Genomic DNA, 57,671 nt, shown 5'->3' with positions numbered 1-57,671 from the left:
TGGTGTATCGCTATCGCAACGACGACAGCAATATCGATGGCCTGGCCGGCACCGAAGGCGCCTTCGCTGCGTGCTCATTCTGGTACGTCGAATGCCTCGCCCGCGCCGGCCAAGTGGAAAAAGCGCATCTGGAGTTTGAGCAACTGCTGCGTTACGCCAACCCGCTGGGCTTGTACGCCGAGGAATTCGACAGCCATGGCCGGCATTTGGGCAATACACCGCAAGCGCTGACGCATCTGGCGTTGATCAGCGCGGCGAGTTTTCTGGATCGTCGGTTGAGTGGGGAAAAGAGTGAGTGGCAGCCGTAATGTTCGCCAGTGGTTGTAGGAAATAGCCCACAAAACGAAGACCTTGTAGGACCCCTGTGGCGAGGGGATTTATCCCCGATGGGCTGCAAAGCAGGCCCAAAACCCTCCAACCCATTCCCCCAGAAGTACCGGGTTTTCTCACTTCGGGGCTGCTGCGCAGCCCATCGGGGATAAATCCCCTCGCCACAAACTCGCATGGCAATGGACTACAGGTGATCAACATCCGCCGCGTCCACCCTCCCCCGAACCTCGCAGTCACACCCGGAAATACCCTGTTGCCAGCTGTTACATCCCCCCCTACCATCCACCGCAACGGGCACAGCGGAGCTGTCCAATAAAACCCGAATTCAAGGAACCAGAATGTCCCAGCACGTCCAGCGCACCATCAACACGCCCCTTCGCAGCGGCCTGACCCGCAGCCAACTCTGGGAAGCCGCGGACAAAGGCCTGATCAAATGCTGGGAAATCGGCCGCCAACGCGCCACCCGCTTCCCCGACCTCGCCCAACGCTGCCTCGCCGACGAACTGCCAGTGCTCGGCTGGAAAGGTGGCGTGAGCCGCAGCCTGAAGAAAACCGAAAAATATGGCTCGTTGAAGTATCTGGCGCAGTGGCAAGGCTTGCGCGGCGAGGATCTGGATATTGATATGAGCGAAGAACGTTCGTTGACCTGTTCGCGGACGAAGATGCGGGTGACGTTTACTCCGGATCGGACGAAGTATTTCAATCAGGTGGTGGAAGCCGAGGCTTAAGGAGAAGCAGCGATGGTCGATTTGCATCAGGAATTTCATAACAGCCGTTTCTTTCACGAAGCGCGGATTGACAGGCGTTCGGCCGACGCACTGGCAGGGGTCGCTGCCGGGCTAGCCGCTGATGGCAAGATCAATCAGCAGGAAGCCGAGTTTCTCAAGACCTGGATCGAAACCCACTTGGTTCACTTGGGGGATCCGGTGGTAAATATTCTCTACAAGCGTCTTGGGGGCATGCTTAGCGACGGTGTACTGGATGCCGATGAATCGGTGGAATTGCTGGAGATTCTTCATCAGTTCGCCGGCCTGCCAGTGGGCGCAGCACAAACCTTCAGCGTGCCCAACAGCCTGCCGCTCGATAGTCCAGCCCCATCCCTGGACTGTGCCAATCGTGTTTTTCTGTTTACCGGTGTTATGGCTTACGGGCCGCGCAAAGCGTGTGAATCGCTGATCGTAGAACGCGGCGGAATGATTGGTGCAGGTGTCAGCAAGAAAATCCACTATCTAGTGATCGGCAGCATCGGCAATGAACAGTGGCTGCACAGCAGCTATGGTACGAAGATCAAAAAAGCCGTTGAGCTGAGAGACAGCGGCGTGCCGATCGCCATCATCAGTGAAGATCATTGGCAGAAGGTGTTGTTCGGATAACAGGAGCCCGGTATGAGTGGAAAAGCGATTCTGTTTTGCAAAACCGCTAGCCTGACCATTGCCTATGAGGCGCATGGCCCGGAAACCGGTGCGCCGGTGATCCTCCTTCACGGCTTCCCGTACTCCCCTCGCGCTTACGACGAAATCGCGCCGCTCCTCGCCGCTCAGGGTTACCGAGTCGTCGTTCCGTACCTGCGCGGTTACGGGCAGACTCGCTTCAACGATGCACAAACACTGCGCTCAGGCCAGCAAGCCGCACTCGCCCAGGATTTGCTGAATTTGATGGATGCACTCTCCATCCAACAAGCCACGCTCTGCGGGTATGACTGGGGTGGTCGCGCGGCATGTATCGTCGCGGCGTTATTTGCGGAACGAGTGCGCGGCTTGGTGACCGGTGATGGATACAACCTGCAGGACATCCCCAACTCGATTCGACCGCTGGATCCCGAGACCGAACATCGGCTCTGGTATCAGTATTACTTCCACACGCCACGTGGCGTTGAGGGCCTGAAGCACAATCGTCGGGAGTTTTGTGAGCTGCTCTGGAGGCTTTGGTCTCCGACCTGGTCGCACGCCGCCAAGCGTTTCCCCCTGACTGCGCCTGTCTTCGACAACCCCGATTTCGTTGACGTGGTGATCCACTCCTATCGCCACCGCTTCATGTACGCCGCGGGAGATCCGGCGTTTGAGTTGATGGAAGATTTGCTGACTCGGCAACCGACCATTAGCGTGCCGACCATTTCTTTGTGCGGTGCCGACGACGGTGTCGGCCCTGCACCACAAGAGGATGAAGACGCAGAGCATTTCACCGGCTTCTATGAGCGGCGTGTGTTGCCCGATGTCGGCCATAACATTCCCGAGGAAGCCCCTGAACAAACCCTCAAGGCATTACTGGATCTGTTGCAGCACTGACCGAAACCGCTCGCGATAAGCCTGCGGCGTTACGCCAATCGCCCGCAGAAAACTACGACGCAACGTCTCTTCACTGCCAAACCCGCAATTAGCGGCGATGCGTTTGACCGGTAAACCAGTGTCACTGAGCAAACGCCGCGCCGTTTCGACGCGGATCAGTTCGATCGCCCGCGCCGGGGTCTGGCCGGTGTCGGCGCGGTAGTGGCGGACGAAACTGCGTTCACTCATGCCGGCCTGCTCGGCAAGGGTCGGCACGCCGAGGTCGCAGGTGAGGTTCTCGGCGATCCACGCGTGCAACTCATCAAAACGATTGCCCTGATTCTGCAAGGACAAGGTCACGCTGAACTGTGACTGCCCGCCCGGACGTTTGAGAAACACCACAAGATGCCGGGCGACGTCCAAAGCGATGTCGCTGCCCAGGTCCTCTTCAACCATCGCCAGTGCCAAGTCGATGCCAGCGGTGACACCCGCCGAGGTCCACACCGGGCCGTCGTTGATGAAAATCGGATTCGCCTCAACGTGCAGATTGGGGTGTTGCTGCGCCAGTTGTTCGCAGCGAGTCCAGTGAGTGACCACGCGACGACCGTCGAGCCAGCCACTGGCGGCCAGCAAAAAAGCACCTGTGCACACCGAGGCCACGCGCCGACATTTAGCGCCGTGCTCGCGTACCCAATCCACCAAAAGAACATCTTCAGCGGCAGGATAAATCCCCCAGCCGCCGGCGATGATCAATGTGTCGCTGGGTTCCTGCGGTAAAGGCTCGGCCAGCACCGCCAAGCCTGCCGACGACATCACCGCGCCGCCGCCGCTGGCAATCACGCTCGGTGCATAAGGGATCGGCAAGCCGCGCTGGCGGGCAAGGTCGTTGGCCGAGGCGAACACCTGCAGCGGCCCGGTGACGTCGAGGATCTGCATGTTGGCAAACGCGAGTACGTGGATGGCTTTGGGCATTTGGCGTAATTCGTGGGGTGATTGGCGTATGCGCCAGAACCTACGCGCCTACAGTGAACCCGTCCACCCCTTTTCATGGAGCAAGAACAATGACGTTGCAGATCGGTTTTCTGTTGTTTCCACAGGTTCAGCAACTCGACCTGACCGGGCCGTACGACGTGCTCGCGTCGTTGCCGGACGTACAGGTGCATCTGATCTGGAAGGATCTGATGCCGGTCACCGCCAGCACCGGGCTGCTGCTGAAACCGACCACCACATTCGAGAATTGCCCGTGTCTGGATGTGATCTGCATTCCCGGTGGCGGCGGTGTCGGGCCGTTAATGGAAGACGCGCAGACGCTGGACTTCATCAAACGCCAGGCCCTTCAGGCGAAATATGTGACCTCAGTGTGCACCGGCTCGTTGGTCCTCGGCGCGGCGGGCCTGCTGCAAGGCAAACGCGCGACCACGCATTGGGCGTATCACGATCTGCTGCCGACGCTGGGTGCGATTGCGGTGAAAGATCGGGTGGTGCGTGACGGCAATCTGTTTACCGGTGGCGGGATTACGGCGGGGATCGATTTTGCCTTGGTATTGGCTGAAGAGTTGGTGGGTGCCGACGCAGCGCAACTGATCCAGTTGCAACTGGAATATGCCCCGGCACCGCCGTTCAATTCCGGCAGCCCGGAGACTGCGCCGGGTGCGGTTGTCGATGAGGCGCGTTTGCGTGCAGCGCCATCGCTGAAGCTGCGTACGGAAATTACCGAGCGCGCTGCCGCCAAACTCAACTTGCACTGATTCGTCAGCCAAATACAAAACCCTGTAGGAGTGAGCCTGCTCGCGATAGCGGTGGATCAGCCAAAACATCTGCGTTGAATGACACACCGCTATCGCGAGCAGGCTCACTCCTACAGTTGATCGGGTTACCAAGGATATTTGGGTTGTCCCCGATCACCGCCACACCTTCACTTGTCCCCAAGCCCCCACCCGTGTAGAAAGCGCTTCCACAAATTCTGCACAGGGACTTTCGATGAAGGCTTTGCCATGGCTCTATCTGGCGCTTCTCAGCCTCGGTTATGGATGGGCGCTGAGCTACGGCCACCTCGGCTGGCTCGCTTTGATTTCCGTGGGGCTGCTGGTGTTCGCCGGTTTTGCCGTGCGCCAGCAACAGGTGCCGGTCGCGCGTTTTCTTGGTCATGGGCTGTTCATCGTGTTGGCCGTGGCGTTGGCGCTGCACTGGTTACCGGGTTTCGCCAACGGTCGGGCTATCGATCCGCAGCGCTTCACCGACAACGCTGTGCCGTTCTCGATGTACCTGAATCTGGATAAACCGCTGATTGGTTTCTGGCTGCTGCTGGTGTGCCCGTGGATTGTCGGGCGCCGTTCGTTGCGCCTGAGCGTCTACGCCACCGCCCTCGCCCTGACGCTGAGCGCGGTTCTGGCCCTCGGCGGCGCGCTGTTGCTGGGTGTGATTGCCTGGGCGCCGAAGTGGCCGGATCAGGCGTGGCTGTGGGTGCTCAATAATCTGCTGCTGGTGACCTTGGTCGAAGAAGCGCTGTTTCGCGGCTATATACAGGGCGGCCTCAGCCAGCGCTTCAAACACCTGCCGTACGGCGACAACCTCGCCCTGCTGCTGGCCTCGCTGCTGTTTGGTCTGGTGCATGCCGGCGCGGGCTGGAGCTGGGTGTTGCTGGCAGGGCTGGCGGGGGTCGGCTATGGTCTGGCCTATCGTTTTGGCGGACTCGGCGCGGCGATCGTCACGCATTTCGGCCTGAACCTGCTGCATTTCGGCCTGTTCACCTATCCGATGCTCGCCGGCTGAAGCAAGCGCCGTTTTGCGACGCTGTGCTGATTATTGAAAAATAATTTCAATAATCAGCTGTCACCGCCGACAACCTTTCAAAGCCTTGCGGATTGAAAAACCATGCGTAATAACCAGCCCATTACACAACGCGAACGGACTTTTCCGGCTCAGCAGCGGTTGATTTCCACAACCGACGCCAAGGGCGTGATCACCTACTGCAACGACGCTTTCGTCGAAATCAGCGGGTTTTCGCGTGAAGAGCTGATCCGTGCGCCGCACAACCTGGTCCGTCACCCTGACGTGCCGGCGGCGGTGTTTTCGCACATGTGGGGCACACTGAAACAAGGCTTGCCATGGATGGGCATTGTCAAGAATCGCTGCAAGACCGGTGACCATTACTGGGTTAACGCCTATGTAACACCGGTGTTCGACGGCAACCAGGTGGTCGGTTACGAGTCGGTGCGGATCAAACCCACCGCCGAACAGATCCGCCGTGCCGAAGCGCTCTACCAACGCATCAACCAAGGCAAGTCGGCGATCCCTTCCAGCGACAAATGGCTGCCGGTGCTGCAAGACTGGCTGCCGTTCATTCTGGTCAGCCAACTGAGCTTCGTGATCGGCGCGACCCTGAACTCGCAGTGGGGCTTCGCTCTCGCCGCCGGTCTGTCGGTGCCGCTGGGCCTGATGGGCCTGCAATGGCAGCAACGCGGGCTCAAGCGCCTGCTGCGTCTGGCCGAGCAGACCACCTCTGACCCGCTGATCGCGCAGATGTACACCGACAGCCGTGGCGCCCAGGCGCGTCTGGAAATGTCGATCCTCAGCCAGGAAGCCCGCCTGAAAACCTGCCTGACCCGTCTGCAGGACACCGCCGAGCACCTGACCGATCAGGCCAAGCAGTCTGACGCCTTGGCGCACAACAGCTCCACTGGTCTGGAACGTCAGCGCGTGGAAACCGAACAGGTCGCCACCGCCGTCAACCAGATGGCCGCGACCACGCAAGAAGTGGCGAGCCACGTCCAGCGCACTGCTGACGCCACTCAGGAAGCCAATCGCCTGACCGGTCGCGGCCGTGACATCGCCGGGGAAACCCGCGAAGCCATTCAGCGTCTGTCCGTGGTCGTGGGGGAAACCGGCCTGACCGTGACCCAACTGGCCAAGGACAGCGACGAAATCGGCGGCGTGGTTGATGTGATCAAAGGCATCGCCGACCAGACCAACCTGCTCGCACTCAACGCCGCCATCGAAGCTGCACGTGCTGGCGAGATGGGCCGTGGCTTCGCGGTAGTAGCTGACGAAGTGCGTCAACTGGCGCAACGCACCAGCGAATCGACCGGGCAGATTCATGCCCTGATCGCCAAGTTGCAGCAGACCGCGTCCAGCGCCGTGCAAACCATGGAAGCCGGCCATCGCCAGGCGGAAGAAGGTGTCGCGCGGGTGCTGGAAGCGGATCAGGCGTTGGTCGGCATCAGTGAAGCGGTGGCCAACATCACCGACATGACCACGCAGATTGCGGCGGCGACGGAAGAGCAAAGTGCGGTGGCTGAAGAGATCAGCCGCAACATCAGCAATATTTCGGAGTTGGCGGATCAGACGTCGGAGCAGGCGCATAACTCGGCTTTGTTGAGTGAAGAGCTGACGAAGACTGCCAACACGCAATACTCGTTGGTGGAGCGGTTTAACCGCTGATTGGATTGGTAATAAAGAAACCCCGGACAGCGAAAGCTTCCGGGGTTTTTATTGCCTGTCTGAAATGGATGTTGTTTGGCAGAGCGCGTCCGTAAACAGCCTTCCCTACTTTCCACAAACTCACTCAAGAAATGCAGACACAGCCTACAACGGCAACAGAATAAGCCGACTGTTTCTCGCTGACGGCAGGATCTAATGTTTGCCGGCCCAAACCGATCGCGCGAGCCGGCTAGAATGAATACACATCTGCCCCAAAAACCGATAAAACCAATAAGAAGGAAGTTCGTGAAGAACTGACATTCCTTGATGCGCAGCGAGCGGCGCGTGATGGGCAGAAAGCGCCCGATAAGTTTGTGATCACTGGCAGGCTGTAAGCACTACTGCAGTGTTGCGAACTTTAGACATTCACTGATCTGAGTATTTTCTGCTAACACATAGATCTCCAACCGCGCTCTAAAAAAACTCTAGAAACCATACAGTCTCTGCGCCTCCAATATCGCCGGAAACACATGAGGCTCAAGATATCATCAACCTACTGCCACTTCCCACGATGGTTTATGCCACTTCAATTTTTAGTCTATCCGAAACATTTATAGAATTTAGAAAACCTCCATCAACTTGATCATAAAACACTCAAACCGCCACTGAAGAGGCTATTAAAAAAAACAAGAGACTGCATAAAAATTAACTACAGGAAAACGTGCATCAAACCCACTCAACAAATTATTAAATTCATTAAATTTCTTTAAATCATCCACAACTCCTACTTCGCCTGCTCAGCCTTACAGGCCAAGCAAGAGCAAAAGGCACAACTCAAAAAACAGGGGTAAAAATTTCGGTCGGAGTCGACTGTGAAAAACCTGAAAGGTTAGGTGGACAGTATGATGACAAAATACTAATCTCGATGATAGCGAGACTACGAGCAAGGATTCATATGATTACAATCAACCGCCATCCGACCCCTGTTGATCCAATGATTTGCGATTCCATCCTTGAGCTAGTGGGTAAAAACGTAAAGTCATTGAGCAAGATGCGCCCACCAAAAGAGCACCCACTTTTTGATGGTTACAAAGCGATGCTAGTAGAGGAAGTTCGGATATACATTACAAGCCAAAACTTCCCAAAAATCGAAGTAATCACAGCAACATCTGAAAGCGGGAGCGTTATTGGCTTCTTGTTGTTCGGACTGGTTTTGACGGACGTGCAGGAATGCAACATTTACTACACCGCTGTGCAAAATGAGTTTCGTCGCCAAGGCATCATGAGTCAGATGATGCAAGTGATTTTAGAAATCTGCCCTGCGATTGGATTGTCCTGCGATATCGCATTGGTATCAATATACAAGAGGCTCGGTTTTCGGCCGGTCGCAGTTGGAGAAACGCAAATTGTAATGTTTATTGGACACCCCAAGGGGGTAACTCCAGTGGTCAACATGGAAGATTTAAAGATATCGAAAGCAGTCGACTTCGCTTTTAGACGGGCAGTACAAAGATCAACCCCCCATGATATGTGCCGTGCCGACAAAGCCATGAAAGCAGATTTGGCGGCACTTCGCATCAAGGCCCGAAATTTTCTGAAAGCAAACGAGTGAGTGTTTTGTAGATGAGCGACGGAATCTTGGTCAGTAATTCACAGGCTCCGGTGCGAAAATGGCCTAAACCACTACTCACCATAAATACACAGAGAAAACCGGATTGATGCTAGGGCTACGTGCTACATCATGTTTTCGTCTGACCTGACAGGAATTCAAGGAGAAGTCAGTTGAGTAAAAAGAAGCGCAAGAAGCCGTTTAGCGGACCAAGCACAAAACCGTATTTGTCCATCAAAATGCCGCAGATAGTGGAGGAGCGTCGGGATATGTTTAATCAGTCCTTTCAACTTTCCTGCAGCCAGGTGCGTGAGGTTCTCACACGCTTTCATCCGGGTGACGTGCTCACAGCCGTCAATATCTCAGATCTTTGGCAGCCGAATCGCGCGAGTCAAGTTAAGCACCAGCTTGCGTTCAGCCTATTGATGTCCACGCCAGCCGAAAGTTTTTCACCTATCCGCATGGTCACCTATGGTGATTTTTCGGAGTTCTGCAACGCATTGATTCAGGCCTTTCCAGATTTCCCCATGCTAGAAGATTACGTGCCTGAGGAGGACTGGGGAGAGGTGAAGGTTCTTGTCGGACCGGAGCCCATCTCCATTCTGCACGGTGGCCCGGTGCAGCGCATCGCCGACTACGTCGAAGCGTTCCGTATATTTCATGGGGACGGCACCCAAGCTGTGATCGATCTGGAGCGCGCGATCCGGCTACAGGGCGAACTCCTAATGGCGGCACCATTGAACAGTGGCGATCAAACTGATGAATTGACTCCCGGATATGTTGAGGTAGCGCCTGTTTCCTTTTGGGAGGTTATGTCACCCGCTTTGATTCAACTGCCGATGATTGAACAGATTCATGCTCAGTATGTCGTGGAGTTGGGACAGCCCAGCTGTTGGGAGGACGCGAATGATTTCGGTGACGCGGTGATGACAGGTGCGGTATTGCCATGGCTGGCTGCTCGGATCGATGGATCTTTGCGAGCATTTTCCATACGTAACGCGATAACAGTCGTGATTGAAGCCTGGGCCAAGACGCCACAGGATTCTCCAACCAAGCTCGCTGCACGAATAGGGGCTTACCTAACGAAGCGAATTAAAAGCTACTCATGTCTAGCTGGGCCACTAAAGTTACGGTCACAAGTAGAGATAGCTCCATTGACTATCGCAGCTGTTCTTATCGATGATCCGCACTACTTTCTGGTAGTCCCCGTGTCGTTAAGCCAACAAACCCAAGTCGGCAAAGCAGTCACAACGATGCGCCGCATCATAGGGGATATGGATTGGGGCCTTCAGGTTGTCGGAACTCAAGAAGGCTTCCAGCTTCGCGATGCGCGAGGCAGTTTACCTGAACCCGCCGCGGTGGAGATCATCCTGGTTAATACCCCTGTTTCCACCGCACTTTCGATGATCAAGCCCCCAAGTGCCAATGCACGATTGATGAGTCTGGTGGATACGTGCACTATTTTTGACTCTATTGAGTCGGTGGATGAGCTTGGACGATTCTGGAAGTATGTGGACAGTTTGGGCCAATTTGGAGGAAGTCTATTCAGCGACTTGGGGGATCTATTCGGTTCATTCCGTGATGTCCATGCCCAAATCATTGAAGGTGCGTTGGTCCCAAACTTTCTGAGTTTAGATCCCCATTGGGGTGCATCTTGGCGCTATGAAAATTTAAAAACCTTCTGGAAAAACGCACCACTCATGTTCCCGGACGAAGACAGTGCTTGGATTACAAGTAAGAATGACAGCGTCAGTTCGCTGAAGCGAGTCACTGCCAAGAATGCTCCCAAAATCGCATGGTCGTCAGTAATTGGAGCAACCACCATACACTTTGTCTTAGATGCCAAAGCCGTCGATCTGGAAGCGCAGGACGGTAATTTGCTTGAGCATTTCGTGCATTGCGCCGCCGATAGCATTGCTGAGCGAGCTTCTATCATTGCGCCGTTCCTGCAACTTCCGTTTCAGCGTATCAATCTGCATTGTTTCAGTGCAAAACACTTACTAGTTTTCGCTGGAGATGAAGATACTCAGCCGGCTGAAACAATGCCTATCATCACTGAATGGGAAAAAATACCCGGCTCAGACTCTTACAGCTACCAAGCCAGACTTACGGTTAATCTCGTGAAGTTGGTGAAGGAAATGGAGGCTGTCAAAGATGCGAGTTTCGAGGTCATCTGTGTCGTAGCCGTCGTTGAACATCTATTTGCAGCTGTTGGGAGCCCGATGCCATCCGACTTGTACGACGCGTTAGCGGAGACAGCCGTCCGAACTCCCCGTTTTACCCTCAACACCATGCAACGCACTATAGATGTACCAGACTTTACTCAGGCGCAAGTGCCTAGGCTCGAGGACTACAAAGTTGCTCGGCGTGATCTGGCCATACTGCTGAAAGCGCAAGGCGTGGCTCCGGGAGAGTACATGCTTGAGGCCGCTAAGGCATTGATCAATCCCGCCCGAGCGGCTTATAGGGACGCGGTGCACGAGCGTATTCGCTCTCTGGATCGCGAAAGCCTGCTGCGATACTGCACCGAGCAATACGACGCGTTGATCGCTTCCGATGACAGGAAAGAGTTGCAAGTCAAGCAGAGTCTTTGTCACGAGGTCGACTACGATAGAGAACAGTCGCTGGCCGAGGCCCGAGAAAAGTTTTCCCGCGAAAGCAAAAACTTTCGGTACCTAATAGAGAGCGCGTTGGTTTTGACCGTCCCTCAAAACGTGCCTGTTAGCTCTAAGGATGTCCTTTCAATCCTGTCCATGATTGACTGGCTCTATGTTCTGTACGGAGCAAGTGATGTACTGCACAACGGCATCGACGTTGGTGGCATGCGAGTCAATGACCAATACGTCCCCGAAGTCTTCTATTCAGAGGTGCGTGGCGAACAGGAAGAATTGTTCGGACGAGAGATGGCGGCTTTACGGTTGGGTGTCGACGTTGCAGATGAAGATAAGGTTACGACGGCACTGTCGACTTCAGAATATTTTGCAATGTTGGACGCGGCTTTCACGAAAGATAATCGATTTAGCTACTCACATTTGCTGCAGGTACTCTCCACTCTCACTCAGTGGGTGTCAGTCGGTGGCGCGCGCGAATTGTCTTGTGGCTACGTGAGCGACAGGCAATCTGTGGCCGAAAAAGCGGTGACCGCCTACCCTGATATGTCATTAGACTCAGCATTGGCGGTTATCGAGTTTCTCCTACTCCCACCCGAACAAGTTTGGCGCCTACTTGGTAAAAATGTAACAGAAGACGATGTTCCAGTATGGGAGCACTCCAAACGCGGCAGTCGTCACACAGTCCGCCCTCTGATCGAACTTTCTGACGGTCGATTGTTATGGGGGGCTGCGGCAGTGGCGCGGACCAAACGCATATGGGCAGGATCAATCTCGGCCGGTTTTTTACCGGCTGACTATCCTTGGCCTGCCGTACGCGCTGCAGTCGGTCAACTCAAGAAAGAATTGGAGGATGGCTTGGAAGATCGTGCGTACGAAGTCTGTGTACGCGCTATGCCCTACGCAATCAAAGGTATCGATTTCAAGTTCCGATTTCCAAAGGAGCAATTTCCAGATGTTGGTGATTTCGACGTATTAGCTTACCGACCAGAGAACAATCAGTGGCTGACCGTAGAATGCAAGTACAACCAACCGGTTTTTTGTCTAAAGGATACACGTAGACTGCGAGACCGAGTTTTCGGCCGCGGCGAAGATTTTGGTCAATTAGGAAAAATCGCAAAGCGACGGGACTTTCTGGTTAAGAACGTGGACGTTTTACGAAACTTGCTGGGATGGCCAGCTCCTGCGCAGAAGCCGTTTTCCCTTACCGAGCTCTATGTATCGAAGGACATGCACTTTTGGTTGCGGTTTCCGCCATATGAGGTTCCGACGCATTTTGTACAAATCGATACATTAGATGCCTGGCTACGATCCGCATCCGCACCGAGCTAATGTTGATAATGAACCGACAGAATTTGGAGGCATTTCTGGTTGGCAAAATGTCTTTCCAGAACTCGAGCTCTCTCAAACTTGAAGGTCGACAGCTTCCATTTTTTGTTTTTGATCTGTAATTAGTCGAGTTTTATAGGCCCATCCGCGAGCAGGCTGACTCCTACAGAGATCGCTGTTGGACACACAACTCGTGACCACCGCAAATCGAATGTAGAAGTGAGCCCACTCGCGATGAAGCCAGAACTGCAGACGCCTACCCATTCGGCACGAGGTTATCCAGCGCCTGATTCACCGCCAGTTCGCCCAACATCACCACTTGCGCAATGCCCAACAGGGTCTTGCGGTTCGTCCCTTCCAGCAGGCCGGCAAAGTCACCGAGCATGACCGTGGCTGACGCGAGGGATTCGCAGGCGTTGGCCAGCAAGGATTCCGTATCGGTTTGCGGGTTGACCATGAACATGTCGTTTGGGGTGTAAGGCGTGGCCATGATCTTGGCTGCCGGGGTCAGGTAATAGTCGAGGGCGCGTTCGGCGGCGTCGTGGAGTTTTCTTGAATCGGGAAATTCGTACGGGGAAACCGGATCTTCTAACGGTGGAATGACGGTCTGGGACATCAGCTGGAACTCCGAAAAAGAGTCGCTTGAGAATTTTTATAGACGGCTGCCAGGCAGTGAGGGGACAAGCCCCTCACCGAGGCGGCAACTACCGCGAGACGTGATGGTTATCCAGCACACGATTGACCAGCAGCTCACTCAGCATGATGACCTGCTGCAGTATCTGCATCGCCTTGTGCTGCGATGGATCGACGGTGTCGCCGATATCCCGGGCCATGTCACTGGCCGACGACAGCGTTTCGCACGCTTCGACCAGCAGCGTTTCGTCATCCACCGTTGGATTGACCAGATAGATCCTGCCCGGCTTGCGCGATGGCTTGGACGTCTTCTGCGCCCCGGGATCGAGGTAATGATTGATTGCCCGCTCGGTGGCCGTTTTTATGTTTTCGGCTTCGAGTGCGGCGTCGTAGGGGATTGAATCGGTTTCTGGTGGGTTTGGCGTAATTTTGAACATACGGACTCTCTATCTTGAAGGAATTGAAGAGCCGTCACTTTCGCTACCAAACGAAGGGTGGCGGCCACACGTGGGTTGGTAGACCGGTCAAGACAGAGAAACCCCCGGCGCCCCCGAAGGAGCCCCACGCATAGCCACCATATAAAATCAGCCTCAAAAAATGAGACTGCAGAATGGACGCCACACGGCTGTCAAGAAAACGGGCTACCAAACCCGATCACTGTTTTTCAGTGACGGGGAAACGATATAGCCCTCTCCAAGCCGCGTAAGCCGGCGGATTCTGGCGTACGCGTAGGCAACGACGCAAGGTGTTGTAGCCCTTATGGCGTAACGGTTCGTGTACTTTAAACGTGCTTGCAGGATTACGTTTATGCGCCAAAAAGCCGGATGTTTGACTGTTCCTTTGCTGTGCTCTGGCAGACCGCTTTCGCGAGCAAGCCCGCTCCCACATTGGATCGGATGCACCCGTCAAGAACTGGTCGGCTCGCAGGCCGCCATCGCTGGCAAGCCAGCTCCCACAGGGATTGCATGCAGTCTGCAAGAACTGGTCGGCTGCCAGGCCGGCTCCCACTGAAAACGAAAGCAGCTCGCCTCCACTCCTAACCACTCAACACGATGAGCGTTAGCTCGAGTACCGTTTTTGATCTTGATCCACGGGCGACGTCGGAAGGCTGAGTGGAGGGATTTATCCGGGGGTGGGAGCGCAGCGACCGTTTGGCGAAGCCAAACACATCGAGAGGAGGTGCAGCGAAGCAAACCGTAGGCGATGCCCCCCGGATGAATCCCGGAGCGAAGGAACCCCGAGCCTTAGCGAGTGGGCCGAACGTAGGAGCAAGCGTTTTTTTGCTTACTTTTTTGAGGCGTTTGTCAAAAAAGTGAGTCGCCGTAAGGGCGAAACCCTAGGTGGGCTTAACCGCAGCAACGGATATGCACACAGATCGAAAAGTGTGTCGTGTTCAAGATCGATCCCCCTCACCCCAGCCCTCTCCCCCAAGGGGGCGAGGGGGAAAGGGAGCCGATCTTCATGAGTTTCAAAATTTCAGCTCGGCTCAGTCAACACTGAAGAAACCCGGCAACCTTCTCCGCGGCCGAAGCCAAATGCTGCTCATGCGTAAACCCGGAAACCTTGAGCGGCTTCAAATCATGATCCCCAGAAGCCAACCAGAACACCTCAATACCCGGCGATAGATCGTAAGCCTCGACAGCGTCCCTATTGCCCAGCGCATCCCGCTCCCCCTGCACAATCAACGTCCGAGTCTGCAAAGAAGCCAAATGCTCAACCCGAGGCTTCTCCGGCTTCCCAACCGCATAAAACGGATACCCCAGACAAACCAACGCATCAGCCCCCAACTCATCAGCAAGCAAACTGGCCATCCGCCCACCCATGGACTTCCCGCCAATGGCCAAAACCCCAGCGACATGACGCCGCACTTCGCCATACACCTCACGCCAGCATTCCTGCAGTTTGGCAGCAGGATTCGGCGGCCGCTTCACCCCATCCACCCGCCGCTGCGCCATATACGCAAATTCAAACCGCAACACGTTCACCCCAAGCCCGGCAAGACGCCCAGCCATATCCGTCATCCACTCGCTATCCATCGGCGCACCAGCACCATGAGCAAGGATCAACGTCGCTGAAGCCTCACCACTGGCAGCATCCCAAAGCCACCCACGATCCCGCACACACTGCGCCCATTGATCCCCGTCAATACTGGCCTTGTGCTGTTTGTCCATGCTTGCCTCGCTTTTAGTCTGCCTATAACTCCAGACGAAGGATTCGCCGCGTGTCTTGCGCGCGCTCACTTCGGCTGAACCGTGGATGGGGAACCATGAACACTTCTATCAGTACCGCCTACAACTACAAGGTGGTCCGCCAATTCGCCATTATGACGGTGGTGTGGGGCATCGTCGGCATGGGGCTCGGGGTTTTTCTCGCGGCCCAATTGGTCTGGCCCGAACTCAACTTCAATTTGCCCTGGACCAGTTTCGGCCGTCTGCGCCCGCTGCACACCAACGCGGTGATCTTCGCGTTCGGTGGCTGTGCGCTGTTCGCCAGTTCGTTCTACTCGGTGCAACGCACCTGCCAGACCCAATTGTTTGCGCCAAAAATCGCCGCGTTCTGCTTCTGGGGCTGGCAACTGGTGATTCTATTGGCGGCGATCAGCCTGCCACTGGGTTACACCAGCTCCAAGGAATACGCCGAGCTGGAATGGCCGATCGACATCCTGATCACCATCGTCTGGGTCGCCTACGCCGTCGTGTTCTTCGGCACGATCATGCAGCGCAAGACCAAGCACATCTATGTGGGTAACTGGTTCTTCGGCGCGTTCATCATCACCGTGGCGATTCTGCACATCGTCAACAACCTTGAGTTGCCGGTGAGTTTCACCAAGTCCTACTCGGTGTACGCCGGTGCAACCGACGCGATGGTGCAATGGTGGTACGGCCACAACGCCGTAGGTTTTTTCCTCACCGCCGGTTTCCTCGGGATGATGTACTACTTCGTGCCGAAACAGGCCGAACGTCCGGTGTATTCGTATCGCCTGTCGATCGTGCACTTCTGGGCGTTGATCACCCTGTACATCTGGGCCGGCCCGCACCACTTGCACTACACCGCGCTGCCGGACTGGGCGCAGTCGCTGGGCATGGTGATGTCGCTGATCCTGCTGGCGCCGAGCTGGGGCGGCATGATCAACGGCATGATGACCCTCTCGGGCGCCTGGCATAAGTTGCGCAGCGACCCGATCCTGCGCTTCCTCGTGGTCTCGCTGGCGTTCTACGGCATGTCGACCTTCGAAGGGCCGATGATGGCGATCAAGACCGTCAACGCCCTCTCCCACTACACCGACTGGACCATCGGCCACGTCCACGCCGGCGCGCTCGGTTGGGTGGCGATGATTTCCATCGGCGCGCTGTACCACATGATCCCGAAAATCTTCGGCAAAGCGCAGATGCACAGCGTCGGCCTGATCAACGCGCACTTCTGGCTCGCGACCATCGGCACCGTGCTCTACATCGCCTCGATGTGGGTCAACGGCATCGCCCAGGGCCTGATGTGGCGCGCAGTCAACGAGGACGGCACGCTGACCTACTCCTTCGTCGAAACCCTGGTGGCCAGCCACCCAGGCTTCGTCGTGCGGCTGATTGGTGGGGCGATCTTCCTCAGCGGCATGTTCCTGATGGCTTACAACACCTGGCGCACCGTGCGGGCCTCGCAGCCTGCTGACGTCGTCGCTGCCGCGCAGATGGCCTGAGGAGTCGACCATGAAACACGAAACGATTGAAAAGAACGTCGGCCTGTTGATGTTGCTCATGGTGTTTGCCGTGAGCATCGGCGGCCTGACCCAGATCGTCCCGCTGTTCTTCCAGGACGTCACCAACAAACCGGTCGAGGGCATGAAGCCCTACACCGCGCTGCAACTGGAAGGCCGCGACATCTATATCCGCGAAGGCTGCGTCGGTTGCCACTCGCAGATGATCCGCCCTTTCCGCGCCGAAACCGAGCGCTACGGGCACTACTCGGTAGCCGGTGAAAGCGTGTGGGATCACCCGTTTCTCTGGGGTTCGAAACGTACCGGGCCGGATCTGGCACGGGTCGGCGCGCGCTACTCGGATGACTGGCACCGCGCGCACTTGTACAACCCGCGCAACGTCGTACCGGAATCGAAAATGCCGGCCTACCCGTGGCTGGTCACGCAAGCGGTCGACAGCAGCCACACCGAAACCAAGCTCAAAGTCATGCGCACCCTCGGCGTGCCGTACACCGACGACGACATCAGCGGCGCGGTGGCCAGCCTCAAGGGCAAGACCGAGATGGACGCCCTCGTCTCCTACCTGCAAGTGCTCGGCACTGCGATCAAGAGCAAGAGGTGAGCACGATGATCATTGAGATGAGTGCAGGCCTGATTCGCGGTCTCGGCACGGTCGTGGTGTTCGTCGCCTTCGTCGGCCTGACCTTGTGGGTGTTCAACCGCAAGCGCACCCCGGAATTCGCCGAAGCACGTCTGCTGCCGTTCGCCGACGAGCCGCAAGCCGAAACAACCCAAGCCAATGAGACAAGGAGTACCCGGCCATGACCACCTTCTGGAGTACGTGGATCTGCGTACTGACCATCGGCAGCCTGATCGGCCTGACGTGGCTGCTGATCGGCACCCGCCGGGGCGAAACCAAAGGCAGCGTCGACCAGACCATGGGCCACAGCTTCGACGGCATCGAGGAGTACGACAACCCGCTGCCGCAGTGGTGGTTCATGCTGTTCGCCGGCACGCTGGTGTTTTCCGTGGGCTATCTGATCCTCTATCCGGGCCTGGGCAACTGGAAAGGCATCCTGCCGGGTTACGAGGATGGCTGGACCGGTGTGCACGAGTGGGAAAAGGAAATGAACAAGGCCGACGCCAAATTCGGGCCGATCTTCGCCAAGTTCGCCGCCATGCCGGTGGAAGAAGTGGCGAAGGACCCGCAGGCGCTGAAAATGGGTGGCCGTCTGTTCGCCTCCAACTGCTCGGTGTGCCACGGCTCGGACGCCAAGGGCGCGTTCGGTTTCCCTAACCTCGCCGACAGCGACTGGCGCTGGGGCGGCGACGCCGACACCATCAAGACCACCATCATGGGTGGCCGGATGGCGGCGATGCCGGCCTGGGGCGAAGTGCTCGGCGAGGCCGGGGTGAAGAACGTGGCTGCGTATGTGCGTCACGAACTGGCCGGTCTGCCATTGCCCGCCGACAGCAAGGCCGACCTGCAAGCCGGACAGCTGGCGTTCAGCACCACCTGCGTAGCCTGTCATGGGGCAACCGGCCACGGCACTGAAGCCATGGGCGCGCCGAATCTGACGCACCCGGCCGGGTTTATCTATGGCACCAGCCTGACTCAACTCGAGCAAACCATTCGCCATGGTCGTCAGGGTCATATGCCGGCGCAGAACGAGCTGTTGGGTAACGATAAAGTGCAATTGCTCGCCGCTTATGTGTACAGCCTGTCGCACGGATTGAATACAGAAAAACTGATTACCGAAGACAACAAGAAGTAATCATTGCATACACCTCTGCCGCACCTTTCTCGGTGCGGCAGCATCCTGCCCCTTTGCGACGCATTGTCGCACCCCTTCGCACCCTCTCCTTTCGGTTCCCCGGATTCGGGTCTACGCTTGCTCGATGCGGACTGGCTTGTGCCGGTTCCAGGTCAACGCTGACTGCTGTGTTCTGCGAACCGGCTGACTGATGTGGCCGCAAACGCCGGTAGATACCGGCTGTCGTGCCATTTGCCATCCGTCACCCGAACTGAGCGTTTGAACACACCCCGTTACAAGCGACCTGAACCCCTCGCTTTTTTCGTCCGCTGCGACATTTTGTCCGAGGCCAATTTTGTCCTTACGCGGCGCATGGAAAGGCCGCAGAATCAGCGTTGGAAAGCATTGACCCAGGTCATGGCGCGTTGCAATGACCCCCTGCTCTCTGCATACTTGCGGCCGATTTTAATCCTAATAAAACACCCAAACCGTGGAACCTTAGAATGAGCACAGCAATCAGTCCGACTGCTTATAACTATAAGGTAGTCCGCCAGTTCGCCATCATGACGGTGGTCTGGGGGATCCTTGGCATGGGGCTCGGTGTCTTCATCGCCTCGCAACTGGTCTGGCCGGAATTGAACTTCGGTCTGCCGTGGACGAGCTTTGGACGCCTGCGCCCGTTGCACACAAACCTGGTGATTTTCGCCTTCGGTGGTTGTGCACTGTTTGCCACTTCCTACTATGTCGTGCAGCGAACCTGCCAGACGCGACTGATCTCCGACAGCCTCGCGGCCTTCACCTTCTGGGGCTGGCAAGCGGTGATCGTCGGCGCGATCATTACCTTGCCGCTGGGTTACACCACCACCAAGGAATACGCGGAACTGGAATGGCCGATCGCCATTTTGCTGGCCATTGTCTGGGTCACCTACGGTCTGGTGTTCTTCGGCACCATCACCAAGCGCAAAACCAAGCACATCTATGTGGGTAACTGGTTCTACGGCGCGTTCATCGTCGTCACGGCGATGTTGCACATCGTCAACCACGCTTCCCTGCCGGTGAACCTGTTCAAGTCCTACTCCGCCTACTCGGGCGCGACGGATGCGATGATCCAGTGGTGGTACGGCCACAACGCGGTGGGCTTCTTCCTGACCACCGGTTTCCTCGGGATGATGTATTACTTCGTGCCGAAACAGGCTGAGCGTCCGATCTACTCCTATCGCCTGTCGATCGTGCACTTCTGGGCGCTGATCACCCTGTATATCTGGGCCGGCCCGCACCACTTGCACTACACCGCACTGCCGGATTGGGCACAATCTTTGGGTATGGCGATGTCGATCATTCTGCTGGCGCCAAGCTGGGGCGGCATGATCAACGGCATGATGACCCTGTCGGGCGCCTGGCATAAGTTGCGCACCGACCCGATCCTGCGCTTCCTCGTGGTCTCGCTGGCGTTCTACGGCATGTCGACCTTCGAAGGTCCGATGATGGCGATCAAGACCGTCAACTCGCTCTCGCACTACACCGACTGGACCATCGGCCACGTACACGCCGGCGCTCTCGGCTGGGTAGCGATGATCTCGATCGGCGCGATCTACCACATGATCCCGCGTCTGTTCGGCCGTGCGCAGATGCACAGTGTCGGCCTGATCAACGCGCACTTCTGGCTCGCGACCATCGGCACCGTGCTCTACATCGCGTCGATGTGGGTCAACGGCATCACTCAGGGCCTGATGTGGCGTGCAATCAACGACGACGGCACCCTCACCTACTCGTTCGTTGAAGCGCTGCAGGCCAGCCACCCGGGTTACATCGTTCGTGCCCTGGGCGGCGCTTTCTTCGCCAGCGGCATGTTCCTGATGGCTTACAACGTCTGGCGCACCGTGCGCGCCTCGAACCCGGCTGAAGCCGAAGCCGCTGCCCAGATCGCTGTCGTTGGAGCTCACTGATGAAGCATGAAGCTGTCGAGAAGAATATTGGTCTACTGGCCTTCTTCATGGTCATCGCCGTCAGCATTGGCGGTCTGACCCAAATCGTTCCGCTGTTTTTCCAGGACGTTACCAACAAGCCGGTCGAAGGTATGAAGCCGCGTTCGGCACTGGAGCTGGAAGGCCGCGACGTTTACATCGCCAACGGCTGTGTCGGCTGCCACTCGCAGATGATCCGTCCGTTCCGTGCTGAAACCGAACGCTACGGCCACTACTCGGTGGCGGGTGAAAGCGTCTGGGATCACCCGTTCCTGTGGGGTTCCAAGCGTACCGGTCCGGATCTGGCCCGGGTCGGTGGTCGTTACTCCGATGACTGGCAGCGTGCGCACTTGTACAACCCGCGCAACGTGGTGCCTGAGTCGAAAATGCCGGCTTACCCGTTCCTCGTGGAAAACAAGCTCGACGGCAAGGAAACCGCCAAGAAAATGGAGGTTTTGCGCACCCTCGGCGTCCCTTACACCGACGAAGACATCGCCGGTGCACAGGCTGCCGTGAAGGGCAAAACCGAAATGGACGCGCTGGTGGCCTATCTGCAAGGCCTGGGCACCATCATCAAAAGCAAACGGTGAATTAGATGGATATCGGGATGATTCGTGGCCTGGGCACCGTTGTTGTGATGGTGGCCTTCATCGGTCTGGCGTTGTGGGTGTTCAGCCCCAAGCGCAAGTCGGAGTTTGAAGACGCGACCTTGTTGCCTTTTGCGGATGATCCCGAAGCCATCAAGCACGTCGAGCAAGCTTCTAGGAGTAACAAAGAATGACTACATTCTGGAGTCTGTACGTCACAGTCCTCAGTCTCGGTACGATCTTCGCCCTGACCTGGCTGTTGCTGTCGACCCGCAAGGGCCAGCGCAGCGAACAGACGGACGAGACGGTCGGGCACTCCTTCGACGGGATCGAGGAGTACGACAACCCACTGCCGAAATGGTGGTTCATGCTGTTTGTCGGCACCATCGTTTTCGCCTTGGGTTACCTGGTGCTGTACCCGGGTCTGGGCAACTGGAAAGGCCTGCTGCCGGGTTACAACTACCTCGATAACGACAAGCAGACCGCGTTCGCCAACGGCCAGACCGGCTGGACCGGCGTGCACGAGTGGGAAAAGGAAATGGCCCGTTCGGACGCCAAGTTCGGTCCGATCTTCGCCAAGTTCGCCGCCATGCCGATCGAAGAAGTCGCCAAGGATCCGCAAGCACTGAAAATGGGTGGCCGCCTGTTCGCCTCCAACTGCTCGGTGTGCCACGGTTCCGACGCCAAGGGTGCCTACGGTTTCCCGAACCTGACCGACGCCGACTGGCGCTGGGGCGGCGAGCCGGAAACCATCAAGACCACCATCATGGGCGGTCGTCACGCGGTTATGCCGGCCTGGGCTGAAGTGATTGGCGAGCAAGGCGTGGCCGATGTCGCGGCATTCGTCGTGACCAAACTCGATGGCCGCAAACTGCCGGAAGACACCAAGGCTGACCCGGAAAACGGCGGCAAACTGTTCGCCGCCAACTGCGTGGCCTGCCACGGTCCGGCCGGCAAAGGCACTCCCGCCATGGGCGCGCCTGACCTGACCCACCCGGGTGCATTCATCTACGGCTCGAGCTTCGCGCAACTGCAGCAGACCATCCGTTACGGCCGTCAGGGCCAGATGCCGGCGCAGGAACAACTGCAAGGCAACGACAAGGTGCACCTGCTGGCGGCTTACGTTTACAGCCTGTCCCACGGTGAAAAAGCTCCGGAAGCCGACGCCCGATAAGCCCGGTTTGCGTTGCAACGAAAGCCCTCGCCACTCACCTGGCGGGGGCTTTTTTATAGTCGACTGGTAAAGATCGACTTTACCGGCACCGTTGCCACCGGCGTACGTTTACGCCACTGGTTGCCCTCCACCAGACTCACTTCCAGTTGTTTGCGATCCCTGGAAAAACTGGCAGTCAGGTACGTTTGCCGCGAGGCCCCACCACTGAGGAACATCGGCACGCTGCCGATGTAACTCATGCTGCCGCCATCGGCATGGAAATGGCCGGCGAACATCGCCGTCACCTGGTACTTTTCGATCATCGCGCGAAAGCGCTTTTGCTCATCCCAACTGCCCGCCCAATCATAGGGTTTGTGCATGTTGATAATGATCACCGATCCCTGCATCCGCGCTATCCGCAAATCATTCTCCAGCCAGTCCAGCGACTGCTTGATATCGAACGTGGTTGGATTCAAGGCATGGGAAATCTTCACTTGGTAAGTCGGTTCATTGTTCAGTTGCACCAGATGCACTTCACCAATGCTCTTCGAGTAAGCCAGACTTCCCAGATAATGCTTATTGAGAAATCCTCCGGTAACTGCAAGATCCATCTGATCGACCTTATCAACATGATGATCGCGATAATCGACGATACTGCCCGCTGCGCAACTCTCGCTAAAGCAGTCATTGACATTGTTCTGATAGTCGTGATTACCCAGCCCGTAAAGATAGTCATCAGCAAAATATTTCTGCAGCATCCCCCCCATAAACGAGCGTTGCCAGCCGTGGCCGAACGCGGTCATGTCGCCGTTGATCATCAGCGGTACTGTGCTCTGCCCGCCCATCTCGTTGCGGAACTGCGCAATGCTCGCGAATTGGCTTTCAACCAGCCATTTCGAGCGTTTTTCAAAGTCCGCGCTCGATTCCTCTTCACCGCTGTCCGATTTTTCCGTCCACGGATATTGGGGGTCCGAGGCAAATACCATGTGCTGTGGAACGCCTTCGTCTGCATGGGCAAAAGAAGCCAGCGATGACAGGCACAGCCCGGCGAGAGTTTTTTTAACATCCTTTATATTCATGAAACTCCATTGTTACCTTGTTCTATAAACATCAATACGCAACTGCCGAAGAACAGCGCAAAAAACCAAGTTATTCGAGAAGCCCGCAACTTTAAAACCTGACAATTAACTGATTATATTTCCAGCACATGGATATCACGCACATAAAGCGGCAAGCAGACGGCCCCGCCAATGTGTATTGGTGGGGCTATTCTGTTGGCGCTTCATACCTTGAGACACTTGTCTGATGGACTCGATTGACCATCGGCGATAGGGTTTTCAGCAGCCCGATGATCCGCATCGGAGTAACTTCAAGGATGAAGCTGCCATGTTGAATGATGACAACACGCAACTACCAGACGAGCAGGACCTCGCTGAAACCGAGCAGTCTTGCGACTCATCGAATCACGCCCTGAGTCCCGCTGTGCTGAGCCTCGGCACGCCGCTGCAACCCGATGCCAACAGCACCACGAAACCGCACAGGAATACCGGCAGTCTCGACAGCCTGGGCGGTGGTCGGCTTCCCTGAGTTTTGAAACGAAGCCTGATTCAAGCCGAGATGGCTTCTGCTTCGCGCGAAGCCGTCTCCACACATGCCAGCCATCGCCCGACCAACGGACGTATGAGCCCTGCTCCTTCCAATTGTCGCACTGACGGCGAAGTAGTAACGTTGCTACATCTGCAATCCGAGAGGTCGACCATGATGGCAATCACCACCATCTCCAGCCGTGAGTTCAATCAGGACACCAGCAGCGCCAAGAAGGCTGCACGCCTGGGCCCTGTGATCATTACCGACCGCGGCAAGGCTTCTCACGTCCTGTTGAGCATCGAGGAATATCAGGAACTGAGCGGTACAAACGCAAACATTGTTGATTTGCTAGTCATGCCGGAAGCCGCCGACATCGAATTCGAAACCGAGCGTGCGGTCATCATTCATCGTCCCGTGGATCTATCCTGATGTATTTACTCGACACCAATGTGATATCCGAACTTCGCAAGCCGCAAGCTGATGCCAATGTCGTCAATTGGGCGAAAAGCGTGCTGGCTCCAAGCCTGTATCTTTCGGCCATTACCCTAAAAGAACTGGAAACCGGGGTGCTACGCATGGAACGGCGCGATCCTGCTCAAGGCAAGGTTTTGCGCAGCTGGCTGATGCGCCACGTCATGCCGGCATTCGACGCACGAATCCTGCCGGTGGACGCTGCTGTGGCACTGCGTTGTGCCAGTCTGCATGTACCCGAGCAGGCCAATGAAAGCGACGCATTGATTGCAGCCACCGCGCTGGTTCACGGACTCACTGTCGTTACTCGCAATGTCGGTGATTTTCAATCGAGTGGTGTTTCCCTGATAAACCCCTGGGAACAATGAATTAGCGACCACGCCAAAACTGTCCATACTCAACAAGTCAATTGACCTGCATCAGGCTTTGCTACATTCGCTACACCATTCAGGCTTCGCCCCCAACGCGACCAAAGGTCGCACCCTTGAGCCAGAGCGACAGGCGTATCATTGCGCCACTGCAACACCCCATTTTGACCGCGGTTGGCACGTATCGACCGAGGCATTTTTCCACTGCCGTGGGATGCAATGATGAGCAACCAGATTCCGGTACACGACGTCACACCGCCGAGCAAAAACGCGAACAACAGCGTCGACCTTTACGCCTCACGAGAAAAAATCTACACCCGCGCTTTCACCGGCCTGTTCCGCAACTTGCGGATGATGGGCGGCGCCGCATTGTTCCTGCTGTATTTCGGTACGGTGTGGCTGAACTGGGGCGGCCACCAGGCCGTGTGGTGGAACTTGCCAGAGCGCAAATTCTTCATCTTCGGTGCAACGTTCTGGCCACAGGATTTCATCCTGCTTTCGGGCCTCTTGATCATCGCTGCGTTCGGCCTGTTCTTCATTACCGTTTATGCCGGCCGCGTCTGGTGCGGGTACACCTGCCCGCAAAGTGTTTGGACATGGATTTTCATGTGGTGCGAAAAGGTTACCGAAGGCGACCGCAACCAGCGCATCAAGCTCGACAAGGCGCCGATGAGCGCCAACAAATTCCTGCGTAAAGCCGCCAAGCACGTGATGTGGCTGCTGATCGGTTTCGTCACCGGCATGACCTTCGTCGGTTATTTCTCGCCGATCCGCGAACTGGTCTTCGAATTCTTCACCGGCCAGGCCGATGGCTGGTCGTATTTCTGGGTCGGCTTCTTCACCCTCGCCACCTACGGCAACGCCGGTTGGTTGCGCGAGCAGGTGTGCATCTACATGTGCCCGTACGCGCGCTTCCAGAGCGTGATGTTCGACAAGGACACGCTGATCGTTTCCTACGATCCGCGTCGCGGCGAAAGCCGTGGCCCGCGCAAGAAAGGTATCGACTACAAGGCCCTGGGCCTCGGTGACTGCATCGATTGCACCATGTGCGTGCAGGTCTGCCCGACCGGCATCGACATCCGCGACGGCCTGCAGATCGAGTGCATCGGTTGCGCCGCGTGCATCGACGCCTGCGACAGCATCATGGACAAGATGGATTACCCGCGCGGCCTGATCAGCTACACCACCGAACACAACCTGTCGGGACAGAAAACCCATAAACTGCGGCCACGCCTGATCGGCTATGCCGTGGTGTTGCTGGCGATGATCAGCCTGCTGGTCACCGCGTTCGTCATGCGTTCGCTGGTCGGTTTCGATGTCAGCAAGGACCGTGTGCTGTACCGCGAAAACGCTGAAGGCCGGATCGAAAACGTTTACAGCCTGAAGATCATGAACAAGGACCAGCGCGATCACACCTATGTGCTGGAAGCCGCCGGGTTGCCGGATCTGCGCCTGCAAGGCAAGCGCGAGATCAAGGTCGCGGCCGGCGACATCGTCAGCATGCCGGTCGAGTTGTCGAGCGCACCGGAACAACTGCCATCGAGCACCAACGAGGTGAAATTCATCCTCAAGGATGCCGATGACGACAGCGTCCACGTTGAAGCCAAGAGCCGATTCATCGGCCCCCAAATCCGTTGAGAGAACTGAACATGCCCGCAGCAAACGCCGCAAGTCCTTGGTACAAGCACCTCTGGCCATGGATCATCATCGGGATTCTGGCCTGTTCGGTGACCCTGACTCTGTCGATGGTGACCATTGCGGTGAACAACCCGGACAATCTGGTCAACGACAACTACTACGAGGCGGGCAAGGGTATCAACCGTTCGCTGGATCGCGAGTTGTTGGCGCAGAATTTGAAGATGCGTGCGGCGGTGCATCTGGATGATGTTACTGGTGAGGTTGATTTGCGCCTGAGCGGCGACAGCCAGCCGAAGACCCTTGAATTGAACCTGATTTCGCCGACACAACCGGAAAAGGATCGCAAGATCGTCCTGACCCGCAGCGAAACCGAAGCGGGCCGCTACATCGGTCAATTGGGCGACAAGGTCGAAGGTCGCCGGTTTGTCGAATTGCTCGGCAGTCAGGATGACCATGTGTGGCGCATGTTCGAAGAAGAGCTAGTGAGCCATGACAAGGATCTGCTGCTGGGTGACGAGCCGCTGCAAGGCGCCGAAGACCTCAAGAAGTAACCCGATACCCCTATGTAGGAGCTGCCGCAGGCTGCGATCTTTTGATCTTGTTTTAAAGTCAAAAGATCGCAGCCTGCGGCAGCTCCTACACGGGGGTGTAGTGAATCAGCAGTATTAGTGAACACTCGATGACCAGCCCACTCCCCTGCTACCACTGCGCCCTGCCCGTTCCGTCTGGCAGCCGCTTCACCGCTGTCGTGCTCGGACAATCCCGCGAGTTCTGCTGCCCGGGCTGTCAGGCTGTGGCCGAAGCCATCGTCGCCGGCGGTCTGGAAAGCTACTACCAACACCGCAGCGAAGCCTCAGCCAACCCCGAAGCATTGCCGGTGCAATTGGTCGATGAACTGGCGCTGTACGATCGCGCCGACGTCCAGCAACCCTTTGTGCGCCACCAAGGGGAGCTGGCCGAAACCACCCTGCTGATGGAAGGCATCAGTTGCGCCGCGTGTGGCTGGCTGATTGAAAAACACCTGCGCACGCTGCCCGCCGTCGCCGAGGCGCGGCTGAACCTGTCCAACCATCGCCTGCACGTGAGCTGGGCCGACGCGCAATTGCCGCTGAGCCAGATCCTCGCCGAACTGCGCCACATCGGTTACGCCGCCCATCCCTATCAGGCTGATCGCGCCAGCGAACAACTGGCCAGCGAAAACCGCCTGGCCCTGCGCCAGCTCGGCGTCGCCGGGCTGCTGTGGTTCCAGGCGATGATGGCGACCATGGCCACCTGGCCGGAATTCAACATCGACCTCAGCCCCGAGCTACACACGATCCTGCGCTGGGTGGCGCTGTTCCTGACCACGCCGATCGTGTTCTACAGCTGCGCGCCGTTCTTCAAAGGCGCGATGCGCGATTTGCGCACACGACACCTGACCATGGATGTCTCGGTGTCGCTGGCGATCGGCAGCGCCTACATCGCCGGGATCTGGACCTCGATCACCGGTGTCGGCGAGTTGTACTTCGACGCAGTGGGCATGTTCGCGCTGTTCCTGCTCGCCGGACGTTACCTGGAACGCCGCGCACGGGAACGCACAGCGGCTGCCACGGCCCAACTGGTCAATCTGTTGCCCGCTTCGTGTCTGCGCCTGGACAACCACGGCCAGAGCGAACGCATTCTGCTCAGCGAATTGCGCCTGAGTGATCAAATCCTCATCCCGCCCGGTTCGATTCTGCCGGCAGACGGCAAGATCATCGATGGCCAATCGAGCATCGACGAATCGCTGCTGACCGGCGAATACCTGCCGCAACCGCGCATGCCCGGTGATGCTGTGACCGCCGGCACGCTGAATGTCGAAAGCGCGCTGACCGTGGAAGTGCAGGCGCTGGGCCAGGACACACGACTGTCGGCCATCGTCCGCCTGCTCGAGCGCGCTCAGGCGGAAAAACCGCGGCTGGCAGAAATTGCCGACCGCGCCGCGCAATGGTTCCTGCTGCTGTCGCTGATCGCCGCTGCCGCCATCGGCCTGCTGTGGTGGGAACTGGATTCTTCGCGCGCGTTCTGGATCGTCCTCGCCATGCTCGTCGCGACCTGCCCGTGCGCACTGTCGCTGGCAACGCCGACTGCCCTCACCGCCGCCACCGGCACCCTGCACAAACTCGGCTTACTGCTGACGCGCGGGCATGTGCTGGAAGGCTTGAATCAGATCGACACGGTGATCTTCGACAAGACCGGCACCCTCACCGAAGGCCGGCTGGTACTGCGTTCGATTCGCCCACTCGGCGCGCACGACAGCGACCAATGCCTGAGCCTCGCTGCCGCGTTGGAAAACCGCTCGGAACACCCGATTGCCCGCGCCTTCGGCCGTGCGCCGCTCGCCGCTGAAGACGTCCAGAGTACGCCGGGACTTGGCCTCGAAGGGCTGGTCGGCGAGCAGCGCTTGCGCATCGGTCAGGCCGAGTTTGTCTGTGCTCTCAGCGGCGCCGTTGTGCCGGCCATGCCGAACGAGGCCGGCCAATGGTTGCTGCTCGGCGACGCTCAAGGCCCGCTGGCGTGGTTCGGCCTCGACGACCGCTTGCGCGACGACGCCCCCGCCCTGCTCGCCGCGTGCAAGGCGCGTGGCTGGCGCACATTGCTGTTGTCCGGCGACAGCTCGCCGATGGTCGCTAGCGTGGCGGCGGAACTGGGTATTGATGAGGCTCGTGGCGGTTTGCGTCCCGACGACAAGCTGCAAGTGCTGCAACAACTGCACAAGGAAGGCCGCAAGGTGCTGATGCTCGGCGACGGCGTCAACGATGTGCCGGTGTTGGCTGCCGCTGATATCAGCGTGGCCATGGGCTCGGCCACGGATCTGGCGAAAACCAGTGCCGATGCCGTGCTGCTGTCCAATCGTCTCGACGCCTTGGTCCAGGCCTTCACCCTCGCGCGGCGAACCCGTCGGGTAATCATCGAGAACCTGCTGTGGGCGGCGCTGTACAATGGCCTCATGTTGCCATTCGCCGCCCTTGGCTGGATCACTCCGGTGTGGGCCGCCGTCGGCATGTCGATCAGTTCGTTGACCGTGGTGCTCAATGCCTTGCGCCTGACTCGCTTGCCGAGCCCGGCGCCAGTCCGCCACCGCTCAGAAACCCGCCCGCTGCCGGCCTGAGCCGCGCGGGCCTGGAGTACAGATGCCAGCTCTCTACGTGATGATCCCGGCCGCACTGCTGATCGTGGCCATCGCCGTGTACATCTTCTTCTGGGCGGTGGACAGCGGGCAGTACGACGATCTCGACGGCCCGGCCCACAGCATCCTGTTCGACGATCAGGATCCGAACCACACTGCTGCGGTGGACGAAGCCAACGCCAGCAAAACAGACGACAAGGCCCCGCCCGATGCTTGAACTGGTGCCACTGCTGATCTCGGCGCTGATCCTCGGCTTGCTCGGTGGCGGCCATTGCCTGGGCATGTGCGGCGGCTTGATGGGCGCGCTGACCCTGGCGATTCCCAAGGAGCAACGCAGCCGACGTTTCCGCTTGTTGCTGGCGTATAACCTGGGCCGAATCCTCAGTTATGCCACGGCGGGCTTGCTGATCGGGCTGGCGGGTTGGGCGGTGGCGAACAGTCCTGCAGCGTTGTTCATGCGTGTGCTGGCCGGGTTGTTGCTGATCACCATGGGTTTGTATCTGGCCGGCTGGTGGAGCGGGCTAACGCGCATTGAAAGTCTCGGACGCGGTTTGTGGCGCTACATCCAACCCGTCGCCAACCGTTTGCTGCCGGTGTCGAGTCTGCCCCGCGCCCTGCTGCTTGGCGCGTTGTGGGGCTGGCTGCCGTGCGGGCTGGTTTACAGCACATTGTTGTGGTCGGCGAGTCAGGGCAACGCGCTGGACAGTGCGTTGTTGATGCTTGCGTTTGGGCTCGGCACCTGGCCGGTGCTGCTCGCCACGGGCCTCGCGGCAGAACGCGTCACGGCCATTTTGCGCAAACGCAGCGTGCGCATGGCCGGTGGATTGCTGGTGATCCTGTTCGGGATCTGGACATTACCCGGCCCACATCAGCATTGGTTGATGGGGCATTAGATCGGCGGTGCGGCCTTCGCGAGCAAGCTCGCTCCCACAGGGGATTTGTGTTGCACCGCCGATCCAATGTGGGAGCGAGCTTGCTCGCGAAGAGGCCCGCCTGATCAACACACCTCCTCCCCGTTGATGCAAATCAAGAGCCCCATCGCCGCACCCCGATAGACTCGCTCACACTGCCAGCCTATCCGGGGGAATGCCCGCATGCTCGACGCCATTCGTTGGGACTCTGATCTGATCCGCCGCTACGACCTGGCGGGGCCGCGCTACACCTCTTATCCGACGGCCGTGCAATTTCACAGTCAGGTCGGCACCTTCGACCTGTTCCATGCCCTGCGTGACAGCCGCAAGGCCCTGCGCCCGTTGTCGCTGTATGTGCATGTGCCGTTCTGCGCGAACATTTGCTACTACTGCGCCTGCAACAAGGTCATCACCAAGGATCGCGGCCGCGCCCTGCCGTACCTGCAACGGCTCGAACAGGAAATCCAGCTGATCGCCTGTCACCTCGACCCGACGCAAAAGGTCGAGCAACTGCACTTTGGCGGCGGCACTCCGACTTTTCTCAGCCACGACGAACTGCGCCAGTTGATGGCGCACCTGCGCAAGCATTTCAATTTGCTCGATGACGATTCCGGCGATTACGGCATCGAAATCGACCCGCGCGAAGCCGACTGGTCCACCATGGGCTTGTTGCGCGAACTCGGCTTCAATCGGGTCAGCATCGGCCTGCAAGACCTCGACCCGACGGTGCAGCGTGCGGTCAATCGCCTGCAAAGCCTGGAAGAAACCCGCGCCGTGATCGACGCCGCGCGCACCCTGCAATTTCGCTCGATCAACATCGACTTGATCTACGGCCTGCCCAAGCAGACCCCGGACAACTTCGCCCGTACCGTGGAAGAGGTGATCAGCCTGCAACCGGACCGGCTCTCGGTGTTCAACTACGCGCACCTGCCGGAGCGCTTCATGCCCCAGCGGCGGATCAATGCCAGTGAATTGCCTGCGCCCGCGCAGAAACTGGAAATGCTCGAGCGCACCATCGAACAGCTCACCGCCGCCGGCTATCGCTACATCGGCATGGATCACTTTGCCCTGCCCGACGACGAACTGGCGATTGCCCAAGAGGAAGAAACCCTGCAACGCAACTTCCAGGGTTACACCACTCACGGCCATTGCGACCTGATCGGCCTGGGCGTTTCAGCGATCAGCCAGATCGGCGACCTGTATTGCCAGAACAGCAGCGACCTCAACGAATACCAGCACACCCTCGCCGCCGCGCAACTGGCAACCAGTCGAGGCCTGGTATGCAATGCCGACGATCGGCTGCGGCGCGCGGTGATTCAGCAACTGATCTGCAATTTCAGCCTCGACTTCGCCGAGATCGAACAGCAATTCAATGTCGATTTTCAGGGATATTTCGGTGCGCTGTGGCCGCAACTGCAAGGCATGGCCAACGACGGCCTGATTGAGCTTGATCGCGAAGGGATCAAGGTGTTGCCGGCCGGGCGCCTGATGGTGCGCTCGGTCTGCATGGTGTTCGACGCCTACCTGGAACAGCAGAACCGACAGCGGTTCTCGCGGGTGATCTAGTTTTTCATCAGCAGCGAACCGACTTTCAGGTTCTGATCTGCCGTGAGGCCCGACTGCCCGACCACTTTCGACAAGGCAAGATTGGCCGTGATCAACCCGGTGTTCAGCGCGGCGATGGCGCCGCGCAGGGTGGCAGTCTTGGTGATCTTTTCTTCGTTGGAAAGACGCTTGTCAGCCATCACCGCTTCGATGAGCGCCTTTTTCTCGGCAATCTCTTTTTGAAATTTACGGATCATCTTCAACAATTGCTGGATGTTCTCAGGCAGTCCGCTTTCTTCGATATCGCGATTATCGCCGCCAGCGCCGGCAGATTTTTCGATGGACGCTCCAGACAGCGACACTTTGACACCTTCGACCAAGGTCGGGGTTGCTTCCTCGGTCGAGCCCGCGTCGCGTGCACTGCCCGAAGACGCTTTAAACGTCTCCGGCAATGCCGCAACGTCGCTGCCAGCGGGGCCCAGCGTGCCAATGGCGGCCATCGAATCGTTCCTTGTATGCGTTCTGATACCTGTTTATCGGCGGCTTGCCCTGCGGCTTTATGGCTGTGGGACAAAGTCGCCGTAGACTGGCCTGAATGTCCTCTCGTGGGTTACCCTTACAGCTTATGTGTGTTTTCCCACAAGGATTTAAGAAATGTCCGAGCCAGTCAAACTGCGCGCTCATAACCAGGCCCATTGCAAGGATTGCAGCCTGGCCCCTCTCTGCCTGCCACTTTCTCTGAATCTGGAAGACATGGATGCGCTGGACGAAATCGTTAAACGCGGCCGCCCGCTGAAAAAAGGCGAGTTCCTGTTCCGTCAGGGCGACACGTTCGATTCCGTTTATGCAGTACGCTCCGGCGCCCTGAAGACCTTCAGCCTCAGCGACAGCGGCGAAGAACAACTGACCGGTTTCCACCTGCCGAGCGAACTGGTCGGCCTGTCCGGCATGGACACCGAGAAACACCCGGTGTCGGCCCAGGCGCTGGAAACCACCTCGGTCTGCGAAATCCCCTTCGAACGCCTCGACGAACTGGCCCTGCAATTGCCGCAACTGCGCCGTCAGTTGATGCGTGTGATGAGCCGCGAAATCCGCGACGACCAGCAAATGATGTTGCTGCTGTCGAAGAAAACTGCCGACGAGCGCATCGCCACGTTCCTGGTCAATCTGTCCGCCCGCTTCCGCGCTCGCGGCTTCTCAGCCAATCAGTTCCGCCTGGCAATGTCGCGTAACGAAATCGGCAACTACCTCGGTCTCGCGGTGGAAACCGTGTCCCGGGTGTTCACCCGTTTCCAGCAGAACCAATTGATTGCCGCCGAGGGCAAGGAGATTCACATCCTCGACCCGATCCAGCTCTGCGCGCTGGCCGGTGGCTCGCTCGAAGGTTAATGTCGATCTGCGGTTGAGCGAAGCGTTTCAGCCGCGGGTATACTGCGCCGTTTGCAGCCCTGCCAGGACACCTCGACGATGGTCTTCGACTCCTTCGACATCAAATCGCTTATCCGCCCAGTGATCGACTTCCCGAAACCGGGCGTGATCTTTCGCGACATCACCCCGCTGTTCCAGTCGCCAACCGCCCTGCGCCTGGTGATGGACAGCTTCGCCCACCGCTATGTCGAAGCCGACTTCACCCACATCGGCGCGATGGATGCCCGTGGTTTCCTGATCGGTTCGGTGCTGGCCTATCAGTTGAACAAGCCGCTGGTGTTGTTCCGCAAGCAAGGCAAACTGCCAGCGGACGTGTTGGCCGAAGGTTACGCAACCGAGTACGGTGAAGCGTTTCTGGAAGTGCACGCCGACAGCCTGTGCGAAGGCGACTCGGTGGTGATGTTCGATGACTTGATCGCCACGGGCGGCACGCTGATCGCAGCAGCCAACCTGATTCGCCGCATGGGCGCGCGGGTGCATGAGGCGGCGGCGATTATTGATTTGCCGGAGTTGCAAGGTTCGCAGCGTCTTGAGGACATGGGCATTCCTACCTTCTGCCTGACGCAGTTTGCCTTGACCGATAAGTAAGTAGCGCCCTTCAGGCCGCCATCGCGAGCAGGCTCACTCCTACAATTTGGAATGCGTTCCCCCTGTAGGAGAGAGCCTGCTCGCGATGAGGCCAGTAGCCCCAGCAACCATTCAAAGCCCCATCTGCTTACTGATGATCTCGTTCATCACCTCCCGCGTCCCGCCGCCAATCGACAGGATGCGGTTATCCCGATACAGCCGTTCCACCAGACTCTCACGCATATAACCCAACCCACCCAGAATCTGCACCGCCTCGGTGGTGATCCGGTCCGAAGTGTCCGTGGCAAAGTTCTTCGCCATGGAAATCTCCTTGATCACACTCTGCCCCGCCGCCATCTTCGCCGCTTGCCGGTAAGTGAACTCCCGCGATACCTCCAGTGCAGTCGCCATCTCGGCGAGCCGATGTTTGATCACCTGAAACTTGCCGATCGGTTTGCCAAACGCTTCACGCTCGCGCGCCCATTTCAGGCTCTGTTCCAGCGCAAGCTGCGAGGTCATGTTGGCCATCAGTGCCAGCGCCAGTCGTTCGCTCTGAAAGTTGCCCATGATGCAGGCGAAGCCCATGTTCTCGGCGCCGATCAGGTTTCCAGCAGGCACGCGGCAATCGTCGAAGAACAATTCAGCGGTGTCCGACGCCCACCAGCCCATTTTTTTCAACTGCCGGCCGACGGTAAAACCGGGCGTGCCCTTCTCGATCAACAACAGGCTGATACCGCCGAAACCCGGCGCACCGGTACGCACCGCGACGGTGTAGAAATCCGCGCGCACGCCACTGGTGATAAAGGTTTTGCTGCCGCTGACCCGGTAGACATCGCCGTCGCGCACGGCGCGGGTTTGCAGGTTGGCAACGTCAGAGCCACCACCGGGTTCGGTGACTGCCAAGGCGCTGATTTTCTCGCCGCCAAGCACTTGAGGCACAACACGATCCCGCACCTGGGGACGGGCCCATTTGACGATCGGCGGCAAACCGATATCCAGCGAGCCAAGCCCTGCTACCAGCCCGCCTGAGCCACAGCGCATCAGTTCCTCACTGGCGGCAACCTTGGCGAACAGATCGCCTTCATGGCTGCCACCCAGCGCCTCGGGGTAACCGATGCCGAGGATGCCGGCGGCGCCAGCTTTCAGGTACAGCTCACGGGGGAAGCTTGCGGCTTCTTCCCACTGATCGATGTCCGGCAGGATCTCGCGCTCGACGAAACGTCGGACACTGTCGCGGACCAATTGGTGGCTGGGATCGAAGTATTCCTGAAAGGCAGGCATGGGCGAGCTCCACGGAAGGGTTCGCCGAACTTAACCGAGCGCTTGCTTGGTTTACAAGATGCAGAAGATCAAAAGATCGCAGCCTTCGGCAGCTCCTACATTGGAAATACGCGTTTCCCTGTAGGAGCTGCCGAAGGCTGCGATCTTTTGATTTTTATCAGAGAGAAATGGGTTTGCGCCCGGCAAACGAATGCGCCAGCGTGCCGCCATCGACCAGCTCCAGCTCACCGCCCAACGGCACCCCATGGGCAATGCGCGACGCGATCAGGCCTTTGTTCTGCAACAACTGCGCGATGTAATGCGCTGTTGCCTCACCTTCCACGGTCGGGTTGGTTGCGAGAATCACTTCGGTAAACGTCCCCGCTTCTTCAATCCGCGTCATCAACTGCGGAATGCCGATCGCCTCAGGCCCGAGGCCATCGAGCGGCGACAAATGCCCCTTGAGCACAAAGTAGCGCCCACGGAAGCCGGTCTGCTCGACGGCATACACATCCATCGGCCCTTCCACCACGCACAACAACGTGTCGTCGCGGCGAGTATCGGCGCATTGCGGGCACAGATCGTCTTCGGTCAGCGTGCGGCACTGACGGCAGTGGCCGACGCCTTCCATGGCCTGGCTGAGTGCCTGCGCCAGACGCAAGCCGCCGCTGCGGTCACGCTCGAGCATCTGCAACGCCATGCGCTGGGCGGTTTTCTGACCCACGCCCGGCAAGGTGCGCAGCGCGTCGATCAGTTGGCGAATCAAAGGGCTGAAGCTCATGGGTAAAAAGTCCGACAAAACAACGAGACGCGGTTTATACCCGCGCCTCTGGCCAGCGTCAAATACTCAGTCCTGTGCAACCCGCACCACCAGTTTGCCAAAGTTGCGCCCCTCCAGCAGACCGATAAATGCCTCGGGCGCCTGCTCCAGACCATCGACCACGTCCTCGCGGAATTTCACCTTGCCGTCGCGCACCCACGGCACCATGTGGCTGATGAACTCCGGCTGACGATCGCCGTAGTCGTCGAACACGATAAAGCCCTGAATGCGCACGCGCTTGGTCAACAATGTGCGTTGCAGCATCGGCAGGCGATCCGGGCCTTGCGGCGCCTCGGAGGCGTTGTAACCGGCAATCAGCCCGCACAACGGGATGCGCGCCTTTGGGTTAAGCAACGGCACTACGGCATCGAATACGTGACCACCGACGTTTTCGTAATAGATGTCGATGCCATCAGGGCAGGCTTTGGCCAGTTGCTCGGCAAAATCGGCAGCCTTGTGATCGATGCAGGCATCGAAACCCAGTTCCTCGACCACGTATTTGCACTTCTCGGCTCCGCCCGCCACGCCGACCGCCCGCAGGCCTTTGATCTTCGCCACCTGGCCGACCACCGAACCCACCGCGCCGGATGCAGCGGCTACGACTAGCGTTTCGCCTTCTTTAGGCTGACCGATGTCCATCAACCCCATGTACGCGGTCATGCCTGGCATGCCCAACACACCCAGGGCCATCGACGGGCTCGGCAGCCCGGCCGGGATTGGAATGATGTTGCGGCCGTCGCTGATGCTGTGGCTCTGCCAGCCGGTGGCGCCAACGACCAGATCACCTTTATGGAATTTCGGATGACGCGAATCCTCGACACGGCTGACAGCACCGCCAGTCATTACTTCGCCGATTTGTACCGGGGCGGCGTAGGACGGTGCGTCGCTCATGCGTCCGCGCATGTAGGGATCGAGGGACAGGTACAGGGTTTTCAGCAACACCTCGCCATCCGCAAGATCCGGCAGCGCCTCGCGTTCGAGACGAAAGTTTTCCGGGGTCGGTGCGCCGACCGGGCGCGAAGCGAGGACGAAACGTTGGTTGAGCGTGAGAGGGTCGGACATGTCAGCGTCTCCTGTGAAGTGTGAATTCAGCGGGTCTAGGGAGCAGACCGTTGAGGCTTTTGCGCGTTCGATGTTTATTCAGGTGCCGGGGCTGATCGTTCCCATGCTCCGCGTGGGAATGCCGCAACGGACGCTCCGCGTTCGGCTCTGTACTTGGGACGCGGAGCGTCCCGGGCTGCATTCCCACGCAGAGCGTGGGAACGATCAGTCGGAAACAAAAATGCCAGGCGCAAGGCCTGGCATTTGTGTAGCTCATCTACCGCCGATTGGCGAATCAGAATGGCAGTTTCATACCGGCTGGCAGGTTCATGCCGGCGGTCATGTTGCCCATTTTGTCCTGGCTGTTCTTTTCGATCTTGCGCACAGCGTCGTTGACGGCGGAGGCAATGACCGCTTCCAGCATTTCTTTGTCGTCTTCGCTCATGCCTTCGACCAGGCTTGGGTCGATGCTCACGCTTTTGACGTCGTGACGACCGGTCATCACCACGGTGACCATGTCGCCGCCGGCCTTGCCGGTGACTTCAGCGTTGGCCAGTTCTTCCTGCATCTTGGCCATTTTTTCCTGCATCTGCTGCGCCTGCTTCATCAGGCCGGCCATGCCACCTTTCATCATGGGAATCACCTCAAAAGTACTTGGATCAAAACAGCGCCCGGCCTTCGAGGCCAGGCACCTTCAGTTATTAGCCTTGGGCGACCAAGGCATCGACAGGTTCAATAGTATCGTGTCGCACGACGGCACCGAACTGCTGCACCATCTGCTGGATGAACGGATCACCATGGATCGATTCCTCCGCCTCACGCTGACGGTTGGCACGGCGACGGGACGCGGCCTGAGCCGGGGTTTCCTGCTCGGGCTTGATCAGCTCGATGGTCAGGGTCAACGTGCGACCGTGGAACTGGTTCAACGCATCGTTTAGACGACGCTGTTGCGTGGCGTTGAACAGTGCGCTGTGCGCCGGGTCGAGGTGCATCAGCCAATGGTCGCCATCGACGCCGATCAACGTGCAATTGGCGGCGATGCTGCCGGTCATGCCGGAGATCGGCAATTTCGGGAACAGCTCCAGCCATTGCAATGCCAGACCAGTGGCCGGTGCCGCAGCCGGTTCTGGCTCGGGCTCCGGGGCTGGCTCGGCAGCGTGTTCACTGGCCAGTTCGTCGAGGTAGCTGTAAGCCGAATCCATGTCCGGTTCGATGTAGTCCTCGTCGAGCGGCGGCTCGTCGTCCAGGTCCATGCCTGGTGTAGCGGCATCGACGTCGGCGACCGAAGGCTCGGGAATCGGTGCTGCAGCCCATTCTGGAGCCTGCGGAACGACGCTGTCCGGGGTCGGCAACGGCATCGGCGGCAACTCGGGTTGCTCGGCGGCGGTTTCCAGCACCGGTTCGACGGCAGGTTGCTGCGCGGGTTCGGGCTCTGGCTCTGTCTCGGGCTCTACCGGGTCATTCCACGGCAGGTCGACGACGGCTTCGGCAACGACAGGCGCGGGCTCAGGTTCTGGCGCGGCAACAGGAGCAACCGGCGCGGGCTCGGGAGCCGGTGCAGATGCTGGTACCGCCACGGGTGCCGGAGCTGGAGCCGGCGCAACAGCCGCGGCGACTACCGGCGCAGGCTTAGGCGCGGCAGCCACTGAGTTTGCGGAATCAACTGTGGCCTGGCTGATCCCCACTGGCTTTAGCGGTTGCCTCGGCGCGTCCGCCGTATCAGCGGGCCGGAAGGCCAGCATCCGCAGCAGGACCATTTCGAAGCCACCGCGCGGGTCCGGCGCCAGCGGCAAATCGCGGCGACCGATCAGGCCCATCTGGTAATAGAACTGCACGTCTTCGGCTGGCAAGGCCTGCGCCAGTGCCAACACGCGATCGCGGTCGCCATGGCCGTTGTCGACACCTTCCGGCAGCGCCTGAGCGATCGCCACACGGTGCAGCACGTTGAGAATTTCCGAGAGCACGCCGTTCCAGTCCGGGCCTTGTTCGGCCAGGTGACGCACGCCTTCGAGTAGCGCTTTGGCGTCCCCCTCGATCAACGAATGCAGGACATCATAGACCTGACCATGATCCAGCGTGCCGAGCATCGCCCGTACGTCGGTAGCGAGCACCTTGCCTTCACCGAAGGCGATCGCCTGATCGGTCAGGCTCATGGCATCCCGCATCGAACCGTCAGCGGCGCGACCGAGCAGCCACAGTGCATCGTCTTCGAACGGCACGTTTTCAGCCGTGAGAACGTGGGTCAAATGCTCGACCACGCGCTCCGGCGTCATGTTCTTCAGCGAGAACTGCAGGCAGCGCGACAAAATCGTTGCCGGAAGTTTCTGCGGATCAGTGGTCGCGAGGATGAACTTGACGTACGGCGGCGGCTCTTCAAGGGTTTTCAGCAGCGCATTGAAGGAATGGCTGGAAAGCATGTGCACTTCGTCGATCAGATAGACCTTGAAGCGCCCACGGCTCGGCGCGTACTGCACGTTGTCGAGCAGCTCGCGGGTGTCTTCGACCTTGGTGCGGCTCGCGGCGTCGATCTCGATCAGGTCGACGAAACGACCTTCATCGATTTCACGACACACCGAACACTCGCCGCACGGGCTGGAAGTGATACCTGTCTCACAGTTCAGGCATTTGGCAATGATCCGCGCAATCGTGGTTTTACCCACCCCGCGCGTACCGGTGAACAGGTACGCGTGGTGCAGCCGCTGGCTGTCCAAGGCATTGATCAGAGCCTTGAGCACATGGGTCTGGCCGACCATTTCGCGGAACGAGCGCGGACGCCATTTACGTGCAAGAACCTGATAACTCATCGAAAACCGTCGCAGCGAAGGAAGCAGAAGCGGCTAATGCTAGCGGAGCAAGGGCAAAATTGCATCCGGTGTCCTCGTCTAATATGGCTAAGCTGCATCAGCAGAGGCTTTTATCGGCTCAGGAGCGGGAATTACCGGAGCGTTTATGCGGTGGGCTGTGGGGGGCGTTGCTGGGAATCAGCCTGAATGTGACGGCAGCGGAAACCCCGTTGCGCTTCGCCATGCCCGACAGCTGGGCCATGCCGATGGTGCAATACGAACGCGGCCGCCCGACCCAGGGCATTCTCTATGATCTGATGCTCAGCCTGGCCACGCAGGTCGGCGTACCGGCCGAGTTTCACGTCCTGCCCCGCGCCCGCGTGCAGACGTCTATGGAGCACGGCGAGATTGATGTGCGCTGCTATGCCGCGCAGTCGTGGCTGCCGAATCAGTCGGGGGATTACATCTGGAGTCTGCCGTTGTTCTTCCAGCGCGATCTGTTGATCAGCCGCAAGGATCAACCCGCCAGCGCCGACCCTGCGCATTTGCCCCGCCAATCCATCGGCACCGTTCTCGGCTACACCTACCCGACCCTGCAACCGTTGTTTGATGCTGATCGACTGCAGCGCGAAGATGCGCGCAACCAAGAACAGGTGCTGGAGAAGCTGATGGCCGGGCGTTATCGCTATGCGGTGAGCAATCAGTGGACGCTGGACTGGTTTAACCAGCGCTTGATGCCGGAGCAGCAACTGCAAGGGGTAGCGGTGTTGCAGGAGCAGAAGGTCGGTTGTTATGTGCGCAATGATCCGAAGGTACCGGTGCAACGGATATTGCGCACGTTGTTGCGGATGAAAATGTCGGGGGAGATTGATGAGATTATCCGGCTCTATACCGGATCCTCTGAAGGCACCCCATAACCCCTGTAGGAGTGAGCCTGCTCGCGATGGCGTCCTGTCTCCCAAAATGAACTGACTGACACACCGCCATCGCGAGCAGGCTCACTCCTACAAGGAATTTGTGCCGACCTGACAAATCGCAGACACAAAAAAACCGCAGTGGGCGAAACCCATGCAGTTCTGGTTGAAGCGTTCGATTGTTCGTTAAGGTGGTAACCCCACCAGCCACACCCCGGCACACAATGTTCCCGCTGTGGCTGCTGCCTTCCGGCTCTGACCAGGTTCACGGGTAATCGTTGCGGGGGGACCGATGGGGTCACCATAACGACGCTTGCCTGTCGGCGAGCCGCGCCATTGTACCTATCTGAGACGAAGTTACAACCGTTGGTTGTAGATTAAAAATATGAATCGCTTCAAGGACATAAAGATCGTCCGATCGCGGCCCGAGCCTTCGGCAGCTCCTACAGGGCCAGAACCTCGTCCGCCCGGCCGCCCGCCTGCTGGATCACCAGATGAATGAAGTGCAGCTTGGCAATCGCCGCCGCTGGCAGCACGAACGGGTAGAAATCCGGCTGGCCCATGCTGCGCGACAATTCGTTGAGCATGCCGGCCAGTTCGATCCACGCGTTGACGAATGAGAGGAACGCCGCGCCGCCGGGATGTTCCGGGTCATACAGCGTGCTGGGCGGAAACGGCTGGTAGTCGAAATCCATTTCCCGCGCGCTCATGCCGAAGCCCAATGCGGTGTCCACGGCGTCCATCATGTGCAGGTAGTGCGCCCAGGTTTCCGCCCAGTCTTCCCACGGGTGCATGGTTGCGTAGGCGCTGACATATTGTTGCGGCCAGTCGAGTGGCGCGCCTTGTTGATAATGGCGATCCAGCGCCTCGGCGTAACTGACGCGCTCGTCGCCGAATAGATCTCGGAATGAACCGAGCCAGGGGCCGTTGGCGATCAGGCGATCCCAGTAGTAATGGCCAACCTCATGACGAAAATGCCCGAGCAGTGTGCGGTAGGGTTCATGCATCGCCGCCCTCACCTGCTCACGGTGGGCATCGTCGGCTTCTTTGATGTCGAGGGTGATCAGGCCGTTGGCGTGGCCGGTCATCGGCGCATTGCCTTCAAGGTCGACGCCGATGAAATCGAAGGCCAGCCCGGTGTCTTCATCGACGGTTTTCGGGATGACCTGCAAGCCGAGGGTGATCAGTTGCGCGACCAGTCGCCGCTTGGCGATTTCGACTTTGCGCCAGCGTTCGGGATTGTCCGGGTCGGACAGGTCGGGGATGGTGCGATTGAGACTGCAGGCGACGCACAGGCTGTCGTGATCGTTGGCCGGCAGCAGCCAGTTGCACGCAGCAGCGGTGTCGAGGTTGGCGCAACGGCGGAACAATCCCGAGTCGGGATCGGCGTCGAGCGTCCAGGTGCCCTCGTACGGTCCCGGCTGCAGAGAGGTCAGGCGACTTTCTTCAGGTTGATAGCCGAGCAAGGCATTGCAAGCCAGGCACTGGCTGTTACGAAAGAACAGCGACTGACCGCAGCGGCACGGCCAGACTTTGCTGTTGCGTGAGGATTCGCCCATGAACGGCGCGATGATGCGGGAACTGAGCTGCTCGAAAAAGCGGTGCATGGCGATCTCTCCCTGGGGCTTGCCAAGACTAGATCATTCTTGCGGGTTGATCGTTCCAACGCTCTGCGTGGGAATGCATCCAGTGACGCTCTGCGTCACAACGGACGCGGAGCGTCCGGGGGCGGCATTCCCACGCGGGAGCGTGGGAACGATCACTCAGGCGGAGATACCGTGGGTTTTGAGGAAGGCGATGAAGGTTTCTTCGTCCATCACCTTCACACCCAGCTCATTGGCCTTGGTCAGTTTGGAGCCAGCGCCGGGCCCTGCGACCACACAATGGGTCTTCGCCGACACCGAACCTGCGACTTTCGCCCCCAGGCTTTCCAGATGCTCCTTGGCCACATCACGGCTCATCAGCTCAACCTTGCCGGTCAGCACCCAAGTCTCCCCGGAAAGCGGCAAGCCCTCGACGACTTTCTTCTCGCTCTGCCAATGCATGCCGAAATCACGCAACTGCTTCTCGGAGGCCTCGGCCAGTTGCCGGTTCTCAGGCAAGGCAAAAAACTCGCGAACAGAATTGGCCTGTTTTTCCGGCAACGCCTGACGCATATCCAGCCAATCGGCGTTCATCACCGCTTCCAGCGAACCAAACTTGTCCGCCAGTTTCTGCGCGCCACCAGGGCCGACCGAAGGAATGTGCAACTTGTCGAGGAAACCACCCAGCGTGGTGCTGGCGGCAAACTCGGCGCCCAACTCGCCCTGATCCTGAATCTGCAAACCATGACCGAGCAACTCGGTAATCACCTGCTGGTTATGCGCATCTTCGAAGAAACTGTGAATCTCATGCGCCACCTCCAGACCAACGTCCGGCAGGTAGGTCAGCACTTGCGGCAGCGCCTGCTGCACACGCTCCAGTGAACCCAGCGAGCGTGCCAGCACCTTGGCGGTCTCTTCGCCGACATCAGGAATGCCCAGCGCATAAATGAACCGTGCCAGTCCAGGCTTCTTGCTGTCCTCGATGGCCGCCAACAGCTTGTTGCTCGATACCTCGGCAAAACCTTCGAGGTCGACGATGTCGTCGAATTTCAGCGCATACAGATCGGCCGGCGAACTGACCAGACCTTCATCGACCAATTGCTCGACACTTTTGTCGCCAAGGCCTTCAATGTCCATCGCCCGACGCGAGACGAAGTGGATGATCGCCTGCTTCAACTGCGCACCGCAGGCCAGACGCCCGACGCAACGATACACCGCGCCTTCACTGACGGTTTCCTTGCCCTTGCTGCGCTTGATCAGTTGCGTGCGCTCGACGTGGGAGCCACACACCGGGCAGCTCTCGGGAATCTGCACCGCGCGCGCGTTTTCCGGACGCCGATCCATGACCACTTGTACGACTTGCGGAATCACATCACCGGCACGGCGGATGATCACGGTGTCGCCAATCATCAAGCCCAGACGCGCGACTTCATCCATGTTGTGCAACGTGGCGTTGGCCACAGTGACACCGGCAACCTTGACCGGCTTCAGTCGTGCGACTGGCGTGACAGCACCCGTGCGGCCGACCTGGAATTCGACGTCGAGCAACTCGGTGAGCTCTTCCATCGCCGGGAATTTGTGCGCGATTGCCCAACGCGGCTCACGGGCGCGGAAGCCCAGTTCGCGCTGATCGGCAATGCTGTTGACCTTGAACACCACGCCGTCGATTTCATAGGCCAGATCATTACGTCGCGCGCCGATATCGCGGTAGTAATCCAGGCACTCGTCGATGCCTTTGGCCAATTTCAATTCGTGGCTGATCGGCATGCCCCACTGCTGCAACTGCTTGAGGTTGCCGATGTGGGTGTCGGAAATATCGTGGGAAACCTGACCGATGCCGTAGCAGCAGAATTCCAGCGGACGGTTGGCGGTGATCTTCGAATCGAGCTGACGCAAGCTGCCGGCCGCGGCGTTGCGCGGGTTGGCGAAAGTCTTGCCGCCGACTTCCAGTTGCGAGGCGTTGAGACGCTCGAAACCGGCCTTGGACATGAACACTTCACCGCGCACTTCCAGCGTCGCCGGCCAGCCTTCGCCGTGCAGCTTCAGCGGAATATTGCGCACGGTGCGCACGTTGACGCTGATGTCTTCGCCCGTGGTGCCGTCGCCGCGCGTGGCGCCGCGTACCAATACGCCATCCTGATACAGCAGGCTGACCGCCAGGCCATCAAGTTTCGGTTCGCAGCTGTATTCCACTGCCGCGCCACCGCCGAACAGATCGCCCGCGGGGATATCCAGACCTTCGGTGACGCGGCGATCGAACTCGCGCATGTCGCTTTCTTCGAAGGCGTTGCCGAGGCTGAGCATCGGCACTTCGTGGCGCACCTGGGTGAACGCGGTGAGTGCCACGCTGCCGACACGCTGGGTCGGCGAGTCGCTGCTGATCAGTTCCGGGTTGGCCGCTTCCAGCGCCTTGAGCTCGTGGAACAACCGGTCGTACTCGGCGTCCGGAATGCTCGGCTCGTCGAGAACGTGATAACGGTAGTTGTGCTGATCGAGTTCAGCGCGCAGCTCGAGAATGCGGTTTTTGGCGGCGGTCATGGGTGTTCTCTCATAAAGCAAAAGAGCAGCCGAGGCTGCTCCAGTTTCATCCTTAAAAGATCGCAGCCTCGTTGCACTCGTCAGCTCCTACAGGATCGCGATCCTTTGTAGGAGCTGCCGCAGGCTGCGATCTTTTGATCTGGCCTTAGCGCTTCTGGGTCAGGGCGCGACGTTCGAATTCGACGATGCGCTGACGGTAGTGCTCGATGGTCTGCGCGGTCAGAACACTGCGCTGGTCATCTTTCAGCTCGCCGTTCAGTTCCTGCGACAGCTTGCGGGCTGCGGCCACCATCACGTCGAAGGCCTGCTTCGGATGACGCGGACCTGGCAAGCCGAGGAAGAAGCTCACCGCCGGGGTGCTGAAATGGTCGATATCGTCCAGATCGAAGATGCCCGGCTTGACCGCGTTGGCCATGGAGAACAGCACTTCACCGTTGCCGGCCATGCTTTCGTGACGGTGGAAAATATCCATCTCGCCAAAACGCAGACCGCTTTCCAGGATGTTCTGCAACAGTGCCGGGCCTTTGAAGCCGGCAGCGTCACGGCAGATCACACTGATGACCAATACTTCTTCGGCTTGTGGCTGGTCTTTGTCGACCACCGCCGGCGAAGGCTTGGTGTCTTCAACGAAATCGTCGTCACGGCTGCTGAAGCTCGGGCCGTCGTCCAGATCCAGATCCAGATTCAAGTCGCCCTGCGCCGAACCCTTGCCGCCGCGCTTGCCACGTTTCGAGGCGGTTTCGCGAGGCTCGCGTGCTTCGCGGGCCGGCATGCTCACCGACGGCAAATCGTGTTCGTCCAGTTGCGGCTCTTTATGCGTATCCAGAACGCGGGCCGGGCCCAACAGCTCAGCGCTGGTGTCCTCGTCCGGCAGGTTGGACAGACTTCGGTCAAGACGGAATTTCAGTTTTCCCTTGCCGCCGCGCATACGGCGCCAGCCATCGAAAAGAATACCGGCTATCACAATGATGCCGATGACGATCAGCCACTCGCGCAGACCGATTTCCATGTAATCCCGTGCCTCTATAAAAAATGCTGAAAAATAAGGGGTTTACATTGTGCAAACCGCTTTAAAACGTGGCGCCAACTCTATGTTCTGACAGGCGTTTTGCCCACGTATACGAAAAATTGACATTAAACTAGCACGACCAAAGACAACTTTACACCGTCTGTCTCATTGGCTTGCACGAATATGTCGATTGGCCAGCAAGTCGAACCCGGTAAAAAAGTCCTACAGCCCTCAATTACCTTTCCGACACCACGCTGGCTCAGGCGTCCACCATCGCCATCGCCTCCTCGACATCCACGGCTACAAGTCGCGAACAACCCGGTTCATGCATCGTCACGCCCATCAACTGCTCGGCCATTTCCATGGCGATCTTGTTGTGGGTGATATAGATGAACTGCACGGTCTGCGACATCTCTTTGACCAAGCGTGCGTAGCGTCCAACGTTAGCGTCATCCAGTGGCGCGTCAACCTCATCGAGCATGCAGAACGGCGCCGGGTTCAACTTGAAGATGGCAAAAACCAGTGCCAGCGCGGTCAGGGCTTTTTCCCCGCCGGAGAGCAAATGGATGGTGCTGTTCTTCTTCCCTGGCGGCTGCGCCATGATCGTTACCCCTGTATCGAGTAGATCTTCGCCTGTCAGTTCCAAATACGCCCGTCCACCACCGAAAACTTTTGGAAAAAGTGCCTGTAAACCACCGTTGATCTGATCAAAGGTATCTTTGAAGCGATTACGGGTTTCCTTGTCGATCTTGCGGATGACGTTCTCGAGCGTCTCCAGCGCTTCGACCAGATCGGCGTCCTGAGCATCCAGATAACGTTTACGCTCGGATTGTTGCGTGTATTCGTCGATGGCCGCGAGGTTGATCGCGCCCAAGCGCTGAATCCGCGCATTGATGCGTTCGAGTTCTTCTTCGGCTTCGCGTTCACTGGCTTGCGCAGTTAATGTCGCGAGCACGCCGTTGAGATCGTAGCCGTCCTCGAGCAATTGATCCTGCAAAGCCTTGCGGCGCACGGTCAGGGCCTGCCATTCCATGCGTTGCTGTTCGAGCTGGCCGCGAATCAGCTGCGATTGCTGCTCGGCCTGGGTCCGGCGTTTTTCTGCATCGCGCAATTCGCGGTCGGCATCTTCGAGAGCGATCTGCGCAGTCTTGAGTTCTTCGTCGACGGTCATGCGTTTGTCGAGCAGCTCTTCGAGTTTCAGGCGCAGCTCTTCCAGCGGTGCCTCGCCCTCCTCCAGGTTCAGACTCAACTGTTCGCGCTTTTCGGTCAGGCGTTCGGCCTGCATTTCCAGACGTTCGAGGGCCTGACGCGTGGAGTCATGTTGCGCGCGCAACGAGCCAAGACGCACGGCCAATTGATGCGCGTGATCCTTGTGCTGGCGCGCTTCCTGACGCACGCGATCGAGGCGCTCACGCAGGCTGTCACGCTGGGCCAGCAGCAACTCGCGCTGCTCGGTGTCGAGCGCCATGGCATCCAGCGCTTCCTGCAATTGCATGCGCGCTTCGCCGACCTGTTCGTGCTCAAGCTCGCGTTGTTCGCCGAGCTCGACCAGCTCTTCATCGAGACGGGTACGGCGCAATGTCAGCTGCTCGGCCTTGGCTTTACCGGCGGACAGTTGCGCTTTCAACTCGCCCTGCTGACGCGCTTCGTCTTGCAGCAAACGACGCAAATGCTCGCGGCCGTTTTCCTGCTGACGCTGTTGCGCGCGCAGGGTTTGCAGACGGGTTTCCATGGCCTCGACCGTGGCTTCTTTCTCTTCGCGCTCGAGGTGCAGCGCTTCGATTTCCTGGCCCCGGGCGAGCATGCCGCTTTCCGCTTCACTGGCCCGGCGCACACGTAAAAAGTGCCGACCGACCCAGTAACCGTCGCGGCTGATCAGGCTCTCGCCGACGCTCAATTGCCCGCGCAAGGCCAACGCCTGCTCAAGGCTGTCGACCGGTTTGACCTGACCGAGCCACGGCGACAGATCGATCTGCGCATCAACCTTGTCGAGCAAGCTACCCGCGACGCGCACGCCATCGCTGGCCGGGCTGAGCAGGCGCAAATCACCTTGGGTGAAACCGGACAAATCGAAACCGCTGAAATCGTCGACCAGCACCGCTTGCAGGTCAGCGCCGAGCACGGTTTCCACCGCCAGTTCCCAACCGGCCTCGACCTTCAAGCCTTCGGCCAGGCGCGGACGCTCGGCGAGATTGTGCTCCTTCAGCCATTCGGCGGTGCCGGTGCCCGGGTCGAGCGCGGCTTGCTGCAAGGCTTCGAGGGATGCGAGGCGACCATTGAGGCGCTGCAAATCGCCCTGCGCCTGTTGCTGCGAAGTCAGTGCTTGCTGCAATTCTTGCCGCAGTTGTTCAAGCTTTTCGACCTGCGCTTCTTCACTGGTCTGCAAATCTTCGAGGGTCGCTTCGGACTCGGCGAGCTGCTCGTTGAGCTGCATGATCGCCGCGTCTTCCGGATCAGCCGAGAGCAACGCGCGCTCTTCGCCGAGACGTTTTTGCCGATCAGCCAGACGCTCCATGCTGGTTTCCAGCTGCTGGATGCGCGACTGCTGCACTTCGGCCTGACGACGCGGTTCGGCGGCAGTCAGGTTGAAGGCGTCCCACTGTTCCTGCCAGCCGTGCATGACCGATTCGGAATCTTCCAGCGCAGCGGCGGCTTCTTCGGCGGCAGCGCTGGTGACTTCCTGCTCGGGGGTGAGCATGTCCAGCTCTTCGCCGAGGGTCAGCAGCAAGGTGCGGTCGTGGCCCAGATGGGATTCAGTTTCCAGACGCGCGCGCTCGGCTTCTTTCAGATCGTCCTGCAACTGACGCAGACGTTGCTGGCCATGCTGGATGCTCTGCTCGACCCGGGCGATATCACCACCGACCGAATAGAAGCGCCCCTGCACCAGATTGAAGCGCTCGGACAGGTCATGGTGACCGTCGCGCAGGCGCTCAATCGCCGCATCGGCATTACGCTGCTCGGCAACCAAGGCTTCGAAACTGATTTCCTGAGTGCCGATGATCGACTCGCGCTGGCCGACCTGATCATTCAGATCCTGCCAGCGCAACGCCGACAGTTGCGCCTTGAGCTGACGCTCTTCGGCTTTGAATTCCTGATACTTCTTCGCTGCTTCGGCCTGGCGGTGCAGGCGTTCGAGTTGCCGCTCCAGCTCTTCGCGCAAGTCAGTCAGACGCGCGAGGTTTTCGTGGGTGCGGCGGATGCGGTTTTCGGTCTCGCGGCGGCGCTCTTTATATTTCGAGATACCGGCGGCTTCTTCGATGAAGTTGCGCAGGTCTTCCGGCTTGGATTCGATCAGCTTGGAGATCATCCCCTGCTCGATGATCGAATAGCTGCGCGGACCGAGACCGGTGCCGAGGAAGATGTCGGTGATGTCGCGACGCCGGCATTTGGTGCCGTTGAGGTAATAGGTGGTCTGGCTGTCGCGGGTGACTTTACGGCGGATGGAAATCTCGGCGTAGGCCGCGTACTCGCCGAGCAGCGTGCCGTCGGAGTTGTCGAAGACCAGCTCGATGCTGGCCTGACTCACCGGTTTGCGGCTGGTCGAGCCATTGAAGATGACGTCGGTCATCGACTCGCCACGCAGGTTCTTCGCCGAACTTTCGCCCATCACCCAGCGGACGGCGTCGATGATGTTCGACTTGCCGCAACCGTTCGGCCCGACGACCGCCGCCATGTTACTGGGGAAGTTCACCGTGGTCGGGTCGACAAAGGATTTGAATCCCGCCAGTTTGATGCACTTGAGCCGCACGCTTAGGCGACCGTCAGCGCGGAAACCACCAGATCGCAGCTGCGCTGGGCGTAAGCCGTCAGCACGATGCGGATCTGCGGTAAATCACGGGCGAGCACGGCGGCCAGCAGGCGTTCGAACAGTTCGAGGAACTCGCTCATTGAGGCCTTGCGCTGTTCGAGGGCAAGGAAGTACGCGCGGCTCATCGCCGGCTGCAGGTTCTCGACCGTTTCTTGCAGGTACGGATTGTTGGCGAACGGATAGGCGGCGCGCATCACGCTGAAGCTGTCGTCGACAAAGCTGCGGATGTCCTGACGCTCGTAGCTGGCGGTCAGGCGCTGCTGGATCTGCACGAACGGCGCCATGTCCGACTGCACTTGCCAGCCATTGGCCACCGAGTTGCCGAGCAGGATGTACAGCTCGCTCATCAGCGTGCACAGGCTCTGCACCTTGTGCGGCGTCAGTTCGGTGACGTGCGCGCCACGGCGCGGCAGGATCGCGATCAGGTGACGGCGTTCGAGGATCAGCAAGGCTTCGCGGACCGAGCCGCGGCTGACATTCAGTGCCAGCGTGACCTTCTGTTCCTGGATGCGCTCTCCCGGCTTCATTTCGCCACGAATGATGCGTTCGGCGAGGTGGTGAGCGATTTGCTCGGCGAGGCTGTCCGGCGCCTTGAACGTCATGGTTGTCCTTCAAACTCTATCGATCTGCACAAGCGGCGCAGTGTAGCGCAAATGCACGGTCATGGCGGAGTGCCCACTCAGCGGTTTTTGGCACGATTCCCGCAAAAAAGCGGGGTGACCAATGAGGGTCAATACTGAATAGACACGTTGCTGATCGACGAAATGCACTTTCCTGACCTTTAAGTCAGAAAACCATTGACCGAAAAGTCAGACCTGCTAAATTCGGCTCAAGTCGGTTAACAACAATAATGAGTCTGCGAGGCCTTCCGTGATCCAGTTTTTACTTAACCAGGAACTCCGTAGCGAGCACGCCCTGGACCCGAATCTGACTGTGCTCAACTACCTGCGTGAACACGTTGGTAAATCGGGCACCAAAGAAGGTTGCGCCAGCGGTGACTGCGGCGCCTGCACCGTGGTGGTCGGCGAGTTGCAAACGGATGATGATGGCCGCGAACACATTCGCTATCGCAGCCTCAATTCGTGCCTGACCTTTGTTTCCTCGCTGCACGGCAAACAACTGATCAGCGTCGAGGACCTCAAACACCAAGGCGAACTGCACAGCGTGCAGAAAGCCATGGTCGAGTGCCATGGCTCGCAGTGCGGTTTCTGCACCCCCGGTTTCGTCATGTCGCTGTTCGCCCTGCAAAAGAACAGTGATGCACCGGATCAGGCCAAGGCCCACGAAGCGCTGGCCGGCAACCTCTGCCGCTGCACCGGCTACCGCCCTATTCTGGCCGCTGCCGAGCAATCCTGCTGCGGCAAGCAACCGGATCAGTTCGACGCCCGCGAAGCGGACACCATCGCGCGCCTCAAAGCCATTGCCCCGACCGATATCGGCGAGCTGAACAGCGGCGACAAACGCTGCCTGGTGCCGCTGACCGTTGCTGATCTGGCCGACCTCTACGACGCTTATCCACAAGCGCGCCTGCTCGCCGGCGGTACCGATCTGGCACTGGAAGTTACCCAGTTCCACCGCACCCTGCCGGTGATGATCTACGTCGGCAACGTCGCAGAAATGAAGCGCATCGACACCTTCACTGACCGCATCGAAATCGGCGCTGCCACCGCCCTCTCCGACTGCTACGAAGCGTTGAATGCCGAGTACCCGGATTTCGGCGAACTGCTGCACCGCTTCGCCTCCCTGCAAATCCGCAACCAAGGCACCCTCGGCGGCAACATCGGCAACGCCTCGCCGATCGGTGACTCGCCACCGCTGCTGATCGCCCTCGGCGCGCAGGTGGTGCTGTGCAAAGGCGAAACCCGTCGCACCTTGAACCTCGACGATTACTTCATCGACTACAAAGTCACTGCCCGTCAGGAAAGTGAATTCATCGAGAAGATCATCGTGCCGCGCGCCACGGCTGAACAGTTGTTCCGCGCCTACAAAGTCTCCAAGCGTCTGGACGATGACATCTCTGCCGTCTGCGCCGCGTTCAACCTGCGCGTCGAAAACGGCGTGATCACCTCTGCGCGCATGGCCTTCGGCGGCATGGCCGCGATCCCGAAACGTGCGGCACATTGTGAAGCCATGCTGGTGGGTCAGCCCTTCAACAGCGCCGTGGTCGAACGTGCCTGCGCCGCGCTGGCCGAAGATTTCACGCCGCTCTCGGACTTCCGTGCCAGCAAGGAATACCGCCTGCTCAGCGCGCAGAACCTGCTGCGCAAATACTTCATCGAACTGCAAACACCGCACATCGAGACTCGGGTGACCGCTTATGTCTAACCATCACGGCGTAGAGAAAACTCAAGCTGAACTGGCTGAACTGTTCGCCAAGGACCTGACCTCGGGTGTCGGCCGCAGCGTCAAGCACGACAGCGCTGCCAAGCACGTGTCCGGCGAAGCGCAGTACATCGATGATCGCCTGGAATTTCCGAATCAGTTGCACCTGTATGCACGCATGTCGGACCGCGCCCACGCGAAAATCATCAGCATCGACACCTCGCCGTGCTACGCCTTCGAAGGCGTGCGCATCGCCATCACCCACGAAGACGTGCCGGGCCTGAAAGACATCGGCCCGCTGATGCCAGGCGACCCGCTGCTGGCCATCGATGACGTGCAATTCGTCGGTCAACCGGTGCTCGCCGTCGCTGCGAAAGATCTGGAAACCGCGCGCAAAGCGGCGATGGCCGCGATCATCGAATACGAAGATCTCGAACCCGTGCTGGACGTGGTCGAAGCCCTGCGCAAACGCCATTTCGTGCTCGACAGCCACACCCACCAGCGCGGCGATTCGGTCTCCGCACTGGCGACGGCTGAACACCGCATTCAAGGCACGCTGCACATCGGCGGTCAGGAGCACTTCTATCTGGAGACCCAGATCTCCTCGGTGATGCCGACTGAAGACGGCGGCATGATCGTCTACTGCTCGACGCAGAACCCGACCGAAGTGCAGAAACTGGTCGCCGAAGTGCTCGACGTGTCGATGAACAAAATCGTCGTCGACATGCGCCGCATGGGCGGTGGTTTCGGCGGCAAGGAAACTCAGGCCGCCAGCCCGGCGTGCCTGTGCGCGGTGGTGGCGCACCTCACCGGCCAGCCGACGAAGATGCGCCTGCCGCGCGTCGAAGACATGCTGATGACCGGCAAGCGTCACCCGTTCTACGTGGAGTACGACGTCGGCTTCGACAGCACCGGGCGCCTGCACGGGATCAACATGGACCTGGCCGGCAACTGCGGCTGCTCGCCGGACTTGTCCGCCTCCATCGTTGACCGCGCGATGTTCCACTCGGACAACTCGTATTACCTGGGCGACGCGACCATCAACGGTCACCGCTGCAAGACCAACACCGCGTCGAACACCGCTTACCGTGGTTTCGGTGGCCCGCAAGGCATGGTCGCTATCGAAGAAGTGATGGACGCGATTGCCCGTCACCTGCAACTCGATCCGCTCGCGGTGCGCAAGGCCAACTACTACGGCAAGACCGAGCGCAACGTCACCCATTACTACCAGACCGTCGAGCACAACATGCTCGAAGAAATGACCGCCGAACTGGAAGAAAGCAGCCAGTACCACGAGCGTCGCGAAGCGATCCGTCGCTACAACGCCAACAGCCCGATCCTGAAAAAAGGCCTGGCGCTGACCCCGGTGAAATTCGGTATTTCCTTCACCGCGAGTTTCTTGAACCAGGCCGGTGCGCTGATCCACATCTACACCGACGGCAGCATCCACCTGAACCATGGCGGCACCGAAATGGGCCAGGGCCTGAACACCAAAGTCGCGCAGGTCGTGGCCGAAGTGTTCCAGGTCGAAATCGACCGCGTGCAGATCACTGCGACCAACACCGACAAGGTGCCGAACACCTCGCCAACGGCGGCGTCCAGCGGTGCTGACCTGAACGGTAAAGCGGCGCAGAACGCGGCGGAAATCATCAAGAAACGTCTGATCGAATTCGCTGCGCGGCACTACAAAGTCACTGAAGAAGACGTTGAATTCCACAACGGCCACGTGCGGGTTCGCGACCACATCCTGACCTTTGAAGCGCTGATCCAGCAGGCGTATTTCAATCAGGTGTCGCTGTCGAGCACCGGCTTCTACAAGACCCCGAAAATCTACTACGACCGCAGCCAGGCGCGTGGCCGTCCGTTCTACTACTTCGCCTTCGGCGCGGCGTGCTGCGAAGTCATCGTCGACACCCTGACCGGTGAGTACAAAATGCTGCGGACCGACATTCTTCACGACGTCGGCGCCTCGCTGAACCCGTCCATCGACATCGGTCAGGTTGAGGGTGGTTTCATTCAGGGCATGGGCTGGCTGACCATGGAAGAGCTGGTCTGGAACAACAAAGGCAAGCTGATGACCAACGGCCCGGCCAGCTACAAGATCCCGGCGGTGGCGGACATGCCGCTGGACCTGCGGGTGAAACTGGTGGAAAACCGCAAGAACCCCGAAGACACGGTGTTCCATTCCAAGGCTGTCGGTGAACCGCCGTTCATGCTCGGGATTGCCTCGTGGTGTGCGATCAAGGATGCGGTGGCGAGCCTCGGTGATTACAAGCACCAGCCGCAGATTGATGCGCCGGCGACGCCGGAGCGGGTGTTGTGGGGTTGCGAGCAGATGCGGCAGTTGAAGGCGGTGAAAGCCGTCGAAGCTGAAACCGAGTTGGCTCCGCTCTAGAACCGAGGCGCGGCTATCGCGAGCAGGCTCACTCCTACAGGGGAACGCATTCCAAATGTGGGAGCGAGCCTGCTCGCGAAGAGGCCCGAACAGACAACGAAGATGTCGAGGTGAACATGTACAACTGGATCGACGCCCTCGCCGACCTGCAGAACCAGGGCGAACCCTGTGTGCTGGTGACGATCATCGAAGAACTCGGCTCGACGCCACGCAACGCCGGCTCGAAAATGGTCATCAGCGCTAACCAGAGCTTCGACACCATCGGTGGCGGGCATCTGGAATACAAAGCCATGCAGATCGCCCGCGAGATGCTCGCCAGCGGCAAGCAGGACACCCACTTGGAGCGCTTCAGTCTCGGCGCCAGCCTTGGCCAGTGCTGCGGCGGCGCCACCGTGTTGCTGTTTGAACCGATGGGCCAGGTGCAGGCGCAAATTGCCGTGTTCGGTGCCGGTCACGTCGGTCGCGCTTTGGTGCCATTGCTCGCCAGCCTGCCCTGCCGGGTGCGCTGGATCGATTCGCGCGATGCCGAATTCCCCGAACAGATCCCTCACGGCGTGCGTAAAATCGTCGCCGAAGAGCCTGTGGATGAAATCGATGACCTGCCCCCCGGCAGTTATTGCATCGTCATGACCCACAACCATCAGCTCGACCTTGAACTCACTGCTGCGATCCTCAAGCGCAACGACTTCGCCTACTTCGGCCTGATCGGTTCGAAGACCAAACGCGTGAAGTTCGAACACCGTTTGCGTGATCGCGGTTTCGACAGCAGCGTCGTGCAACGCATGCGCTGCCCGATGGGCATCGGCGAAGTCAAAGGCAAACTGCCTGTGGAAATCGCCATCTCCATCGCCGGCGAAATCATCGCCACCTACAACGCCAACTTCGGCCAGCAGACTGCCAGCGCCGAACCGATTGCCAAACTGCTGCCGGTTTCGCGGCGCAGTCAGGCCGCCAAACTCAAAGCCTCAAACTGATTAGAGAACCCTCATGCCTCTGACTCGCAAAGCCTACCGCGCCGCCATCCTGCACAGCATCGCCGACCCCGCCGAAGTCGGGATCGAAGCCTCCTACGAATATTTCGAGGATGGCCTGCTGGTGGTCGATGGCGGCAAGATCAGCGCCCTCGGCCACGCCAGCGACCTGCTGCCGACCCTGCCGGCGGACATCGAAATCGAGCATTACCAAGACGCGTTGATCACCCCGGGCTTCATCGACACGCACATTCACTTTCCGCAAACCGGCATGGTCGGTGCTTACGGCGAGCAACTGCTCGACTGGCTGAACACCTACACCTTCCCGTGCGAAAGCCAGTTCGGCGACAAGGCTCACGCCGACGAAGTCGCTGACATTTTCGTCAAGGAACTGCTGCGCAACGGCACCACCACCGCGCTGGTGTTTGGCAGCGTGCACCCGCAGTCGGTGAACTCGTTCTTTGAAAAAGCCGAGCAGCTCGACCTGCGCATGATCGCCGGCAAGGTGATGATGGATCGCAACGCACCGGATTATCTGACCGATACCGCTGAATCCAGCTACGTCGAGAGCAAGGCGCTGATCGAGCGCTGGCATGGCAAGGGTCGTTTGCACTATGCAGTCACTCCGCGCTTCGCGCCGACAAGTACCCCGGAACAACTGACCCTCGCCGGGCAATTGCTGACCGAGTATCCGGATCTGTACATGCAGACCCACATCAGCGAGAACCTCAAGGAAATCGAGTGGGTCAAGGAGCTGTTCCCGGAGCGCAAGGGCTACCTCGACGTTTACGACCACTACAATCTGCTCGGCGAGCGCTCGGTGTTCGCCCACGGCGTGCACCTGTGCGACGACGAATGCGCACGACTGGCGGAAACCGGTTCGGCGATTTCATTTTGCCCGACCTCGAACTTCTTCCTCGGCAGCGGCTTGTTCAACTTGCCGATGGCCGAGAAGCACAAGCTGAACGTCGGCCTGGGCACTGACGTTGGCGGCGGCACCAGTTTCTCGCTGCTGCAGACGCTGAACGAAGCGTACAAAGTGATGCAATTGCAAGGTGCGCGACTGAGCCCGTTCAAGTCGCTGTATCTGGCGACCTTGGGTGGTGCGCGGGCGCTGCGTCTGGAAGACAAGATCGGCAACCTGCAACCGGGTTCCGACGCCGACTTCCTGGTGCTGGATTACAACGCCACGCCGCTGCTGAGCTATCGCCTGAAACAGGCCAACAATATTGCCGAGTCGTTGTTTGTGTTGATGACGCTGGGCGATGACCGCACGGTGCAGCAAACGTATGCGGCGGGGGCATTGGTGCATCAGCGCTAAGCTTTCCCCGCCCCATGATCGTTCCCACGCTCTGCGTGGGAATGCAGCCTGTGACGCTCCGCGTCACTGGACGCGGAGCGTCCCAAGAGGCATTCCCACGCGGAGCATGGGAACGATCAACCAGGCACAAAAAATCCCCCGGAGGTGTTCACCCCGGGGGATTTTTATTGCCTGTCAGATTGCTATCGCTGGCAAGCCAGCTCCCACAGGATTTGTGCTGTAACGCAAATCGGGTGAACCCCACAAAACCCTGTGGGAGCTGGCTTGCCAGCGATTGGAGCAGCTCGGTCTAACTTAGAGCTTGGCCGCCGGGCGCCCAGGTTTCTTGGTCTGCAACAAATGCGAGAACACCGCATGCAGATCATCCGACGCGCCTTCCTCGTCGAGGTTGAGCTTGCTGTCGATGTGATCCATGTGATGCATCATCAGATTCACCGCCAACTCGCCGTCGCGCTTCTCGATCGCGTCGATCAACTGCGTGTGTTCGTCATACGAGCAGTGCGAGCGGTTGCCGCTTTCGTATTGGGCAATGATCAGCGAGGTCTGCGAAACCAGGCTGCGCTGGAAACTCACCAGCGGCGCGTTTTTCGCCGCTTCGGCCAGTTTCAGGTGGAATTCGCCCGACAGACGAATGCCGGCGCCACGATCGCCGCGAGAGAAACTGTCGCGTTCGTCGTTGACCATCTGGCGCAGTTCAGCGATCTGCTCGGCGGTGGCGTGCAGCACGGCCAGTTCAGTGATCGCGCGCTCGACCAGACGACGGGCCATGAACACCTGACGCGCTTCTTCAACGCTCGGGCTGGCGACGACAGCGCCACGGTTGGGCCGCAACAGCACCACGCCTTCATGGGCCAGACGCGACAGCGCGCGGCGAATGATGGTGCGGCTGACCCCGAAGATTTCC

General features: G+C 58.9%; 49 protein-coding genes, 1 other RNA gene and 1 pseudogene (2 of these 51 cut by a window edge). 33 read left to right on the top strand and 18 right to left on the bottom strand.

Translation table 11 applies throughout. The annotated features are described in order from the left end of the window. From CQ009_RS18160 to CQ009_RS18145, 4 genes are all read left to right on the top strand, one after another. Positions 1-308, top strand: the final stretch of a protein-coding gene (locus CQ009_RS18160) for a glycoside hydrolase family 15 protein (RefSeq protein WP_105707950.1). It extends 1,519 nt beyond the left edge of the window; 308 of the gene's 1,827 nt are visible here — the last part of the coding sequence; its start codon lies off the left edge, out of view; it ends in the stop codon at positions 306-308. A 360-nt stretch (positions 309-668) separates the two neighbouring features. Continuing rightward, positions 669-1,058 (top strand): hypothetical protein, encoded by a 390-nt coding sequence (locus CQ009_RS18155; protein WP_105707948.1) that lies wholly within the window; start codon positions 669-671, stop codon positions 1,056-1,058. Between the two features lie 12 nt (positions 1,059-1,070). Then, positions 1,071-1,703: a BRCT domain-containing protein gene (locus tag CQ009_RS18150; protein WP_064389796.1), complete on the top strand. Its 633-nt coding sequence runs from the start codon at positions 1,071-1,073 to the stop codon at positions 1,701-1,703. A gap of 12 nt (positions 1,704-1,715) precedes the next feature. Then, positions 1,716-2,615, top strand: coding sequence for an alpha/beta fold hydrolase (locus CQ009_RS18145; RefSeq protein ID WP_105707946.1), 900 nt, complete (start codon positions 1,716-1,718; stop codon positions 2,613-2,615). On the opposite strand, the pseudogene CQ009_RS18140 reads toward CQ009_RS18145, so the two are convergent. Further along, a pseudogene (locus tag CQ009_RS18140) lies at positions 2,584-3,566 on the bottom strand (GlxA family transcriptional regulator). The gene CQ009_RS18145 and the pseudogene CQ009_RS18140 sit on opposite strands and share 32 nt — an antisense overlap. Before the next feature lie 89 nt (positions 3,567-3,655). Between CQ009_RS18140 and inhA the strand changes: the two are divergent. The 5 genes from inhA (at position 3,656) to CQ009_RS18115 (ending at position 12,563) form a co-directional block, all read left to right on the top strand. Then, positions 3,656-4,342, top strand: a complete 687-nt coding sequence (gene inhA, locus CQ009_RS18135; RefSeq protein ID WP_105707944.1) for an isonitrile hydratase — start codon at positions 3,656-3,658, stop codon at positions 4,340-4,342. A gap of 232 nt (positions 4,343-4,574) precedes the next feature. Next, entirely contained in the window at positions 4,575-5,366 is a 792-nt protein-coding gene (locus CQ009_RS18130) for a CPBP family intramembrane glutamic endopeptidase (RefSeq protein WP_105707941.1), read from the top strand. A gap of 102 nt (positions 5,367-5,468) precedes the next feature. Then, positions 5,469-7,034, top strand: coding sequence for a PAS domain-containing methyl-accepting chemotaxis protein (locus tag CQ009_RS18125; RefSeq protein ID WP_064389791.1), 1,566 nt, complete (start codon positions 5,469-5,471; stop codon positions 7,032-7,034). A gap of 934 nt (positions 7,035-7,968) precedes the next feature. Next, positions 7,969-8,625 (top strand): GNAT family N-acetyltransferase, encoded by a 657-nt coding sequence (locus CQ009_RS18120; RefSeq protein ID WP_105707939.1) that lies wholly within the window; start codon positions 7,969-7,971, stop codon positions 8,623-8,625. 170 nt (positions 8,626-8,795) lie between these two features. Beyond that, the gene (locus tag CQ009_RS18115; protein WP_105707937.1) at positions 8,796-12,563 is read left to right on the top strand and encodes a hypothetical protein; all 3,768 of its coding nucleotides are present in this window, start codon (positions 8,796-8,798) and stop codon (positions 12,561-12,563) included. A gap of 253 nt (positions 12,564-12,816) precedes the next feature. On the opposite strand, the gene CQ009_RS18110 is transcribed toward CQ009_RS18115, so the two are convergent. The 3 genes from CQ009_RS18110 to CQ009_RS18100 all read right to left on the bottom strand — a co-directional run bounded on the left by CQ009_RS18110 (position 12,817) and on the right by CQ009_RS18100 (position 15,364). Beyond that, positions 12,817-13,176: a DUF6124 family protein gene (locus CQ009_RS18110; protein ID WP_105707935.1), complete on the bottom strand. Its 360-nt coding sequence runs from the start codon at positions 13,174-13,176 to the stop codon at positions 12,817-12,819. Between the two features lie 88 nt (positions 13,177-13,264). Continuing rightward, on the bottom strand, positions 13,265-13,630 hold the full coding sequence (locus CQ009_RS18105) for a DUF6124 family protein (RefSeq protein WP_105707932.1): 366 nt from the start codon (positions 13,628-13,630) through the stop codon (positions 13,265-13,267). A gap of 1,053 nt (positions 13,631-14,683) precedes the next feature. Next, positions 14,684-15,364, bottom strand: coding sequence for an alpha/beta family hydrolase (locus CQ009_RS18100; RefSeq protein WP_105707930.1), 681 nt, complete (start codon positions 15,362-15,364; stop codon positions 14,684-14,686). Between the two features lie 95 nt (positions 15,365-15,459). Between CQ009_RS18100 and ccoN (CQ009_RS18095) the strand changes: the two genes are divergently transcribed. The 8 genes from ccoN (CQ009_RS18095) (at position 15,460) to ccoP (CQ009_RS18060) (ending at position 22,360) form a co-directional block, all read left to right on the top strand. Next, the gene (gene ccoN / locus CQ009_RS18095) at positions 15,460-16,884 is read left to right on the top strand and encodes a cytochrome-c oxidase, cbb3-type subunit I (protein ID WP_034152830.1); all 1,425 of its coding nucleotides are present in this window, start codon (positions 15,460-15,462) and stop codon (positions 16,882-16,884) included. Between the two features lie 10 nt (positions 16,885-16,894). Beyond that, positions 16,895-17,503 (top strand): cytochrome-c oxidase, cbb3-type subunit II, encoded by a 609-nt coding sequence (gene ccoO / locus CQ009_RS18090; protein ID WP_008082031.1) that lies wholly within the window; start codon positions 16,895-16,897, stop codon positions 17,501-17,503. Positions 17,504-17,508: 5 nt separating this feature from the next. After that, the gene (locus CQ009_RS18085) at positions 17,509-17,706 is read left to right on the top strand and encodes a cbb3-type cytochrome c oxidase subunit 3 (protein WP_077572245.1); all 198 of its coding nucleotides are present in this window, start codon (positions 17,509-17,511) and stop codon (positions 17,704-17,706) included. Continuing rightward, on the top strand, positions 17,703-18,656 hold the full coding sequence (gene ccoP, locus CQ009_RS18080; protein WP_105707927.1) for a cytochrome-c oxidase, cbb3-type subunit III: 954 nt from the start codon (positions 17,703-17,705) through the stop codon (positions 18,654-18,656). The genes CQ009_RS18085 and ccoP (CQ009_RS18080) overlap by 4 nt, the downstream gene beginning before the upstream one ends. 482 nt (positions 18,657-19,138) lie before the next feature. Then, positions 19,139-20,581 (top strand): cytochrome-c oxidase, cbb3-type subunit I, encoded by a 1,443-nt coding sequence (gene ccoN / locus CQ009_RS18075; protein WP_064391308.1) that lies wholly within the window; start codon positions 19,139-19,141, stop codon positions 20,579-20,581. Further along, positions 20,581-21,189 (top strand): cytochrome-c oxidase, cbb3-type subunit II, encoded by a 609-nt coding sequence (gene ccoO / locus CQ009_RS18070; protein ID WP_077571866.1) that lies wholly within the window; start codon positions 20,581-20,583, stop codon positions 21,187-21,189. Before ccoN (CQ009_RS18075) ends, ccoO (CQ009_RS18070) begins: the two co-directional genes overlap by 1 nt. Before the next feature lie 5 nt (positions 21,190-21,194). After that, positions 21,195-21,380, top strand: a complete 186-nt coding sequence (locus CQ009_RS18065) for a CcoQ/FixQ family Cbb3-type cytochrome c oxidase assembly chaperone (RefSeq protein ID WP_003175465.1) — start codon at positions 21,195-21,197, stop codon at positions 21,378-21,380. Next, positions 21,377-22,360 (top strand): cytochrome-c oxidase, cbb3-type subunit III, encoded by a 984-nt coding sequence (gene ccoP, locus CQ009_RS18060; protein ID WP_064391306.1) that lies wholly within the window; start codon positions 21,377-21,379, stop codon positions 22,358-22,360. The genes CQ009_RS18065 and ccoP (CQ009_RS18060) overlap by 4 nt, the downstream gene beginning before the upstream one ends. A gap of 53 nt (positions 22,361-22,413) precedes the next feature. Here ccoP (CQ009_RS18060) and CQ009_RS18055 read toward each other — a convergent pair whose 3' ends face one another. Next, a complete protein-coding gene (locus CQ009_RS18055) occupies positions 22,414-23,418 on the bottom strand; it encodes a metallophosphoesterase (RefSeq protein ID WP_064391305.1) in 1,005 nt (334 codons plus the stop codon). A 307-nt stretch (positions 23,419-23,725) separates the two neighbouring features. On the opposite strand from CQ009_RS18055, the gene CQ009_RS18050 reads away from it, so the two are divergent. From CQ009_RS18050 to hemN, 9 genes are all read left to right on the top strand, one after another. After that, positions 23,726-23,926 (top strand): hypothetical protein, encoded by a 201-nt coding sequence (locus CQ009_RS18050; RefSeq protein ID WP_064391304.1) that lies wholly within the window; start codon positions 23,726-23,728, stop codon positions 23,924-23,926. Positions 23,927-24,100: 174 nt separating this feature from the next. Further along, on the top strand, positions 24,101-24,355 hold the full coding sequence (locus CQ009_RS18045; protein WP_064391312.1) for a type II toxin-antitoxin system Phd/YefM family antitoxin: 255 nt from the start codon (positions 24,101-24,103) through the stop codon (positions 24,353-24,355). After that, the gene (locus CQ009_RS18040; protein WP_105707924.1) at positions 24,355-24,765 is read left to right on the top strand and encodes a type II toxin-antitoxin system VapC family toxin; all 411 of its coding nucleotides are present in this window, start codon (positions 24,355-24,357) and stop codon (positions 24,763-24,765) included. Before CQ009_RS18045 ends, CQ009_RS18040 begins: the two co-directional genes overlap by 1 nt. Positions 24,766-24,987: 222 nt before the next feature. After that, a complete protein-coding gene (gene ccoG / locus CQ009_RS18035; protein ID WP_064391302.1) occupies positions 24,988-26,403 on the top strand; it encodes a cytochrome c oxidase accessory protein CcoG in 1,416 nt (471 codons plus the stop codon). An 11-nt stretch (positions 26,404-26,414) separates the two neighbouring features. Next, positions 26,415-26,954: a FixH family protein gene (locus CQ009_RS18030; protein WP_064391301.1), complete on the top strand. Its 540-nt coding sequence runs from the start codon at positions 26,415-26,417 to the stop codon at positions 26,952-26,954. Positions 26,955-27,082: 128 nt separating this feature from the next. Further along, positions 27,083-29,533 carry a heavy metal translocating P-type ATPase gene (locus tag CQ009_RS18025; RefSeq protein WP_105707922.1) on the top strand — a complete coding sequence of 817 codons (2,451 nt, stop codon included), beginning with the start codon at positions 27,083-27,085 and terminating at the stop codon, positions 29,531-29,533. A 22-nt stretch (positions 29,534-29,555) separates the two neighbouring features. Further along, positions 29,556-29,768 carry a cbb3-type cytochrome oxidase assembly protein CcoS gene (ccoS, locus tag CQ009_RS18020; RefSeq protein ID WP_105707920.1) on the top strand — a complete coding sequence of 71 codons (213 nt, stop codon included), beginning with the start codon at positions 29,556-29,558 and terminating at the stop codon, positions 29,766-29,768. After that, the gene (locus tag CQ009_RS18015; protein ID WP_105707917.1) at positions 29,761-30,444 is read left to right on the top strand and encodes a sulfite exporter TauE/SafE family protein; all 684 of its coding nucleotides are present in this window, start codon (positions 29,761-29,763) and stop codon (positions 30,442-30,444) included. The genes ccoS and CQ009_RS18015 overlap by 8 nt, the downstream gene beginning before the upstream one ends. 201 nt (positions 30,445-30,645) lie before the next feature. After that, a complete protein-coding gene (gene hemN, locus CQ009_RS18010) occupies positions 30,646-32,028 on the top strand; it encodes an oxygen-independent coproporphyrinogen III oxidase (RefSeq protein WP_064391297.1) in 1,383 nt (460 codons plus the stop codon). Here hemN and CQ009_RS18005 read toward each other — a convergent pair. After that, positions 32,025-32,507 carry a hypothetical protein gene (locus CQ009_RS18005; protein WP_064391296.1) on the bottom strand — a complete coding sequence of 161 codons (483 nt, stop codon included), beginning with the start codon at positions 32,505-32,507 and terminating at the stop codon, positions 32,025-32,027. The genes hemN and CQ009_RS18005 overlap by 4 nt on opposite strands. 154 nt (positions 32,508-32,661) lie before the next feature. Between CQ009_RS18005 and fnr the strand changes: the two genes are divergently transcribed. Then, a complete protein-coding gene (gene fnr, locus CQ009_RS18000; RefSeq protein ID WP_008088813.1) occupies positions 32,662-33,396 on the top strand; it encodes a fumarate/nitrate reduction transcriptional regulator Fnr in 735 nt (244 codons plus the stop codon). Between the two features lie 78 nt (positions 33,397-33,474). Next, positions 33,475-34,023 carry an adenine phosphoribosyltransferase gene (locus CQ009_RS17995; RefSeq protein WP_007918333.1) on the top strand — a complete coding sequence of 183 codons (549 nt, stop codon included), beginning with the start codon at positions 33,475-33,477 and terminating at the stop codon, positions 34,021-34,023. 111 nt (positions 34,024-34,134) lie between these two features. On the opposite strand, the gene CQ009_RS17990 is transcribed toward CQ009_RS17995, so the two are convergent. The 5 genes from CQ009_RS17990 to dnaX form a co-directional block, all read right to left on the bottom strand. After that, positions 34,135-35,283 (bottom strand): acyl-CoA dehydrogenase family protein, encoded by a 1,149-nt coding sequence (locus CQ009_RS17990; protein ID WP_105707915.1) that lies wholly within the window; start codon positions 35,281-35,283, stop codon positions 34,135-34,137. 157 nt (positions 35,284-35,440) lie between these two features. Next, positions 35,441-36,043, bottom strand: a complete 603-nt coding sequence (gene recR / locus CQ009_RS17985) for a recombination mediator RecR (RefSeq protein WP_064391294.1) — start codon at positions 36,041-36,043, stop codon at positions 35,441-35,443. Positions 36,044-36,109: 66 nt separating this feature from the next. Next, complete coding sequence (locus CQ009_RS17980) at positions 36,110-37,144, bottom strand: NADP-dependent oxidoreductase (protein ID WP_105707912.1); 1,035 nt, start codon at positions 37,142-37,144, stop codon at positions 36,110-36,112. 274 nt (positions 37,145-37,418) lie between these two features. Continuing rightward, positions 37,419-37,757 (bottom strand): YbaB/EbfC family nucleoid-associated protein, encoded by a 339-nt coding sequence (locus tag CQ009_RS17975; RefSeq protein ID WP_016984747.1) that lies wholly within the window; start codon positions 37,755-37,757, stop codon positions 37,419-37,421. 67 nt (positions 37,758-37,824) lie between these two features. Then, the gene (gene dnaX / locus CQ009_RS17970; protein WP_105707909.1) at positions 37,825-39,927 is read right to left on the bottom strand and encodes a DNA polymerase III subunit gamma/tau; all 2,103 of its coding nucleotides are present in this window, start codon (positions 39,925-39,927) and stop codon (positions 37,825-37,827) included. Between the two features lie 83 nt (positions 39,928-40,010). On the opposite strand from dnaX, the gene CQ009_RS17965 reads away from it, so the two are divergent. Continuing rightward, on the top strand, positions 40,011-40,823 hold the full coding sequence (locus CQ009_RS17965; RefSeq protein WP_105707907.1) for an ABC transporter substrate-binding protein: 813 nt from the start codon (positions 40,011-40,013) through the stop codon (positions 40,821-40,823). A 195-nt stretch (positions 40,824-41,018) separates the two neighbouring features. Here the strand turns inward: CQ009_RS17965 and ffs are convergent. From ffs to CQ009_RS17935, 6 genes are all read right to left on the bottom strand, one after another. Beyond that, positions 41,019-41,115, bottom strand: an RNA gene (ffs, locus tag CQ009_RS17960) — signal recognition particle sRNA small type. A 148-nt stretch (positions 41,116-41,263) separates the two neighbouring features. After that, positions 41,264-42,427, bottom strand: a complete 1,164-nt coding sequence (locus tag CQ009_RS17955; protein WP_105707905.1) for a putative zinc-binding metallopeptidase — start codon at positions 42,425-42,427, stop codon at positions 41,264-41,266. 156 nt (positions 42,428-42,583) lie between these two features. Next, a complete protein-coding gene (ligA, locus tag CQ009_RS17950) occupies positions 42,584-44,941 on the bottom strand; it encodes an NAD-dependent DNA ligase LigA (protein WP_064391289.1) in 2,358 nt (785 codons plus the stop codon). A gap of 145 nt (positions 44,942-45,086) precedes the next feature. Further along, positions 45,087-45,950 carry a cell division protein ZipA gene (gene zipA / locus CQ009_RS17945; protein WP_105707903.1) on the bottom strand — a complete coding sequence of 288 codons (864 nt, stop codon included), beginning with the start codon at positions 45,948-45,950 and terminating at the stop codon, positions 45,087-45,089. Positions 45,951-46,209: 259 nt separating this feature from the next. Next, positions 46,210-49,698 (bottom strand): chromosome segregation protein SMC, encoded by a 3,489-nt coding sequence (gene smc / locus CQ009_RS17940; RefSeq protein ID WP_105707901.1) that lies wholly within the window; start codon positions 49,696-49,698, stop codon positions 46,210-46,212. A 2-nt stretch (positions 49,699-49,700) separates the two neighbouring features. Further along, on the bottom strand, positions 49,701-50,360 hold the full coding sequence (locus CQ009_RS17935) for a GntR family transcriptional regulator (protein ID WP_038365421.1): 660 nt from the start codon (positions 50,358-50,360) through the stop codon (positions 49,701-49,703). Between the two features lie 268 nt (positions 50,361-50,628). Here CQ009_RS17935 and xdhA point away from each other — a divergent pair, with 268 nt between their 5' ends. The 4 genes from xdhA to guaD all read left to right on the top strand — a co-directional run bounded on the left by xdhA (position 50,629) and on the right by guaD (position 56,767). Then, positions 50,629-52,083, top strand: a complete 1,455-nt coding sequence (xdhA, locus tag CQ009_RS17930; protein ID WP_105707899.1) for a xanthine dehydrogenase small subunit — start codon at positions 50,629-50,631, stop codon at positions 52,081-52,083. Then, on the top strand, positions 52,076-54,475 hold the full coding sequence (gene xdhB, locus CQ009_RS17925) for a xanthine dehydrogenase molybdopterin binding subunit (RefSeq protein ID WP_064391285.1): 2,400 nt from the start codon (positions 52,076-52,078) through the stop codon (positions 54,473-54,475). Before xdhA ends, xdhB begins: the two co-directional genes overlap by 8 nt. Before the next feature lie 116 nt (positions 54,476-54,591). Continuing rightward, positions 54,592-55,449, top strand: a complete 858-nt coding sequence (gene xdhC / locus CQ009_RS17920; protein WP_105707897.1) for a xanthine dehydrogenase accessory protein XdhC — start codon at positions 54,592-54,594, stop codon at positions 55,447-55,449. 13 nt (positions 55,450-55,462) lie between these two features. Next, positions 55,463-56,767, top strand: coding sequence for a guanine deaminase (gene guaD, locus CQ009_RS17915; RefSeq protein ID WP_105707895.1), 1,305 nt, complete (start codon positions 55,463-55,465; stop codon positions 56,765-56,767). A 294-nt stretch (positions 56,768-57,061) separates the two neighbouring features. Here guaD and CQ009_RS17910 read toward each other — a convergent pair whose 3' ends face one another. Next, positions 57,062-57,671, bottom strand: the 3' portion of a protein-coding gene (locus CQ009_RS17910) for a GntR family transcriptional regulator (RefSeq protein ID WP_105707893.1). Its footprint extends 155 nt past the window's final position; the window shows 610 of its 765 coding nt (coding positions 156-765); its start codon lies beyond the right edge, outside the window; it ends in the stop codon at positions 57,062-57,064.

This window comes from Pseudomonas sp. MYb2 (assembly GCF_002979955.1).
Taxonomy (GTDB): Bacteria; Pseudomonadota; Gammaproteobacteria; order Pseudomonadales; family Pseudomonadaceae; genus Aquipseudomonas.
Note: the sequence above shows the minus strand (reverse complement) of the source record. Positions and strands in the feature narration are given on the sequence as shown.

Excerpts from the sequence above, each read along its gene's own strand:
- CQ009_RS18155 (WP_105707948.1), top strand. The coding sequence starts at position 669 with ATGTCCCAGCACGTCCAGCGCACCATCAACACGCCCCTTCGCAGCGGC.
- CQ009_RS18150 (WP_064389796.1), top strand. The coding sequence starts at position 1,071 with ATGGTCGATTTGCATCAGGAATTTCATAACAGCCGTTTCTTTCACGAA.
- CQ009_RS18145 (WP_105707946.1), top strand. The coding sequence starts at position 1,716 with ATGAGTGGAAAAGCGATTCTGTTTTGCAAAACCGCTAGCCTGACCATT.
- inhA (WP_105707944.1), top strand. The coding sequence starts at position 3,656 with ATGACGTTGCAGATCGGTTTTCTGTTGTTTCCACAGGTTCAGCAACTC.
- CQ009_RS18130 (WP_105707941.1), top strand. The coding sequence starts at position 4,575 with ATGAAGGCTTTGCCATGGCTCTATCTGGCGCTTCTCAGCCTCGGTTAT.
- CQ009_RS18125 (WP_064389791.1), top strand. The coding sequence starts at position 5,469 with ATGCGTAATAACCAGCCCATTACACAACGCGAACGGACTTTTCCGGCT.
- CQ009_RS18120 (WP_105707939.1), top strand. The coding sequence starts at position 7,969 with ATGATTACAATCAACCGCCATCCGACCCCTGTTGATCCAATGATTTGC.
- CQ009_RS18110 (WP_105707935.1), bottom strand. The coding sequence starts at position 13,176 with ATGTCCCAGACCGTCATTCCACCGTTAGAAGATCCGGTTTCCCCGTAC.
- CQ009_RS18105 (WP_105707932.1), bottom strand. The coding sequence starts at position 13,630 with ATGTTCAAAATTACGCCAAACCCACCAGAAACCGATTCAATCCCCTAC.
- CQ009_RS18100 (WP_105707930.1), bottom strand. The coding sequence starts at position 15,364 with ATGGACAAACAGCACAAGGCCAGTATTGACGGGGATCAATGGGCGCAG.
- ccoN (WP_034152830.1), top strand. The coding sequence starts at position 15,460 with ATGAACACTTCTATCAGTACCGCCTACAACTACAAGGTGGTCCGCCAA.
- ccoO (WP_008082031.1), top strand. The coding sequence starts at position 16,895 with ATGAAACACGAAACGATTGAAAAGAACGTCGGCCTGTTGATGTTGCTC.
- CQ009_RS18085 (WP_077572245.1), top strand. The coding sequence starts at position 17,509 with ATGATCATTGAGATGAGTGCAGGCCTGATTCGCGGTCTCGGCACGGTC.
- ccoP (WP_105707927.1), top strand. The coding sequence starts at position 17,703 with ATGACCACCTTCTGGAGTACGTGGATCTGCGTACTGACCATCGGCAGC.
- ccoN (WP_064391308.1), top strand. The coding sequence starts at position 19,139 with ATGAGCACAGCAATCAGTCCGACTGCTTATAACTATAAGGTAGTCCGC.
- ccoO (WP_077571866.1), top strand. The coding sequence starts at position 20,581 with ATGAAGCATGAAGCTGTCGAGAAGAATATTGGTCTACTGGCCTTCTTC.
- CQ009_RS18065 (WP_003175465.1), top strand. The coding sequence starts at position 21,195 with ATGGATATCGGGATGATTCGTGGCCTGGGCACCGTTGTTGTGATGGTG.
- ccoP (WP_064391306.1), top strand. The coding sequence starts at position 21,377 with ATGACTACATTCTGGAGTCTGTACGTCACAGTCCTCAGTCTCGGTACG.
- CQ009_RS18055 (WP_064391305.1), bottom strand. The coding sequence starts at position 23,418 with ATGAATATAAAGGATGTTAAAAAAACTCTCGCCGGGCTGTGCCTGTCA.
- CQ009_RS18050 (WP_064391304.1), top strand. The coding sequence starts at position 23,726 with ATGTTGAATGATGACAACACGCAACTACCAGACGAGCAGGACCTCGCT.
- CQ009_RS18045 (WP_064391312.1), top strand. The coding sequence starts at position 24,101 with ATGGCAATCACCACCATCTCCAGCCGTGAGTTCAATCAGGACACCAGC.
- CQ009_RS18040 (WP_105707924.1), top strand. The coding sequence starts at position 24,355 with ATGTATTTACTCGACACCAATGTGATATCCGAACTTCGCAAGCCGCAA.
- ccoG (WP_064391302.1), top strand. The coding sequence starts at position 24,988 with ATGAGCAACCAGATTCCGGTACACGACGTCACACCGCCGAGCAAAAAC.
- CQ009_RS18030 (WP_064391301.1), top strand. The coding sequence starts at position 26,415 with ATGCCCGCAGCAAACGCCGCAAGTCCTTGGTACAAGCACCTCTGGCCA.
- CQ009_RS18025 (WP_105707922.1), top strand. The coding sequence starts at position 27,083 with ATGACCAGCCCACTCCCCTGCTACCACTGCGCCCTGCCCGTTCCGTCT.
- ccoS (WP_105707920.1), top strand. The coding sequence starts at position 29,556 with ATGCCAGCTCTCTACGTGATGATCCCGGCCGCACTGCTGATCGTGGCC.
- CQ009_RS18015 (WP_105707917.1), top strand. The coding sequence starts at position 29,761 with ATGCTTGAACTGGTGCCACTGCTGATCTCGGCGCTGATCCTCGGCTTG.
- hemN (WP_064391297.1), top strand. The coding sequence starts at position 30,646 with ATGCTCGACGCCATTCGTTGGGACTCTGATCTGATCCGCCGCTACGAC.
- CQ009_RS18005 (WP_064391296.1), bottom strand. The coding sequence starts at position 32,507 with ATGGCCGCCATTGGCACGCTGGGCCCCGCTGGCAGCGACGTTGCGGCA.
- fnr (WP_008088813.1), top strand. The coding sequence starts at position 32,662 with ATGTCCGAGCCAGTCAAACTGCGCGCTCATAACCAGGCCCATTGCAAG.
- CQ009_RS17995 (WP_007918333.1), top strand. The coding sequence starts at position 33,475 with ATGGTCTTCGACTCCTTCGACATCAAATCGCTTATCCGCCCAGTGATC.
- CQ009_RS17990 (WP_105707915.1), bottom strand. The coding sequence starts at position 35,283 with ATGCCTGCCTTTCAGGAATACTTCGATCCCAGCCACCAATTGGTCCGC.
- recR (WP_064391294.1), bottom strand. The coding sequence starts at position 36,043 with ATGAGCTTCAGCCCTTTGATTCGCCAACTGATCGACGCGCTGCGCACC.
- CQ009_RS17980 (WP_105707912.1), bottom strand. The coding sequence starts at position 37,144 with ATGTCCGACCCTCTCACGCTCAACCAACGTTTCGTCCTCGCTTCGCGC.
- CQ009_RS17975 (WP_016984747.1), bottom strand. The coding sequence starts at position 37,757 with ATGATGAAAGGTGGCATGGCCGGCCTGATGAAGCAGGCGCAGCAGATG.
- dnaX (WP_105707909.1), bottom strand. The coding sequence starts at position 39,927 with ATGAGTTATCAGGTTCTTGCACGTAAATGGCGTCCGCGCTCGTTCCGC.
- CQ009_RS17965 (WP_105707907.1), top strand. The coding sequence starts at position 40,011 with ATGGCTAAGCTGCATCAGCAGAGGCTTTTATCGGCTCAGGAGCGGGAA.
- CQ009_RS17955 (WP_105707905.1), bottom strand. The coding sequence starts at position 42,427 with ATGCACCGCTTTTTCGAGCAGCTCAGTTCCCGCATCATCGCGCCGTTC.
- ligA (WP_064391289.1), bottom strand. The coding sequence starts at position 44,941 with ATGACCGCCGCCAAAAACCGCATTCTCGAGCTGCGCGCTGAACTCGAT.
- zipA (WP_105707903.1), bottom strand. The coding sequence starts at position 45,950 with ATGGAAATCGGTCTGCGCGAGTGGCTGATCGTCATCGGCATCATTGTG.
- CQ009_RS17935 (WP_038365421.1), bottom strand. The coding sequence starts at position 50,360 with ATGACGTTCAAGGCGCCGGACAGCCTCGCCGAGCAAATCGCTCACCAC.
- xdhB (WP_064391285.1), top strand. The coding sequence starts at position 52,076 with ATGTCTAACCATCACGGCGTAGAGAAAACTCAAGCTGAACTGGCTGAA.
- xdhC (WP_105707897.1), top strand. The coding sequence starts at position 54,592 with ATGTACAACTGGATCGACGCCCTCGCCGACCTGCAGAACCAGGGCGAA.
- guaD (WP_105707895.1), top strand. The coding sequence starts at position 55,463 with ATGCCTCTGACTCGCAAAGCCTACCGCGCCGCCATCCTGCACAGCATC.